This window comes from Streptomyces actinomycinicus (assembly GCF_016741775.1).
Lineage (GTDB): Bacteria > Actinomycetota > Actinomycetes > Streptomycetales > Streptomycetaceae > Streptomyces > Streptomyces actinomycinicus.
This window is the reverse complement of the sequence record NZ_JAERRK010000010.1, coordinates 1-57,671: the sequence shown is the minus strand read 5'-3', so window position 1 is coordinate 57,671 and position 57,671 is coordinate 1. Positions and strand designations below refer to the sequence as shown.

General features: G+C 73.3%; 43 protein-coding genes and 2 pseudogenes (1 of these 45 running past the window's edge). 21 read left to right on the top strand and 24 right to left on the bottom strand.

The features are described from left to right. The 3 genes and pseudogenes from JK359_RS20660 to JK359_RS20650 form a co-directional block, all read left to right on the top strand. Positions 1-1,268: the 3' portion of a glycoside hydrolase family 15 protein gene (locus tag JK359_RS20660; RefSeq protein ID WP_201837674.1), read on the top strand. 568 nt of this gene lie to the left of the window's left edge; only the last 1,268 of its 1,836 coding nucleotides appear in the window; its start codon lies beyond the left edge, outside the window; the stop codon is at positions 1,266-1,268. 67 nt (positions 1,269-1,335) lie between these two features. Continuing rightward, positions 1,336-1,635, top strand: a pseudogene (locus JK359_RS20655) (FG-GAP repeat protein); the annotation flags it as partial. 75 nt (positions 1,636-1,710) lie between these two features. Further along, the gene (locus JK359_RS20650; protein ID WP_201837672.1) at positions 1,711-1,947 is read left to right on the top strand and encodes a hypothetical protein; all 237 of its coding nucleotides are present in this window, start codon (positions 1,711-1,713) and stop codon (positions 1,945-1,947) included. A gap of 9 nt (positions 1,948-1,956) precedes the next feature. Here the strand turns inward: JK359_RS20650 and JK359_RS20645 are convergent, their stop codons facing one another. The 3 genes from JK359_RS20645 to JK359_RS20635 all read right to left on the bottom strand — a co-directional run bounded on the left by JK359_RS20645 (position 1,957) and on the right by JK359_RS20635 (position 8,639). Continuing rightward, positions 1,957-3,276 carry a hypothetical protein gene (locus JK359_RS20645; RefSeq protein WP_201837959.1) on the bottom strand — a complete coding sequence of 440 codons (1,320 nt, stop codon included), beginning with the start codon at positions 3,274-3,276 and terminating at the stop codon, positions 1,957-1,959. A 79-nt stretch (positions 3,277-3,355) separates the two neighbouring features. Then, a complete protein-coding gene (locus tag JK359_RS20640; RefSeq protein WP_236678185.1) occupies positions 3,356-6,094 on the bottom strand; it encodes a SpoIIE family protein phosphatase in 2,739 nt (912 codons plus the stop codon). A gap of 28 nt (positions 6,095-6,122) precedes the next feature. Next, complete coding sequence (locus tag JK359_RS20635) at positions 6,123-8,639, bottom strand: SpoIIE family protein phosphatase (RefSeq protein WP_201837668.1); 2,517 nt, start codon at positions 8,637-8,639, stop codon at positions 6,123-6,125. A 252-nt stretch (positions 8,640-8,891) separates the two neighbouring features. Between JK359_RS20635 and JK359_RS20630 the strand changes: the two genes are divergently transcribed. Then, positions 8,892-10,313 (top strand): hypothetical protein, encoded by a 1,422-nt coding sequence (locus JK359_RS20630; RefSeq protein ID WP_236678184.1) that lies wholly within the window; start codon positions 8,892-8,894, stop codon positions 10,311-10,313. Between the two features lie 290 nt (positions 10,314-10,603). Here the strand turns inward: JK359_RS20630 and JK359_RS20625 are convergent, their stop codons facing one another. From JK359_RS20625 to JK359_RS40440, 5 genes are all read right to left on the bottom strand, one after another. Then, positions 10,604-10,891: a DUF1232 domain-containing protein gene (locus JK359_RS20625; protein WP_201837666.1), complete on the bottom strand. Its 288-nt coding sequence runs from the start codon at positions 10,889-10,891 to the stop codon at positions 10,604-10,606. An 84-nt stretch (positions 10,892-10,975) separates the two neighbouring features. Beyond that, positions 10,976-12,343, bottom strand: coding sequence for a hypothetical protein (locus JK359_RS20620; RefSeq protein WP_236678183.1), 1,368 nt, complete (start codon positions 12,341-12,343; stop codon positions 10,976-10,978). Positions 12,344-12,774: 431 nt separating this feature from the next. Continuing rightward, the gene (locus JK359_RS20615; RefSeq protein ID WP_201837664.1) at positions 12,775-13,740 is read right to left on the bottom strand and encodes a DUF1152 domain-containing protein; all 966 of its coding nucleotides are present in this window, start codon (positions 13,738-13,740) and stop codon (positions 12,775-12,777) included. A gap of 191 nt (positions 13,741-13,931) precedes the next feature. Next, complete coding sequence (locus JK359_RS20610; protein ID WP_201837662.1) at positions 13,932-15,296, bottom strand: FAD-dependent oxidoreductase; 1,365 nt, start codon at positions 15,294-15,296, stop codon at positions 13,932-13,934. A 198-nt stretch (positions 15,297-15,494) separates the two neighbouring features. Next, positions 15,495-17,237, bottom strand: a complete 1,743-nt coding sequence (locus JK359_RS40440; RefSeq protein WP_372445447.1) for an NlpC/P60 family protein — start codon at positions 17,235-17,237, stop codon at positions 15,495-15,497. Between the two features lie 360 nt (positions 17,238-17,597). Between JK359_RS40440 and JK359_RS20600 the strand changes: the two genes are divergently transcribed. Further along, positions 17,598-19,652 (top strand): DUF1996 domain-containing protein, encoded by a 2,055-nt coding sequence (locus tag JK359_RS20600; protein ID WP_201837955.1) that lies wholly within the window; start codon positions 17,598-17,600, stop codon positions 19,650-19,652. A gap of 11 nt (positions 19,653-19,663) precedes the next feature. On the opposite strand, the gene JK359_RS20595 is transcribed toward JK359_RS20600, so the two are convergent. Together JK359_RS20595 and JK359_RS20590 are read right to left on the bottom strand one after the other, a co-directional pair. Continuing rightward, positions 19,664-20,365 carry a lipoprotein gene (locus JK359_RS20595; RefSeq protein WP_307788201.1) on the bottom strand — a complete coding sequence of 234 codons (702 nt, stop codon included), beginning with the start codon at positions 20,363-20,365 and terminating at the stop codon, positions 19,664-19,666. A gap of 73 nt (positions 20,366-20,438) precedes the next feature. Then, positions 20,439-21,077 carry a class I SAM-dependent methyltransferase gene (locus JK359_RS20590; RefSeq protein WP_307788200.1) on the bottom strand — a complete coding sequence of 213 codons (639 nt, stop codon included), beginning with the start codon at positions 21,075-21,077 and terminating at the stop codon, positions 20,439-20,441. 99 nt (positions 21,078-21,176) lie between these two features. Between JK359_RS20590 and JK359_RS20585 the strand changes: the two genes are divergently transcribed. Beyond that, positions 21,177-21,635 carry a flavodoxin family protein gene (locus JK359_RS20585; protein ID WP_201837658.1) on the top strand — a complete coding sequence of 153 codons (459 nt, stop codon included), beginning with the start codon at positions 21,177-21,179 and terminating at the stop codon, positions 21,633-21,635. Positions 21,636-21,774: 139 nt separating this feature from the next. Here the strand turns inward: JK359_RS20585 and JK359_RS20580 are convergent, their stop codons facing one another. Beyond that, complete coding sequence (locus JK359_RS20580; protein WP_201837656.1) at positions 21,775-22,449, bottom strand: GNAT family N-acetyltransferase; 675 nt, start codon at positions 22,447-22,449, stop codon at positions 21,775-21,777. Between the two features lie 661 nt (positions 22,450-23,110). On the opposite strand from JK359_RS20580, the gene JK359_RS20575 reads away from it, so the two are divergent. Continuing rightward, entirely contained in the window at positions 23,111-23,986 is an 876-nt protein-coding gene (locus JK359_RS20575; protein WP_201837654.1) for a Sco1979 family transcriptional regulator, read from the top strand. 408 nt (positions 23,987-24,394) lie between these two features. After that, positions 24,395-24,895, top strand: a complete 501-nt coding sequence (locus tag JK359_RS20570) for a hypothetical protein (RefSeq protein WP_201837652.1) — start codon at positions 24,395-24,397, stop codon at positions 24,893-24,895. 144 nt (positions 24,896-25,039) lie between these two features. On the opposite strand, the gene JK359_RS20565 is transcribed toward JK359_RS20570, so the two are convergent. Beyond that, the gene (locus JK359_RS20565; RefSeq protein ID WP_372445456.1) at positions 25,040-26,086 is read right to left on the bottom strand and encodes a glycerophosphodiester phosphodiesterase family protein; all 1,047 of its coding nucleotides are present in this window, start codon (positions 26,084-26,086) and stop codon (positions 25,040-25,042) included. A 257-nt stretch (positions 26,087-26,343) separates the two neighbouring features. Continuing rightward, positions 26,344-27,492, bottom strand: a complete 1,149-nt coding sequence (locus tag JK359_RS20560; RefSeq protein ID WP_201837650.1) for a PP2C family protein-serine/threonine phosphatase — start codon at positions 27,490-27,492, stop codon at positions 26,344-26,346. A gap of 176 nt (positions 27,493-27,668) precedes the next feature. On the opposite strand from JK359_RS20560, the gene JK359_RS20555 reads away from it, so the two are divergent. From JK359_RS20555 to JK359_RS20545, 3 genes are read left to right on the top strand one after another with little or no spacing between them, the layout of a single operon-like run. Continuing rightward, positions 27,669-28,355, top strand: coding sequence for a nucleotidyltransferase family protein (locus JK359_RS20555; protein WP_201837648.1), 687 nt, complete (start codon positions 27,669-27,671; stop codon positions 28,353-28,355). Further along, positions 28,352-28,630, top strand: a complete 279-nt coding sequence (locus JK359_RS20550) for a BON domain-containing protein (RefSeq protein ID WP_201837646.1) — start codon at positions 28,352-28,354, stop codon at positions 28,628-28,630. The genes JK359_RS20555 and JK359_RS20550 overlap by 4 nt, the downstream gene beginning before the upstream one ends. Further along, on the top strand, positions 28,627-29,358 hold the full coding sequence (locus JK359_RS20545; RefSeq protein ID WP_201837644.1) for a metallophosphoesterase family protein: 732 nt from the start codon (positions 28,627-28,629) through the stop codon (positions 29,356-29,358). The genes JK359_RS20550 and JK359_RS20545 overlap by 4 nt, the downstream gene beginning before the upstream one ends. 40 nt (positions 29,359-29,398) lie before the next feature. Here JK359_RS20545 and JK359_RS20540 read toward each other — a convergent pair whose 3' ends face one another. From JK359_RS20540 to JK359_RS20515, 6 genes are all read right to left on the bottom strand, one after another. Continuing rightward, on the bottom strand, positions 29,399-30,646 hold the full coding sequence (locus tag JK359_RS20540) for an MFS transporter (RefSeq protein WP_236678182.1): 1,248 nt from the start codon (positions 30,644-30,646) through the stop codon (positions 29,399-29,401). 479 nt (positions 30,647-31,125) lie between these two features. Next, positions 31,126-33,267: a SpoIIE family protein phosphatase gene (locus tag JK359_RS20535; RefSeq protein ID WP_201837640.1), complete on the bottom strand. Its 2,142-nt coding sequence runs from the start codon at positions 33,265-33,267 to the stop codon at positions 31,126-31,128. A gap of 60 nt (positions 33,268-33,327) precedes the next feature. Continuing rightward, on the bottom strand, positions 33,328-34,317 hold the full coding sequence (locus JK359_RS20530) for an aldo/keto reductase (protein WP_201837638.1): 990 nt from the start codon (positions 34,315-34,317) through the stop codon (positions 33,328-33,330). Positions 34,318-34,620: 303 nt separating this feature from the next. Next, positions 34,621-35,832 (bottom strand): cytochrome P450, encoded by a 1,212-nt coding sequence (locus JK359_RS20525; protein ID WP_201837636.1) that lies wholly within the window; start codon positions 35,830-35,832, stop codon positions 34,621-34,623. 232 nt (positions 35,833-36,064) lie between these two features. Further along, a complete protein-coding gene (locus JK359_RS20520; protein ID WP_201837634.1) occupies positions 36,065-36,472 on the bottom strand; it encodes a roadblock/LC7 domain-containing protein in 408 nt (135 codons plus the stop codon). Beyond that, entirely contained in the window at positions 36,469-38,085 is a 1,617-nt protein-coding gene (locus JK359_RS20515) for an ATP-binding protein (RefSeq protein ID WP_201837632.1), read from the bottom strand. The genes JK359_RS20520 and JK359_RS20515 overlap by 4 nt, the downstream gene beginning before the upstream one ends. 516 nt (positions 38,086-38,601) lie before the next feature. Here JK359_RS20515 and JK359_RS20510 point away from each other — a divergent pair. From JK359_RS20510 to JK359_RS20480, 7 genes are all read left to right on the top strand, one after another. Continuing rightward, positions 38,602-39,522 (top strand): LLM class flavin-dependent oxidoreductase, encoded by a 921-nt coding sequence (locus tag JK359_RS20510; protein ID WP_201837630.1) that lies wholly within the window; start codon positions 38,602-38,604, stop codon positions 39,520-39,522. Beyond that, positions 39,519-40,019: a collagen-like domain-containing protein gene (locus JK359_RS39245; RefSeq protein WP_236678181.1), complete on the top strand. Its 501-nt coding sequence runs from the start codon at positions 39,519-39,521 to the stop codon at positions 40,017-40,019. The genes JK359_RS20510 and JK359_RS39245 overlap by 4 nt, the downstream gene beginning before the upstream one ends. Beyond that, positions 40,009-40,953 (top strand): hypothetical protein, encoded by a 945-nt coding sequence (locus JK359_RS20500; protein WP_201837628.1) that lies wholly within the window; start codon positions 40,009-40,011, stop codon positions 40,951-40,953. The genes JK359_RS39245 and JK359_RS20500 overlap by 11 nt, the downstream gene beginning before the upstream one ends. Then, positions 40,950-41,837, top strand: coding sequence for an ATP-grasp domain-containing protein (locus JK359_RS20495; RefSeq protein ID WP_201837626.1), 888 nt, complete (start codon positions 40,950-40,952; stop codon positions 41,835-41,837). The genes JK359_RS20500 and JK359_RS20495 overlap by 4 nt, the downstream gene beginning before the upstream one ends. After that, positions 41,834-42,544 (top strand): hypothetical protein, encoded by a 711-nt coding sequence (locus JK359_RS20490; RefSeq protein ID WP_201837624.1) that lies wholly within the window; start codon positions 41,834-41,836, stop codon positions 42,542-42,544. Before JK359_RS20495 ends, JK359_RS20490 begins: the two co-directional genes overlap by 4 nt. A 4-nt stretch (positions 42,545-42,548) precedes the next feature. After that, positions 42,549-43,361 carry a phytanoyl-CoA dioxygenase family protein gene (locus tag JK359_RS20485; protein ID WP_201837622.1) on the top strand — a complete coding sequence of 271 codons (813 nt, stop codon included), beginning with the start codon at positions 42,549-42,551 and terminating at the stop codon, positions 43,359-43,361. Between the two features lie 162 nt (positions 43,362-43,523). Next, positions 43,524-46,898, top strand: coding sequence for a pyruvate carboxylase (locus JK359_RS20480; RefSeq protein ID WP_201837620.1), 3,375 nt, complete (start codon positions 43,524-43,526; stop codon positions 46,896-46,898). Between the two features lie 138 nt (positions 46,899-47,036). Here JK359_RS20480 and JK359_RS20475 read toward each other — a convergent pair whose 3' ends face one another. The 4 genes from JK359_RS20475 to JK359_RS20460 form a co-directional block, all read right to left on the bottom strand. Beyond that, a complete protein-coding gene (locus tag JK359_RS20475) occupies positions 47,037-47,501 on the bottom strand; it encodes a hypothetical protein (protein ID WP_201837618.1) in 465 nt (154 codons plus the stop codon). A gap of 94 nt (positions 47,502-47,595) precedes the next feature. Next, a complete protein-coding gene (locus JK359_RS20470) occupies positions 47,596-48,372 on the bottom strand; it encodes a polysaccharide lyase family 7 protein (protein ID WP_201837617.1) in 777 nt (258 codons plus the stop codon). 130 nt (positions 48,373-48,502) lie between these two features. Further along, entirely contained in the window at positions 48,503-49,711 is a 1,209-nt protein-coding gene (locus tag JK359_RS20465; protein ID WP_201837615.1) for a carbohydrate-binding protein, read from the bottom strand. 120 nt (positions 49,712-49,831) lie between these two features. Beyond that, the gene (locus JK359_RS20460; RefSeq protein WP_504739956.1) at positions 49,832-52,021 is read right to left on the bottom strand and encodes a glycoside hydrolase family 31 protein; all 2,190 of its coding nucleotides are present in this window, start codon (positions 52,019-52,021) and stop codon (positions 49,832-49,834) included. Positions 52,022-53,037: 1,016 nt separating this feature from the next. On the opposite strand from JK359_RS20460, the gene JK359_RS20455 reads away from it, so the two are divergent. Next, on the top strand, positions 53,038-54,162 hold the full coding sequence (locus JK359_RS20455; RefSeq protein ID WP_307788195.1) for a GNAT family N-acetyltransferase: 1,125 nt from the start codon (positions 53,038-53,040) through the stop codon (positions 54,160-54,162). A 111-nt stretch (positions 54,163-54,273) separates the two neighbouring features. On the opposite strand, the gene JK359_RS20450 is transcribed toward JK359_RS20455, so the two are convergent. Next, complete coding sequence (locus tag JK359_RS20450) at positions 54,274-55,284, bottom strand: Ppx/GppA family phosphatase (protein WP_201837612.1); 1,011 nt, start codon at positions 55,282-55,284, stop codon at positions 54,274-54,276. Positions 55,285-55,636: 352 nt separating this feature from the next. On the opposite strand from JK359_RS20450, the gene JK359_RS20445 reads away from it, so the two are divergent. Together JK359_RS20445 and JK359_RS20440 are read left to right on the top strand one after the other, a co-directional pair. After that, positions 55,637-56,803, top strand: coding sequence for an FAD-dependent oxidoreductase (locus JK359_RS20445; RefSeq protein WP_236678180.1), 1,167 nt, complete (start codon positions 55,637-55,639; stop codon positions 56,801-56,803). Between the two features lie 225 nt (positions 56,804-57,028). After that, positions 57,029-57,671 (top strand): annotated as a pseudogene (locus tag JK359_RS20440) (RICIN domain-containing protein); the annotation flags it as partial.

The following is a 57,671-nucleotide window of genomic DNA, read 5'->3' as shown; positions in this document are numbered from 1 at the left end:
CGGCGGTGTTCGCCCTCGACCAGCTCGGCGAACAGGTCGTACCCCGCGGCTGCGCCCACGCCGAGGCGGAACAGGAGTTCAACGCCACCGTCAGCTACTGGCGGAAGTGGCTCCACCAGTCCCGCTACCGGGGCCGCTGGCGCGAGATGGTGCACCGCTCAGCCCTCACCCTGAAACTGCTCACCTACGCTCCCACCGGCGCCATCGTCGCCGCGCCCACCACCAGCCTGCCCGAACAGCTGGGCGGCGAGCGCAACTGGGACTACCGCTACGTGTGGGTCCGTGACGCCGCGTTCGCGGTCTACGCGCTGCTCAGGCTCGGCTTCAGCGGCGAGGCCGCGGCCTTCATGAGGTTCCTGACCGCCCGCCTCGGCTCCGGGGACGGCTCCGCCTCCGGCCCGCTGCAGATCATGTACGGCATCGACGGCCGGGCCGACCTGCCGGAACGCGAGCTGCCGCACCTGGAGGGCCACCAGGGCTCGGCCCCGGTCCGGGTCGGCAACGCCGCCGCCGACCAGCTCCAGCTCGACATCTACGGCGCCCTGATCGACTCCGTCTACCTCTACGACAAGTGGGCCGAACCCATCTCCAGCGGTCAGTGGGACGACCTGTGCCGGCTGGTCGACTGGGTGTGCGACAACTGGGACCAGCCCGACGAGGGCGTCTGGGAGACCCGCGGCGGCCGCAAGAACTTCCTGTACTCGCGGCTGATGTGCTGGGTGGCGATCGAGCGTGCCATCCGCCTCGCCAACCACCGCGGGCTGCCCGCCGACCACCGGCGCTGGCGCCAGGCCCGGGACACCATCTACCGGCGGATCATGGACCGCGGCTGGTCGGAGCGCCGGGGCGCCTTCATGCAGTACGAGGACGCCGACGTCCTCGACGCCTCGGTACTGATGATGCCGCTCGCCAAGTTCATCGCCCCCACCGACCCCAAGTGGCTCTCCACCCTCGACGCCCTCACCGAGGACCTGGTCTCCGACTCCCTCGTCTACCGGTACGACCCGCAGGCCAGCCCCGACGGCCTGCGCGGCGACGAGGGCACCTTCTCCATCTGCTCGTTCTGGTACGTGGAGGCCCTCGTCCGGGCCGGCCGTGTCGACGAAGCACGGCTGGCGTTCGAGAAGATGCTCACCTACGCCAACCATCTCGGCCTGTACGCCGAGGAGATCGGCCGCACCGGCGAGCAACAGGGAAACTTCCCGCAGGCGTTCACCCATCTTTCCCTGATCAGCGCCGCGTTCAACCTGGACCGCGCCCTCGGCTGAACCCCCCGGCAGGGCTGACACATCGTCAATCACCCACCGGGGTATGGGACATGTCCAGCAACAACCTCCCGGCGCCGCGGAGCAGGGCGACGCCTGGGGCTCCGACCTGTCCGTGGCCGACGTCGGCGGTGACGGCTACGCGGACGTGGCCGTCGGCGCGCCCGGCGAGGACGTGGGCACCGTCGCCGACGCGGGCGCGGCGAGCCGGTGGCCGCGGCGCCCGCCGGGAACGCGGGCGACGGCATGGTCTGGCTGCTCCCGGCCGGCGGCAACGGGCTGCTCGCCGACGGATCCCGGTCCTACGGCGCGGGCGCCCTCGGCGGCCCCCGCCCACGCGGCCCGGTTCGGCGCGGTGATCGACGAGTAGGGGCAGGTCGCACGGGTACCCGGGGGCTTCCGGAAGCGGAATCCACATAGGGTCGACAGAAGGAGGAGACCCCGGATGACCAGCACAAGCGAGACCGGCGACGTCACCGGCACCCGCGACAAGGACTACAATCTGATCTGGTACGTCGAGGCGTGCCTGAGCAACGCACTGCGCCTGGAGCAGTACATCCAGGACGCCGAGCGGGACAAGGACAGCGAGGTCGTGGACCTGTTCCGCAAGGCCCAGTCCGACAGCCGCAAGGGCGCCGAGCTGGGCAAGCAGCTGCTCCGCGCACGGCTGAACGGCGGCTGACCGCTCCGGTCAGGCGAACCGCGAGCCCGGAACGGGCCCGGCGGACCGCACCCGCGCCCGGTCGCCGCGCAGCCACGTGTCCCTGACGGCCGTGGCGAACGCGGTGAACCCGGCGTCGTCGTCCGCCGGGCCCTCCCCGTCCCCGGGGTCCGGCGCCGGGTCGGCACCCACGATCCCGGCGGCGATCTCCGCCGCCGGCCGGTCGTCGGCCGGCCCCCGCCGCACACCGCCGTCCGGGCCCTGGGCCAACTGCTCACCCCAGGGCGCCACGACGGACTGGTGCAACAGCCCCACGCTGTCCGGCGTGATCGCGGGCGGGTCCGTCCAGCAGCTCGCGTGCGCGTGCAGCACCTGACCGGGGGTGCGTCCAAAGAGACTGCCGACGAGTTCGGGCCCGCCGTCGTGCACCGCGAGCCCGTCGAGGTCGTAGGCGACGACCACCGTGTCCTGCCGGTCCGCCTCGAACGGCTCGGCCGGCAGGCCGAGCACCTCGGCCGCGGCGAGGCCCAGGATCTGCGAGTCCCGGTCGGGCAGCAGCGACACGGAACGGGGCCGCACCTCGGCCGCCGCCAGCAGCGCCCGCAGCCGCAGCAGGCCCCGCAGGCACTGCCCGGGGCTGTCCTGCACCCAGGCCCAGCGCCCGTTCATGCCCGCCGTGAACCCGTACGGGGACAGCGTGCCGAGCACGGTACCGCCGATCACGTACTGCCAGCCGCGCAGATCCGTCAGATCGAGCGAGCCCGCCCGCTCCGCGTCGGCCGCCCGCTCCAGCACGCGGTTCTGCCGCTCCCGGGCCCCCTGCCACATCGAGTCCTCGGGGTCGGGCAGCAGCGCGTGCTGTCGCCGGGCCAGCTCCAGATCACCCGCCAGTACGGCGTTGAACACCAGCAGGTATCGGTCCGGCCAGTCCTGGAAGGTCCCCTCGCGACGGGCGAGTTCGGTGACCGCCTCACCGTGCCGGCCCTCGCGCTCGTACGCCGACACCAGCTCCCGCAGCACGGTGAGCGAGCCCTCGGCCCGGCGCAACGCCCCGCGCAGCGCGGGGATCGCCAGGTACGGCACGTCGCGTTCGACGCACGCGTACCCGAAGTCGTAGAGCGCCTGGGCCCGTCCGGGTTCGGCGGTGAGTGCCGCCGCGGCCCTGGCGAGGTCGTCGAAGCCCACCGAGTCCGCGGCCCGCCGCACCACGAGGGCGACCTCTCCGAGCGGCTGCTCCTCGCCCGCCGCCCGCAACTGCCGAAGCGCCCCGGGGACGTCCCCGGAATCCAGCGACTCCCAGGCCTTGCGGAGTACGGGGGACTTGGGGCGGGGACTCCTGCGCGAGAACATGAGGGTGATCATCACCCAACGCCTGTCGTGTCCTCAACATGTTTGTGCGTCGAGGCCGGAACAGGGCCGGCACCGGCGCTCAGGGCAGCGGCTGCTCCGCCCAGATGACCTTGCCGTGCGGGGTGTAACGGGTGCCCCACCGCTCCGCGAGCTGCGCGACCAGGAACAGTCCCCGGCCGCCCTCGTCGGTGCTCGCCGCGTACCGCAGGTGCGGCGAGGTCGTGCTGCCGTCGGAGACCTCGCAGATCAGCGTGCGGTCACGGAGCAGCCGTACCCCGATCGGAGCGCGCCCGTAGCGGATGGCGTTGGTGACCAGCTCGCTCAGGATCAGCTCCGTCGTGAACACCAGCTCCTCCAGACCCCAGTCCGCGAGCTTCCGGGTCACCGAGCCCCGCACCTCCGACACGGCCGCCGGCTCGGACGGCACCTGCCACTGTGCGACCCGGTCGCCGCCCAGCTCCCTGGTCCGGGCGACGATCAGCGCCACGTCGTCGCTCGGCCGGGCCGGGAGCCGGTCCAGCACGGTACGGCAGGTGTCCTCGGGCGAGGCACCCGGTGTCCGGCGCAGGGCGTCGCTCAGCATGCCGAGCCCCTCGTCGATGTCCCGCTCCCGGTCCTCCACCAGGCCGTCGGTGTACAGCACCAGCCGGCTGCCCTCCGCCAGCTCCAGCTCCGCCGTGTCGAACGGCAGCCCGCCCAGACCCAGCGGCGGTCCCGCCGGCACGTCCAGGAACTCCACGGCGCCGTCGGGCCCCACCAGGGCGGGCGGCGGATGACCCGCCCGGGCGACGGTGCACAGCCGGGACACCGGGTCGTAGATCGCATACAGACAGGTCGCACCCGTGACCATGGCCGAGCCCGCCGCCGCGGTCTCGTCCTGGTCGATCCGCCCGACCACCTCGTCCAGCAGGCCGAGGAGTTCGTCGGGCGGCAGATCCAGGGACGCGAAATTGTGCACGGCGGTCCGCAGCCGGCCCATCGTCGCCGCCGCGTGCAGCCCGTGCCCCACGACGTCACCGACGACGAGCGCCACCCGGGCACCGGACAGCGGCAGCACGTCGAACCAGTCACCGCCCACCCCCGACTGGGCCGGCAGATAGCGGTAGGCGATGTCCAGGGCGTCCTGCTCCGGCAGATTCCGCGGCAGCAGGCTGCGCTGCAGCGTGACCGCCATGCTGTGCTCGCGCGTGTACCGGCGCGCGTTGTCGATGGACACCGCGGCCCGCGCCACCAGCTCCTCCGCCAGGGCCAGTTCCTCACTGTCGAACGGCTGCGGCCGCTCGGACCGCCAGAAACTCGCCACCCCCAGCACCAGGCTGCCCGCCCGCAACGGCACGGTGATCAGCGAGTGGATGCCGTACGCCAGCACCTGGTCGGTGCGCTCCAGGTCCTGCGCGCGCCAGCCGGGCTCGTCGCGCAGCCGCGACGCCGTCACCGACTGCCCGGTCGTCAGGGCCCGGGCCTGCGGCGAGGTCGCCACGAACCGGATCCGCTCGCCGACCGGGTACAGCGGGGCGTCCTGGCGCACGCCGGCACAGGCCGCGCGCCGCAGCGAGGTCCCCGGCCGCGGCTCCTCGCCGCTCAGCACCGCGTCGAACAGGTCCACCGTCGCGAAGTCCGCGAACCGCGGCACCGCCAGCCGCGCCAGCTCCTCGGCGGTCCGGGTCACGTCCAGACTGGTGCCGATGCCCACCCCCGCGTCGTACAGCATGTTCAGCCGTTCCCGGGCCACCTCCGCACGGCCGGACAGGGCGCGCAGCTCGGTGGAGTCGCGCAGCGTGGTGACACTGCCGGGCGGCCCGCCGCGCAGGTCGGTGGGCCGCTGGTTGATGGCCAGCAGACGGTCCTTGACCAGGTGCACCTCGTCCGTGGCGATGCGCCCGGAGACCAGCAGCCCCGCCGTGTCGTCGTCCAGGCCCAGTTCCTGCACGTGCCGGCGCTCGGCGTCCGCGGGCAGGTTCAGCAGCCGGTGCGCCTCGTCGTTGGCGAGCAGCAGCCGGCCGTCGCCGCTGACGATCAGCACGCCCTCCCGGACCGCGTGCAGCACCGCGTCATGGTGCTCGTACATCCGGGTCATCTCGTACGGTCCGAGCCCGTGCGTCTGGCGCAGCAGGCGCCTGCTGACCAGCGCGGTGCCCGCGGTCGCCAGCGCGAGCGCGGTGGCCGAGGCCGCGAGCAGCAGCGGCAGCTGCTCCTGGGCGGCGCCGCCCACGTGCGCGGTGGTGATACCCGCCGAGACCAGGCCGACCACCTTGCCGCCGGCGTCCTTCACCGGCACCACGACCTGCACCAGCGGGCCGAGGGTGCCGGTGATGTGCTCGATGACCGTGTCGCCGGCCAGGGCCGGGGCGATGTTGCCCACGAACTTCTTGCCGATACGGTCCGTCTTGGGATGCGTGTAGCGGATGCCGTCCGTGTCCATCACCACGAGGAAGTCCACGCCGGTCGCCTCGCGGGCGGCCTCCGCGCGCGGTTGCAGCACGGCCGTGGGGTCGGGCGAGCGCAGCGCGGCGGCCGTACCCGGCGCGTTCGCGAACGTCTCTGCCACGGCGAGGGAGCGTCTGGTCGCCTCGGTGTCCGTGTCCCGCCGCACCTGGAGCACCTGCGCCACCACGGCCGAGACGATCAGCAGCAGCACGATCACCACCTGGAGCAGGAACACCTGTCCGGCCACGCTGCGCCCGGTCACCGCCGACCGGAGGAATCCGGGCCGACTGCCGCCCGTGCCGCGTCGCTGCCGCGGCCGGGCGCGCGGTGCGCGTGGCTGCCCGGAAGAACGGGGCGGCCGGGTCGCGGGCCGGCCGGGCAGTCGCACCATGAGCCCATGTCTACACTGCCCGGCGCCGTCAGGCGAGACCGTCACCCGAGGCGACGGCCGCTGACCGGCGGCGTGCGGCGAGGAGGAGAGCCACGTCGTCGGGGCGGTCGGTGGCGTGCCGGGCGGTGGCCGTCAGCCGGTCCGCGACCCCGGCCAGGGACCGCCCACCGCGCCGGGCGGTACCCCCGGCCCTGGACAGCGCCAGCCGCAGCGCCGTGATGCCCTCGTCGATGTCCGCGCCCGGCCGCTCGACCAGCCCGTCCGTGTACAGGGCGAGGATCGCGTCCGGCTCCAGCAGCACCTCGGTGACCGGGTACCGGGCCTGCGCGTCCACCCCGAGGACGACACCGCCCGGGACGTCCAGCAGCCGGGTGCTTCCGTCGGGGGAGCGCAGCAGCGGCGGCGGATGCCCCGCCCGGGCGATCCTGGCCCGGCCGGTGACCGGGTCGAGGCGCAGATAGCAGCAGCTGGCGAACTGACCCGGGTCCAGATCGATCAGCAGGTGGTTCGTACCACTGAGCACCTCGTCGGGCGGCCGGTCCCCCAGCGCGAACGCCCGCACGGCGCTGCGCAGCTGGCCCATGGTGGCCGCAGCCTGCACCCCGTGCCCCTGCACGTCACCGATGACCAGCGCCAGCCCCTCCCCGGCCTCCAGCACGTCGTACCAGTCACCGCCCACGTCCATGCCCTGCGTGCCCGGCAGATAACGGCCCGCCGTCTCCACCCGCGGATGCGCCGAGAGCCGGCGGGGCAGCAGAGCCTGCTGCAGCCCGCGGGCGAGGGCCGCCTCACTGTCGTAACGCTGCGCCCGCTCCATCGCGTGCGCGATCAGCCCGGCGAGCGCGGTGAGCACCGTACGTTCCTCCGTGCTGAAGGGACGGGCGCGGTCGAAGCCGAGGATGCACGAACCGACCGGCCGGCCCGAGGCGATCAGCGGCAGGAAGGCACGGGCGCCCTCGTGGGCGTCCAGAGCGATCCCGGGGTACGCCCCTGCCAGCTGCTCCATGGACTCGAAGAACAGCGGCCGGCCCGTGGTCAGGGTCTCCACGCCGGGCAGGTGGGCATCGAGACCGACGCCCTCGAACGGGGCGAGGAACCCGTGCGGGAACCCGGTCTCCCAGGCCAGGTAGAGATGCCGTTCCTGGAGCAGGTAGATGGCCAGGCGCCGGCCGCCGAACGCGGGCAGCAGCTCCTGCATGACCACAGCGGAGACCTGCCGGGCGGTCACCGCGTCCGTCAGCGCGATGGCCAGTGCGATCGGCCGGTACAACGGCGTCATCGCGGGGGCCGCCACCGCGTCCTCCGGGACGTGCACCTCGGGAACCGGCTCCGGCGTGCTCTCCACCCGGCTGGCCGGGACCAGCGTGCACGTCAGCAGGTCCTCGCCGGGGTGCACCGACACGGCCAGCCAGTCGCCCTCGGCGGAGAGGCCCCCGTCGGCGGACGGCCGCTGGACATGGAAGTGCACCGGGTCCCGGGTGACCAGTGCGCCGCGCAGATGGTCGTCGTACGGCGGCCCGGTCAGCCACGGGATCGCCTCCCACAGCGCGTGCCCGAGCAGTTCCTCCCGCTCCCGGCCCGCGAGCCGGGCGGCGGCCGGGTTGACGTACACGATCAGACCCAGCCGGTCCACGCAGAACACGCCCTGCGGCAGCAGGTCGGCGGCGCCGTCCCCGGAGGCCGAGGGGCCGGGGTCGAAGACCACCCCGCCGACGGCGGGCGCGGCACCGTGGACCCCGGCGGGCCAGAGGTCCAGCAAACGCGGGGTGCCCACCTGGGACCGCACGTCCAGCGGAGTGCTCGGCGGCTCTCCGGCGGCCGTTTCGTGCAGCGCGGCCAGGATCCGGTGCGCGTCGCCCGGCGCCACGGCGTCCGCCAGCTCCTTCTCCGTGCCCTGGAACTCGCCGGGGCAGAGGCCCAGCAGGGCGTTCAGCCGGTCGTCCGCGCGCACCGCGGAGGTCGCCGGGTCCCAGTGGAAACGTCCTGCGGTGGCCTGCGCGGGCAGCTTCGCGGGCGGCCGCACGCACAGCGGTTCGCCGTCCCAGAGGATGGCGTCCTCGTCCCCGTCGGCCAGGGCGAGCAGCTCGGCGCCCAGTCCCTCGGCCAGCCTGGAGAGCAGGTCCCGGTCCATGAACCCGTCCACGGCGTCCTGCACCGCCGGGCGCAGCACCGTGATCACCCCCAGCCGTTCGGCCCCGCCCGGCACGGGTACGTGCACCGAGCCGAACTGGAACGGCAGACCGGCCGCCAGCTGCGGATACCGGCGCATCGTCTCGGTGGCGTTCGACAGGACCACCTGCACCCCGAGCCGGTAGGCGTCGGCGACCGGGAAGGGGCGGCCGACGTGCAGCCGCCACCAGGGCCTGAACAGCTGGCCGGGCAGTCCCACCAGCACCGCGAGGCGCAGCATGCCCGGGGTGCTGGACCGCAGGTACACGCCGGAGACCCGCCCGCCGGCCGTATCGAGCGCGCCGGTCGACGCGTCGGCCAGCAGCGCGGCCAGCCGGGCCCGCCTCCGGACCACCTGCTCGCCGGTCCCAGCCATCGGCCCTACCTCGTCCCGTGCGCCTCCGCATGGATGACACAGCAAGAATGCGCCACCAGCGGCGCGGAACGCACCTGGGCGGAGGCAGGAAAGTGCGGGCTCGGCAGGGCCGCCCCCGGGCCGCCCCCGGCCGTCACACCAGCGCCCCACCCGAGTGGCGTGGCACCGGACCCGCTCCTAGTAATGGACTGCGTAATACCGCGGCCGCACACGGGAGCGCACGCGCGGCCGCATCCCTCCCCTGGAGCCGAGATGACCACCCGCTCTTCGTTCCCCCGTCCCGACGACTCGCTGATACCCCCGGCACCCGCCGCCACCGTCGTCCCCACTCCGGCCCCTCAGCTCATGACGCTGCCCGGGCGGCCCCCCGAGGAGCTTCCCGGCGTTCCGCAGACGGCCGGCCCGGCCGATCCCGCGTACGGCGACCCCTTGAGCGGCCTGGTACGGGCGGCCGTCACCGACCGCCCGCTGGAGGACGTCGTCCGGCTGATCACGCTGTTGGAAAGCTCACCCGAGCACGCCCGGACCACCGTCCACGCCCTGCGCGCGATCGGGGTCGACCGGTCCGTGGAGGACGTCACCCGCCTGGTGACGCTGCTGACCAAGCCGCCCCGGGGAAGCGGCAGCGCCGACGAAGCGATCCGGGCGGCGGCCGAGAGCCGTCCCTTGGAGGACGTCTCCCGGCTGGTGCAGCTGCTGCACCGCACACCGGTCGAACCGCACTGCGGGGAGGAGGCCGTGCGGGCGGTGGCGGTACACCGGCCGGTCGAGGAACTCGCCGAGCTGATCGGCCGCCTGGCCGCGGACCGCAGGGGCGCCGACGGCCCACTCCCCGACGCGGCCGCACCTGTGCCGGCCGCACCTGCGCCCGCACGCGCGCCCGCCGCGCCCGTGCCGCCCGCACCTGCGCCCGCGTCGGCTGCCCTCGCACCCGCATCCGGGCCTGCCGCGCTTGGGCCTGCCGCACCCGCGCCCGGGCCTGCCGCATCCGCGCCCCGGCCTGCCGGGCCTGGGCCTGCCGCCCCTGCGTCGGCCGGGCCAGCGCTGGCCCCACCCGGGTCGGCCGCGCCCGTGTGGCAGGGCCTGCGGCCGCCGCGGGGCACGCAGCGGTCGACTGAGGAAGGGTCCGCCGGAGAACGGTCCGCCGGCGATCGGTCCGCTCAAGGTCGGTCCACTCATGAACAGTCTGCCGGAGAGCGGTCCGCCGGGGTGCGGTCGCGGAGGAGGCGGTTGGTCAGGGAGCATGCCGGACGCGCCGGTGACGTACGGGGCCCGGCGGTCGCCGGGTGGGCCGCGCGGGGCGCCGCGCTGCTGGTCCTCCTGTGCGGGGTGGCGCACGCCCCGCGGTACTGGACCGAGCTGGCCCAGGGGGCACTCGGGGCCACCCTGCTCGCCTCGGCGCTGTGCGGGCTGCTGGCCCTCGCGCTGACGGCACGGTCGGCGCCGGTCCGGCTCGTCGCGGCGACGGCCGCCGCCGGGGTCACGGCCGTGCTGGCCGTGGGCCAGGCACTCGGCGGTCGCTTCGGTCTGCCCGCCCCGGCGCACCTGGAGACGGCGACCCTGGCCCCGCCCTGGCTCGCCGGCACCATAGCCGGGGCCGCCGCGCTCGCGGCACTGACGACCCTGGGCACCTTCTTGACGACGGGCAACCCCCGCGCCGAGCCGGCCCGTTGAGCGACCGCGGGATCTCGCCGAGGCTGTCCGCGAGGCACCCGGCGAGCCCCCGCGCCTCGCATCAGCAGGGCCGGCCCGCGCCAAGGCCCCGCGCGGGCCGGCCTGCACCCCGCGTCCCTCGGCGCCGGCCCGCGTCCCTCGGCGCCGGTCTGCGCCCCTCGGCGCCGATCTGCGCCCGTCGCTGCCAGCCCGAGATCCTCGCCCCCCGGCGTCGGCCCGCGCCCGTCGCCGTCGGCCCGCGACCCGCGGCGCGCGTCGTCAGCCCGCGGCACGCGTCGGCGGCGTTCCGGTCACGGTCCCGGTGGGCCCGGCGGCAGGGGCCGGGCGGCGCGGAGGCTGCGCAGGGCCAGGAGCAGGACGCCGATGTCGTCCAGGTAGACGGGGTCGGGCAGGAGGTCGGTGGGGAGAAGCAGATACGCGACCGCGCCCCAGAACACCCATCGCGGCCCCGCCGGCAGCCCGGCCCGCCGCAGCGTCCGCCGGGCCCGTACCAGCCGGACGAGCAGGCCGACGGCGACGGCGAGCAGCGCCGCCGCGACGACCGCCGCGATCACCAGCAGGGTGGTGGTCGTGTCCATCCCGTCTCCTTCCGCTGCGTTTCCGGTGGCGCTGCGGCTGTCTCCTTCGGCTTCCCCCCGCGGGCCCGCTCCGCACCAGGAGGGCTACGACGATCGGCCGTCGGCGCGGCCTCGGACGCCGGCGGTGCCTCGACTGCCGGCCGCATCCGGGCTGTCGGCCTTCCCCGGCCCGCCGGCCTCATCCGGGCTGTCGGCCGACCGCGGCCCGCCGGCTGTCCCCGGCCCGCCGGCCGTCCCCGGCCCGTCGGGCGTGCCCGGGCCGTCGGTCTCCCCCCGTGGGCCCTCCGCCGGTGTACCGGGCGGCGCGGGGTCCGGCGAGGCGTCCGCGGCCGGCTCGGCCTCCCGGCGGCCCTTGGCCGTGAGCTTCAGCCGCTCGAACGTCCGCGTCAACTGCTGCAGTGCGGTCGGCGTCCGGGCGGCGGGCCGCTGCTGCGGCAGGACGGAGACGGGGACGTCACGGTAGGCGGCCAGGGCTTCCAGCGCCTGCTCGGCGGCGTGTTTGTACAGGTCCCGGGACTTCGTCATCGCCTCCAGCGCCTCGGCGTACATGGTGACCAGACCCCGTTCCCGCTCCAGCTCCTCCTGGACGGTCAACAGGGTCCAGTTCTCGCGCAGGTCGGTCAGCGCCTCCTCGGCGTCCCGTGGCAGGGGCCTGGGCAGGGTCGTGAAGTGCCGCACGGCCGCGATCAGCTCGGCCGGCTCGGAACCGTCCAGGAAGACGTTGCGCACGCTGTGCTCCCGGCGGTCGTAGCCCTCCGGCGCGGGGTCCGGCGGCAGCAGCACCGCGCCGCCGCGCGGCACCTCGACACCGAGGTCCTTCAGCGCCCAGTTGACACCGCGCAGCTGCTGAGGGGCGGCCCGGTGCTCCACCACCCGGTGCCGCAGCCCGGGCGGCAGCAGGCGCGCGAGCGGCAGCCGGCCCTGCTCGTCCGGCGTCATCGCCTCATGCACGACGAGGTTGACGCACCAGGCCTCGCGGGCCGCCTCCCGTAGCCGGCGGCGCATCTCCTTGTCGTCCGCGGGCAGCGCGTTGACCTGGCGGAAGTGCAGGCCGGCGACGGTGGCGTGCCGGTCCCAGGAGCCGTCATCGCCCTCGCCGGAGCCGTCTTCGGGCCAGAACAGGGTCGCGGGGGAGGGCCATGCGTCGTCCCAGGGGCGTTCCGCTTCCGCGACGAGCCGCCATTCGTGGCCGTGCGGCCTGCTCTCCCGCGGTACGAGGGTGAGCCTGGCGCGTACGGTCACCGTGCCGGCGGCCCGCCAGCGCGCCTCGAAGACCCGCCGGGCGGGATCCTCGGGCACGGGCGGCTCGGCGAAGTCGTCGATGTCCCCGGTCTCCTTGTGTCTCCGCAAGGTGCGGCGGACGACGTCCTCGGGGGCGGGACCGGTGTGGCGGCCCCGGGCCGCCCAGAGGGTCTGCGGGACGGTGGCGTGGTCGGTGGCGGAGTTCGACATAAGCCAATCTGCTGATGGGGGCGGGTGCGCCTCCCAGTATCACCGGTAGGCGGGGCGGCACGGCGGTGGGGCCCGCCGCCGGGCGTGGCTCTCGGGTGTGCGCCCCGCGCACGGGGTGTACGCCGTGAGCCCGGGGCCCGCGCTGCACGCGTCAGGTGATCGCGGCTCACCCGTGCCTGTCCACCGCGCACGGCGCCCACAATGGTCCTGCGAACGGGATCCGCCCGTCCATCCGCTCAGGGGCGGGTCCCGTTCACCCGACCGGAGGACCACCCTTCACCGGAAGACCACCCTTCACCGGCCCTTCACCGGAGGACCACCGTTCACCGGAGGACCACCCCTCACCGAGGGACCACTTGCACCGGTGCACCACCTGCACCGGCGGCAGTCCCACCGGTGTCTCCGACTTCCCTCGGCAGATCGCGCGGCGCTCAGTGGGGGAAGGCCCGGGGCGGTCGCTGTCGCGGCAGCTCGTCGCGGAATGCGGCGATGGCCGAGCTGATCTGGCGCATCAGGACCGTGCCCTCCAGCCGCCCGAGGTAGAGGTTGGCGCGTGCCAGCGCGGGCAGGTCGACGCAGAAGTAGAGCGCCATCAGCGGGTTTACGAACAGCTCGCTGCCCCGGGTGCGCTCGGTGAACCGTACGTCTCCGAACTCCCCGCGCACCGCCGCGGCGACGGACCCCTGCACGATGCTGGGATGGCTCGCGTGGCTGCGCTGGGCGTGTGCCACCGCGTCCAGGTAGGCGGTGCCCTCGGGGCTCTCGCGGGGCAGTGAGAACGCCCCCAGGTAGCCGCCCTCGCGGTCCAGGGCGGCCAGGTTTTCCAGGGCCAGGGAGTGGTTCACGCCGTGGTAGGCGTCCACCCCGAATCCCAGGCAGGCCACCAGCCGGTACGGGACCTCCTCGATGCCGGCGACGGCGGCCAGGCTCGCCATGTCCTCCTCCGGAGTGCCGAGCCCGTGCTCGTCGCCGCGCATCAGGATGTCCGTGCCGCCGTCCACCAGTACCACCGCGTCCACCCCGCCCAGGTGCGAGAGGAGCGACCGGTAGGCGGCGCGCAGCGGCTCGACTCCGGTGCGGGGGAAGGCGTACACGGTGTCGGGCAGGTCATGTGACTGCAGCCACTGGGCGAGCGAGCGTTCGGGGAAGTAGTCGCCACGCAGCGGGGTGCCGGGGCGGACGGCGGCGACGTCCTCCGCGACCCAGCTGTCCAGGTCCAGGCCGTAGAGGTCGGCGAAGGAGAGACTGGCCAGGTGGACGTCCTTGCCGGCGGCTCGCAGCGCGAGCGCCAGGGGGAGCCCGGCGTAGACGTCGAAGCCGCCGCCGGCACCGGCGACGAGTACGCGACGGGCCTCGCGCAGGCGGGTGAAGAAGACGGGCTCGACCAGTGAGAACACCGCAGGACCTTAACAGGGGCCGCTGCGGAACCCGTTGGGGTTTTCCCCGGACCCCATTGGTGCTGCTACCGGAGCCCGTCGGTGCTGCTACCGGAGCCCATTGGTGCTGCCACCGGAGCCCGTTGGGGTTCCCCGGGCCCGGCCCCCCTCCGGGCCCGGCCCCCCTCCGGGCCCGGTCGGGCGTGCGGGACTTACGCCCCGCTCGCCCGCAGCATGTCCTCACGCTCGACGATCTTCACGCGCTCGCGGCCCTGCGGCTCGCCCAGGGCGCGCTCGGCGGCGTCCAGCTCGTACCAGCCCCGCCAAGTGGTGAAGCGGACGTTCCGCTCGGCGAGATAGGCGTCCACGGCCTCGGGCTCGGGCGCGGACGGGGTGTGCAGCCGGCCGTGGGCGTAGTCGTCCAGGAGGTTGGCGACGGTCTCGTTGGCGTCACCCTTGGTGTGGCCGATGAGACCGACGGGGCCGCGCCGGATCCACCCGGTGACGTAGGCGGACTGCAGCGGGGTGCCGCCCTCCTCGATCACCCGGCCGCCCTCGTCCGGGACGGTGCCGGACTCGAGGTCCCAGGGCAGCTTGGGCAGCTTCTCGGAGAGGTAGCCGACGGCGCGGTAGACGGCCGTGACGTCCCAGTCCTTGAACTCGCCGGTGCCCTTGACGTTGCCGGTGCCGTCCAGCGCGGTGCGCTCGGTGCGCAGGCCGACGACCTTGCCGTCCTCGCCGAGGATCTCCGCCGGGGACTCGAAGAAGTGCAGGAACAGCTTGTGGGGGCGGTCGCCGACGTCCCGGATCGCCCAGTTCTCCAGCGTCTTGGCGACCATGTCGGCCTGCTTGTTGCCGCGCCGGGTCTCGATCGAGCCGTCGTCGTAGTCGATGTCCTCGGGGTCGACGATGACCTCGATGTTCGGGGAGTGGTCCAGCTCGCGCAGCTCCATCGGGGAGAACTTCGCCTGTGCCGGGCCGCGGCGGCCGAAGACGTGGATCTCCAGGGCCTTGTTGGCCTTCAGACCGTCGTAGACGTTCGGCGGGATCTCGGTCGGCAGCAGTTCGTCGGCGGTCTTGGCGAGGATGCGGGCCACGTCCAGGGCGACGTTGCCGACGCCGAGCACGGCGACCTTCTCGGCCTCGAGCGGCCAGGTGCGCGGCACGTCCGGGTGGCCGTCGTACCAGGACACGAAGTCGGCGGCGCCGTAGGAGCCGTCGAGGTCGATGCCGGGTATGGACAGGGCACGGTCGGCCATGGCGCCGGTGGAGAAGATCACCGCGTCGTAGAAGGCGCGCAGGTCGTCCAGGCCGAGGTCGGTCGGGTAGTCGACGTTGCCGAACAGGCGGATCTGCGGCTTGTCCAGCACCTGGTGCAGCGCCGTGATGATGCCCTTGATGCGCGGGTGGTCCGGCGCGACGCCGTACCGGATCAGGCCGAACGGGGCGGGCATCCGCTCGAAGAGGTCGATGGACACGCCGGGGTCGGCGGCCACCTCGGACTTGAGCAGGGCGTCGGCGGCGTAGATCCCGGCGGGGCCGGCTCCGACGATGGCTACCCGCAGGGGGCGCGGCATGATCAGGTTCCCTTCGAGCGTGAATGGGCGACTTGATCAGGAAGCCTAAACTAAGGCAGACCTAACTTGGTACCGGGGTCTGCCCTATGACCCCATAAGGTGATCTTATGCCTTGCCGAGGGGTTGCTTATGCCGGGGCTCCGGCCCGGCAGGCCCGGCCGCACGCTCGAGCGGATCGCGCACCCGGGCCGGCCCCGGTCAGGCCGGCCGTACGATCCGGTGGATCGCCGCCTCCCCGGCCCCGTAGATCGACTCCTCGCGGATCGTCGAGCCCGGCCCGGGAGCGTGCACCATCATCCCGTCGCCGACGTGCAGGCCCACGTGCCGGTCGTCGTCGAAGAACAGGACCAGATCACCGGGTTCGAGGCCGGCCGACACGACCGGGGCGCCGGCCAGGGCCTGTTCGTGCGCGGCCCGGGGCAGAGTGACCCCGGCGGCCTTCCATGCGGCCTGGGTGAGGCTGGAGCAGTCGTAGGAGTCCGGCCCCGTCGCACCCCAAACGCAGGGCTTCCCGACCTGCGCCCGGGCGAACGCGATCGCCTTGGCGGCCCGCAGCGCTCGGGAGCCGGTCTCGGTGAGGGGGGTGCCGGGGGCCGCCACGACGGGAAGTGCACCGGTGTCGCTCATGGCGGCCTGCGCGGACTGGCCGGCCTGCGCGGCCCGTTCGGTCATGCCGCCGATCCATGCAGTCGGTGCCGGATCGGTCTGGGCGGGGGTGGTCCACGCGGCTTGGTCGGTCTGGGCGGGGGTGGTCCACGCGGCTTGGTCGGTCTGGGCGGGGGTGGTCCACGCGGCTTGGTCGGTCTGGGCGGGGGTGGTCCACGCGGCTTGGTCGGTCTGGATGGGGGTGGTCCACGCGGCTTGGTCGGTCTGGGCGGGGGTGGTCCACGCGGCTTGGTCGGTCTGGATGGGGGTGGTCCACGCGGCCTGGGCGGCCTGGTCGGTCTGGGCGGGGGCGGGTTGAACGGCCGCCGCGGGTACGGCGATGTTCGCGGCGTACCGGGTCAGCTGCTCCGCGGCCGCCTTGAGCTTGCGCCGGTTCTCCGTCTTGTGGACGCCGGGGGAGGGGCGGCCGGGCGCGGCACCGGGCAGCGCCCTCGGTTCCTGAACGGGACTTCCCGGTGCGGACGGTGCGGACGGTGCGGACGGTGCTGACGGTGTCGGCGGTCCGGGTGGTGCGGACAGCGCGGTGACCGGGAGGAGGGCCGTCGCGGCAGGCCCGCCGACCGGGTCCACCGTCGCCGGCTCGAGGGCGCGCCCACCGGCAAGTCCGCCTGACATCCACCCGGCAGCCGGCTCGCCGACCGGCAGTCCGCCGGCCAGGTTGCCCACCGGCAGCCCACCGGTCAGGTTGCCTGGGGTCTGCCCGCCGGTCAGCTCACCTGCCGTCCGCCCGCCGGCCAGTTCGCCCGCCGGCAGCTCACCGGTCGGTTCGCCGACCCGCTGCGTACGGCTCGGTTCGGCGGGCGTCTGTGTGCCGGTCAGCTCGGCCACCGCTCGGCCCGGCGGCCGGTCCCCCGTCGGGCTTCCGCTCGTCAGCTCGGCCACCGCACGGCTGCCCATCCCGCGCTCCAAGGCCTGCGGTGCCCGTGCCGACGACCCCGGTTCCAGGGCCTGGCGTTCGCCGGAGACGAGGGAGTCGGCCCCGCTTCGGCCCCAGGAACCTGTCGACGCCGCGGTGCGGTCGGGCAGGCGGTCGGCAGGGAGTGCCGCGGGGACGGTCGGGCCGAGTTTCGCGCGTGCCGCGTCGAACCACTGCCGGGCCACCTCGTCCAGCGCCGGATCCGGTCGCCGGCCCCGCTGCTTGGCCAACGGGACACCGCGGGACCGCCGCTGGGCGGCCATGGCCCGGGTCACGTTGAAGGTCCCGGTGTCGCTCTCGGCCTGGTCGTAGAGGGAGTCGATCCGCTGCCGAACCTCGTCGCGGCTCTCCGGCACCATGGAAGACGTGCTCCTTCCTTGCCCCGCAGGGCAGTTGGACGGCTCGCCGAGACCTGAGCCGGGCGGCCTCGCGTCAACCTAGCCAACGTGTGTACCTCGTGTGAAGGTTGAGGTGTGAAATGTCCGATACATATTCGTGATGTTCGCAGTGACGTTCGGGTGGGAAGGGGTTGGGGCCATGGTTTCCTGTGAGATCCCGGTGAATTCGAGATTCTGTTGAACACGGTGGACCCGCCCTCCGTATGAAGCCGGGGAACTCCATGCCCGACCGGCGATCACACACAGGGGACGACCTTGGTACGCAACAGGCGCAGACGCCCGACCGGCGCACGACGCGCGACCCTCGCAGCAACGGCCCTGATGCTGGGCGGCGCCGGGCTGGTCGCCGTGAACGTCTACGCCTCGGCCAGTGAGGGCTGGGGCGGCGGGTCCGACTCCACGGGACAGGTCCTGTCCGCGGGCATGGCGACGATCGACTGCCCCGACGTCGGCAGCCGGCTGACGGACGTGCCGGACACGGCCCGCCAGGACGTCGACCGTGAACTCGCCGCGCTCGACCGGCAGACGGCGGCGGCGTACCAGCAGCTCCAGCAGTGGTCACGCAACGGTGGCCAGGACACCGGCGCCGCCGACGACAGCATCATGAACCCGCTGAACGAGAAGCGGTCCGCGTCCATAGGACGGATCGGCGAGGCCATCGACCGGGCGGGGGAGCGCCCGCAGGGCCTCGACGGCCTGGCCACCTGCACCCTGCGCCCCGGTGAGAGCGCCGCACCCACGGACGCCCCGAACGGCGGCGCCCAGCAGGGCGGTGCCGGTCAGGGGCAGGCCGGCGCGGGCCAGGGCGGCAACGGGCCCGTCGCCTCCGACTACCAGGACATCACCGCCGTACCGCCGGAGGAGGCGGCCCCGGCCGCGCGGGACGGCGCCTCGCGCGGCACGTTCACCTCCGACTGCGGGGTCAACGCCGACGGCCTGTTCAACTCCGACAACGTCATCGTCGCCCCCGGAGTCACCAACGGCGCCCACCACTTCCACGACTACATCGGCAACCAGAGCAACAACGCCTTCGCCAGCGACGAGGACCTGGCGGACGCCGACACGAGCTGCGTGGACCAGGGTGACAAGTCGACGTACTACTGGCCGGTGCTGCGCCTGCAGAACGGCACCCAGGAGCGCGACGCCGGGGCGCCCGGCGGCGGTACGGAGGGCAACGCGGGCCAGATCGTCACGCCGAAGCAGGTGACGCTGACGTTCGTGGGCAACCCGCGCGAGAAGGTCACCGCCATGCCCCGGCTGCTCCGCATCATCACCGGCGACGCCAAGGCCTTCGTCAACGGCCCCGGCAACGCCAACGCCTCCTGGAGCTGCACCGGTTTCGAGAACCGGCAGCTGAAGGACAAGTACCCGCTGTGTCCGCAGGGCAGTGACGTGGTCCGCACGTTCCGGTTCCAGAGCTGCTGGGACGGCCGCAACATCGACAGCGCCAACCACCGCACCCACGTGGCCTTCGCGGCCGGGGACGGCTCCTGCCAGGCGGGCTTCCGGCCCATTCCCCAGCTGGTCCAGCGCATCGTCTACGACGTCGACGCGCCGAGCCTCGGGGACGGTGGCCGTTCCGTCCCGCTGTTCGCGGTGGACTCCTTCCCCGAGCAGCTGCACAAGCCCGTCACCGACCACGGCGACTTCATCAACGTCTTCGACGAGGACCTGATGGACGAGATGGTCGACTGCATCAACTCCGGCCGCACCTGCGGGGCTTCCGGTGGCGACGACGACGGTTCGACGGCGGCGCCGACACCCACGGCGGGTGACGGCAGCGGTGAGACCCCCGGCTCCGGTGACACCCCCGGCTCCGGCGAGACTCCCGGCTCCGATGAGACCGGCTCGGATGAGACCCCCGGCTCCGGCGAGACTTCCGGCTCCGGCGAGGGCACCACGGCGGAGCCCGGCGGGGACGCAACCACCGCCCCGGCTCCGTCTGCCTCCGGCCGGGGCGAGGCGCCCAGGACGGACCCGACGACCGAACCGGCCCGCTCCACCGAGGACGGCCGGACCCGCACCGACGACCAGACGCGTACCGACGACCAGGACCGGACCCGTACCACCAAGCACGACACTGCCGACAAGCCCGGCAAGGCGGACCCGGCCGCATCATCCACGTCCCGGCCGGAACCGGCGCACTCCGCCCCGGCCCGCTCGACGTCGTCCGAACCCGCCGCCGCAGCCGCAGCCGCCGCCGGCAGCACCGGCGGAGACGTCCCGCCCCCCGGGCCCTCGATCCAGCCCCAGGCCCAGGGAACCCGGGGCGGGCTGGCGGAGACGGGCGCACAACTGTGGCCCGCCGCCATCGGCATGCTGCTCGCCCTGTCGGGGGTGGTCATGCTGGTGCGCGCCCGGCGTCTGCGCTACTGACCGCCGGGTCCTCAGACGAGCTTGAGGGTCTTCTTGGCGAGGTCGTAGGCGGGCCGCATCTGTTCGTGCTCCTCGGTGTCCATGCCACCGAGGTGCAGGACGACCGGCCCGTCCGGCGTGCTGACCGCGAAGGCGCTCTCCTTCTTGGTCTCCTCGAGCAGCTTGCTCGTGTAGAGGTACTCGACCTCCACTGCGGAGACGCCGCCGCCGGTCTTGAAGGAGCGGTACTTCGCCTTGCTGACGCCGTCCTCGGCGGCGACGAACGCGCGCAGTACGCCGCCCGCGTCCGCGTCGCCGGCCTTCCCGGTCCACACGCGCAGGAAGCCGATGTTGCCGGCCGGCTTGGCGTCGATCTCGCAGGCCGCGGTGACCGGCCCCTGCCGGAGGAAGGCCTCGGCGAACGCCCCGCTCAGGTCGTCGTCGCTCTTCTTCGAGGCCTTGTCCAGCTCCTTGCCGGCGTCGATCGACTTGGCCTTCCAGCGCTTGGCGACGTCGAAGCTGACCGGCAGCTCGCAGGCCGAACCGGCAGGACCGATCGTGCCGCCGGCCGCAGCCGTGTCCTTCGCCTCCGCGCCCGTGTCCCCGGCGCCCGCCGAAGACTTCGGGGGCCTGCTTCCGTCACTCTTGGCCGACTGAGCACACCCGCCGAGCACCGCGGCAAGTGCCACCGCGACGACCATACGGCCGCTCACGGCCCCCACCCTGACCTGCACTGTTGTCTCCCCTCCGGTTCAGAGCCGTCACTGTAACCGAGGGCGCCGACAACGCCGAACGCGTTTGTGCGGCTCATCCGTCACGGCGGGCGTGCAGGAACAGATGGGGTTCCGGCACGGCGTCGGGGTGCTCCGGCGTGAAGAGGGTCTGCTCCTCGGCCAGCACGGTCAGGCCGGCCTTCGCCACCATCTCGCCGAACGCCTCCGCGCCGAAGCTGGTCACCCGTACCGGCTGCCCCATGAAGACCGCCTCGACGTCCTCCACGTCCAGGGGCACGGTGGCCAGCACGACGAGGCCGCCGGGCCGTACCGCCCGGGCGAGCTTCGCCACCACGGCCGCCTGCTCGGCGCGGGACATCTGCAGCAGCGAGAAGTACCCGCACACCGCGTCGAAAGAGCCCTCCGCGAGCGGTGCCTCCCGGATGTCCGCGAGCCGGAACTCGGCCTCCGGCACCTGCCGGGCGGCCAGGCCGACCATGACCGGTGAGACGTCGAGGCCGAGCACCCGGTGTCCGGCCTCGACGAGGGCCTGGGCCGTCGGCCGGCCGGTCCCGCTGCCCACGTCCAGCACGCTGCTCCCCGGCGCCAGCTCCGCCAGCAGCCGGCGCAGCGACGCCCGGTGAGCCGCGGAGCCGGCGAAGGCGCGCTCGTAGTCCGTTCCCAGCGCGTCGAACACCACGGCTGCCGGTGCCCGGCGGTCCTCCTCGGCCACGACGACCCCTCCCGTCCTCCCGGGGCGTACCGCGCCCCGCCTCCGGCGATGCCCGCCGCCGTTTGCCAGGGGCGGCACACGCACGGCAGGGTGCCGCATGTGCCTACCCTGCTGATCGTCCATCACACCCCGTCCCCCCACTGTCAGGCCCTGTTCGAGGCCGTCGTCTCCGGCGCCACCACCCCGGAGATCGAGGGCGTGCGTGTCGTACGCCGGGCGGCCCTGTCCGCCACCGCCTCCGACGTGCTCGAGGCCGACGGCTACCTGCTCGGCACGCCCGCCAACCTGGGCTACATGTCCGGCGCCCTCAAGCACTTCTTCGACCAGATCTACTACCCGTGCCTGGACGAGACCCGGGGCCGGCCGTTCAGCTACTACGTGCACGGCGGCAACGACGTCACCGGCGCGGTCCGCGCCGTCGGGACCGTCACCACCGGCCTCGGCTGGCGCCTGGCCGCCGATCCGGTGACGGTCACCGGCGAGCCGGGCAAGGCCGACCTCCAGGCGTGCTGGGAACTGGGAGCCACGACCGCGGCGGGCCTGATGCCCGGCGCCTGACACAAGGACCCCGGGCCGCTGCCGCCCGACACCGCCCGACACTGCCCGGCACCGCCCGGCACTGCCCGGCACCGCCCGACACTGCCCGGACCGGGCCGGCACTGCCCGGACCGGGCCGGCCGGGGTGGTGCCAGACGTCTCAGTCGGTCGCCGTGAGGGCGGGGCAGCGGGAGGGCGCTGCGGTGTCGTTCCGGTGCCAGAGGGCGTCGATCACGCGGCCGTCGGACAGGGTGTGCCGGGGCGGGCCCTCGTCCGGGACGAAGCCGGCGCGGGCCAGGGCCCCCCGGCTCGCGGTGTTGCCGGGCTCGGCTCCCGCCCGGATCGTGGCCAGCCCGAGATGGGTGTGGGCCAGCTCGACGCCCGCACGGAACAGTTCCCCGCCCAGGCCCCGGCCGCGACAGCCCGGCGCGAGCCAGCCGCCCATCTCGCCCTGCACATGCTGCAGTTCCAGGGCGCCGGCGTAAGTCAGGTCGGATCTGCGCACGCACACCAGGAGCAGCGGGTCGTCCGGACCGGGTGCGTACGGCTCGGCCAGCTCACGCGGTATCCGGCGGCCGTCGTCACCGGCCGGCCGCCAGGCCAGCAGGGCTCGGCGGACACCGGGATCGGGCACCACCTCGTCCGCCAGGGTGCCGAGCCAGCGCTGCGCCTCCGCGTCCGCGCTCGCGGCGACCGCCGCCGCCACGTCCAGGCGGGTCCGCGGCGTGAACAGCAGCAGCCGTTCGGTGGCCAGCACATGCCGGCCCGGCGTACACCGCCCCGGCACGGGGAGCCGGGATGCGGCCCGTCGCCGGCGGATCAGCGACCAGACCATGAACTCTCCCCGTCGGATCGGCACGTGCGGCGGACGCGCACCCCGGACGGGTTCACGCCTCGCCGACCGGTGCGGATGCCCCGCACCGCGGTGAATCTAGCGGGTCGGGGACGGGGGCCGTCGGGGGAGGCCCGTCACCGCGTCCGTGTCACCCGGCCTGCTCCTGGGAGCCCGGTCCGGGGCGGGTACGGGTCCAGGAGGGGTCGGCGGCCGGAGCGGGGGTGGGGGCGGGGGTGGGTGAGGTGTGGTGCATGGGGGGGTCCTTCGGACGAGTGGGGGTGGTCCGGGCGGAGCGCAGACGGCGGCGTTGCCGGGGCGTGCGGCCCCGGAAGCGAGCCGGTCGGGGCCGTCGGGCCCAGGGAGTCGACCAGGGTGCTCGCCGCCGGGGCGAGGTGTCGTCCGGCCGCCGGGGCGGCAGACGGCCACCGCCTCCCGGGAGGCGGTGGTGCGGACCGTCTCCCTCAAGCCGGCGCCACCGCCTGCTCCTTGGCCGGCCGGAGCGGTGAGTCCACTCTGGCAGCTGCCGACAACGCTCCGCAACCAGCAAGTTGAAATTTGCAATCGGCCAAGTGCATGCTGCATCCGCCAGATCGTGATCGAATGGGTGCGGGGACGCGATCGTGTGTGAGGGTGGTCCGGAGACCGGACGAGGGGGGTGGGCGTGACCACGGAGACCGACTGGGGCGGTGCCCCGTCCGTGCTGCGCATGATCCTCGGCAGACAGCTGGAGGAACTGCGCACCCGTGCCGGACTCAGCTATGCCGAGGCGGGTGCGGCGCTCGGGGTCAGCCACTCCACGATCCGCCGCATGGAGGCGGCCAAGGTCGCCCGGCTGCGACTCGCGGACGCCGAGAAACTGCTCCAGGTCTACGGCGTCACCGGCCGGCAGGAGATCGACACTTTCCTGCAGTCCGTGCGCGAGGCCAACAAGCGCGGCTGGTGGCACGCCTACCGTGACGTCGTGCCCGACTGGCTCGCCGCCTACCTCAGCCTGGAACAGGCGGCCGTGCAGATCCGCGGGTACGAGAACCAGTTCGTGCACGGCCTGCTGCAGACCGAGGACTACGCACGTGCCCTGCTGACCACCGCCGATCCGCACGCGTCCGCCGAGGCCACCGAGCGCCGGGTCGCCCTGCGCATGCGCCGCCAGGAGCTGCTGGCCCGGCCGGGACCGCCACGGCTGTGGGTGGTGATGGACGAGACCGTGCTGCGCTGGCCGGTCGGCGGGCCCGAGGTGATGCGGGCCCAGATCGACCACCTCATCGAGGTCAGTCGGCTGCCCCACGTCACCGTGCAGCTCATGCCGTTCGCCAACGGGCCGCATCCCGCCTTGCGGGCCGGAACCTTCCACCTCTTCCGGTTCCGCGCACCCGAACTGCCCGACATCGCCTACCTCGGCGGGCTCGTCGGGGCCCTCTACCTCGACAAGCCCGAGGACGTCGTCGTCTACCTCGAGGCCCTGGACCGGCTGAGCGCCCAGGCCGCGTCCGCGAGGAGGACCGAGAGCCTGCTCGGCGCGCTGCGCAAGGAGTGGTGACCCGCACCCCTGACGCAAGCACCCGGCCCCTCGACCGCATGGGAGACAGGCGTCGCCCGACGACGGCCGGCCGCCCGGACCGGCACCGAGAACGCCCGCCCGCATCCACGACTGCACGAGGACACCGCGACGTACGGCGCGGTGGCCCGTGAGCCGTGACAGACCCGGGGCCGGGGTCCGACCCACCTTCCGGACCCCGGCCCCGACCCACCTTCCGGACACCGGCCGGTCCGCCCCCGACGCCCTTGTGACCGGAATTCGCCCCAACCTTTTCCGCATCTCACGTGCGGGGATCTGCCGGAGAGAGAATGCGGGGAGAAGCGGAACCAGTGCCCGGGAAATGGGGTCTTAAGGTCCGTCGAAGGCCGGGATCAGCCCGGCCGCGAAAAAACCGGGGGAATGAGAGACATGTCCGTCCGTAGCCGCAAGACCCTCTTCACCGCCGCGGCCCTCACCGCCGGCCTCTCCCTGGCCGCCGTCACGCCCGCCCTCGCGGGGGCCTCCGCCGACCACACCACCCGCGCCGCCGCCGTGTCGTCGGCCCAGGGCGACCCGCGCAACGTCACCCAGCACGTGGCCGACTTCTACGGCGCCTACATCGACTCCGTCTGGGCCACCGACGACCCCGGCGCCGCTGCCGCCAAGAAGGCCCTGCGCGGCTTCTACCTCTCCGGCGCCGCCCAGAAGAAGGTCGCCGCGTTCGAGAAGAAGCAGCACGCCGACGGCATCCTGTTCGCGCAGAACGTGCCGGTGAAGTGGAAGGTGGCGTACACCGGTTCAGGCATGGGCCACGCCACCAGCAGGGTCACCCTCACCTGGGGTGACGGGCCGCACGCCCAGGTCAGCCGGATCGACGTGCAGTCCGACCTGAAGACCCTGAAGATCACCGACCTGAAGCCGGCCGGCTGACGCCGGCCCCCCCACGGGCGTGCGGTCCCGCCCCGCCCCATTCGGGGCGGGACGCACGCCGTCGGTCCGCTCAGCCACGGCGGGGCGGGACGCACGCCGCCGGTCCGCTCGGCGGCGGGTCGGGACGCGGGCCGTCGGCCCCGCTCAGCCGCGGCCGTGCGGGTGGTACGGCCGCGGCAGCCGCATACCGCGGTCGGCCATGATCTGCCGTACGTGGTTCGGGTAGTCGGTGATGACGCCGTCGACGCCCATGTCCATCAGCGCCCGCACGGTCGCCGGGTCGTCGCAGGTCCAGGGGACGACCTTCAGGCCCCGGGCGTGCGCCTCCTCGGCCATCGCCGCGTCGGAGTAGAACCGGAACCCGGGGTCACCGACCTTGCCGTTCTGCGGGAAACCGTAGTTGGGGGAGAGGGTGGCGACACCGGGCAGCGTCGCGGCCGCCCGGACGAAGTCGCCGTCGTAGTCGTCCGCGTCGATCCCGCCCAGCCACGGGGACGCGCCGGGCTTGCCCACCTGGAGGAAGTCGTAGTTCGTCAGCGCCACCAGCGGCCACTTCGGCGCCAGCCGGTGCATCAGCTTCAGCGCACCCCAGTCGAACGACTGGATGGTGACCTGCCGCTCGATGCCCGACCGGTGGATCTCCTGGTACACCCGGCGGACGAACACCCCGCGCGGCGCGGTCTGTTCGGGCGCGCCCGCCTCCACCTTGGTCTCGATGTTCAGCTTCACCCCCCAGGCGTGGTAGCTCTTCACCAGGTTCAGGACGTCCTTCAGCTCCACCATCCGGAAGCCCTTGACGACCTCCTGCTCGGGGAACCCGGGCAGTTGCCGGTAGCCGCAGTCCAGGGTCCTGAGCTGAGCCAGGGTCAGGTCCTTGACGTACTTGCCGACGTACGGGTACATCGGGTCGCCGGGGGTCACCGGGCCGGTGTCCATGCACTTCACGCCGCTGATCTGACGGTCGTGCTGGACGACGACCTTCAGGTCCTTGGTGACGTGGGTGTCCAGCTCCAGCGTGGACACCCCGAGCCGCAGCGCCTTGCCGAAGCCCTCCAGGGACTCCTCGGTCGTCATGCCGATGCCGCCGCGGTGCGCCTGGAGGTCGAAGCGTGCCCGCGCGGGACCGCCGGGCGCGGCCTGCGCGGCCACGGGGGAGACCAGCACCGGAAGCAGGGCCAGGCCGGCGAGCAGGGAACGTACGGGCGGGGACGGGTGCCGTACGCGTCGGGACGGGTGCCGTACGGGCGGGGGCAGGTGTCGTACGAGCGCGCCGAGGGCGGCGCCGAGTGCGGAGGTCGAGTGACGCACGGGGGCTCCCTGTTGTCGAGGCGCCGCGCATTCTCGCAACGCCCCGGCGGGACGGGCCACCCTCCGGACTGAACATTGACGCAAACGCAGTTGAACGCCGGAGGCCCGGCCCTCGCTCCGCGGGCGTGCCCGTACGGTCCTCAGCCGTGCCCGGACAGGTCACCGCGGCCGTGGTGCCGGCGGCGCTCGCCGAGGGTGCGGTGCAGTGCGATGAGGGCGGCGTCGTCCCCGAGCCGGCCGCCGACGTGGGCCAGCAGATCGCGCCGCAGGTGGTGCATCAGCGCCTCGGGACTGTCCTCGGTCCAGCGCGCGACCCGTTCGGCCAGCGGGTAGAACCGGCCCCGCTCGTCCCTGGCCTCCACGACCCCGTCCGTGTACAGCAGCAGCGTGTCACCCGGCTCGAAGGAGAACACGTCCAGCGTGTGCTCGACGGTGTCGTGCAGCACGCCGAGCGGCGGGGACGGGTGCAGGCTCGGGACCGTGACGACGTGGCCGGGGCTCAGCAGCAGCGGCGGCGGGTGGCCGCAGCTGGTCATCCGGGTGACCGGGTCACTGTCCGGGATCTCCACGAGCAGCGCCGTGGCGAACCGTTCGCCCGCCTCCTCCGGGGAGTCCATCTCGGCCGTGTAGCGCCCGATGCTCTGGTCCAGCGAGGTGGCCAGCTCGCCCAGCGGGATGTGCCGGGGAGCGCTCTCCCGGAAGGCGCCGAGCAGCAGTGCCGCCTCGCCGATGGCGGGCAGGCCCTTCCCGCGGACGTCGCCGATCAGGACGCGTACCGCGCCGTCGCTCAGGGTCGTCGCGTACAGGTCCCCGCCGATCTGTGCCTCGTCCTCCGCGGCCAGGTACAGCGAGGCGATCCGCAGCGTGCCGATCTGTTCGGGCAGCGGCCACATCAGGACGTGCTGGGCGGCCTCGGCGACCGTGCGGACCTGGGCCAGCTGGGCCTGTCTGCGTTCGCGCAGAGCGCTGTACAGGACGGTGAGCACGACCAGCACCGAGAGGGTGATGATCTGCACGATGTGGTTCGTGGTGCCGATCCCGCCGTGGTGGATGCCGATGAAGACCTGAGCGGCCACCGCGAGCGCCCCGACGGCCGCCGTGGTCTTGGGTCCGGCGAAGGAAGGGGTGAGGGCGGGCGCGATCACCAGGGCCGGCCCGAGGTGTATGTCGGTGGGCGTCCGCAGGTCCACGACCGTGATCACCACGATGAGTGCGACGGGCAGGAACAGCAGAGCGTGGGTGGACTGCCACGGTTGCCGCGGACCCGCGAGCCCGAGCCGGTGTGCCATGCCTACCAGCGTGCTCCCGGGCCGGTCGGGCGGCCACTCGCCGTCGGGCGGTATGCCGCGGGGAGCGGTGTACGTCGTACGGGCCTTTCCCCGGACGCGGTGTCGCGGGCGGCGCGCCGGGTACCCGTACGACCCCCGGAGCCGACCGGGCGGAGGGTGCCGTGAATGGAGAGGTCATGACGCAGAACGGGGAGGAGTCCACGTCCACCCGGCGACCGGAGATCACCGGACTCCGCCTCGCCGAGGACGCACCGGAGCCTGCGGACCCGCCCGCTCCCGGGCCGGCGGACCTCCCGCAGGACCGCAGCCAGGCCATCCTGGAGGCGACCAAGCAGATCGGTGCCCTCCTCAAGCGGGCGGGCCACCCCTTCGCGCTCGCGGGAAGCGTGGCCGTCTACGCCCACGGCGGCAGCCGCTACCTCCAGCACGACGCCGACTTCGCCATCCTGCCCGACGACGCCGAGGCGGTGGCCGGAGCCCTGCGCGAGGCCGGCCTCGCCGTGCGTACCCCGCCCGAGGACTGGCTGCTGAAGACCACCTGCCACGGGCAGAACGTCGACATCATCTTCGCCCTCGCGCACCAGCCCGTCACCGAGGACATGCTCGACCGGGCGCACGTGCTGCCGGTCGACTCGGTCCTCATGCCGGTGCTCTGCCCGACCGACCTGATCCGCAGCCTGATCAGTGCCTTCTCCGAGCACTACTGCGACTTCGGATCGGTCCTGCCGGTGGCCCGCGCCGTCCGCGAGAAGGTCGACTGGGACGTGGTCCGCAGCACCTGCGGCGACCAGCCCATGGCCGCCGCCTTCCTCTTCCTCCTCGAACGGCTGAACGTGATCGACGCCCAGGAGGGGCAGCCATGACCGACACCAGTCCGCCGCCCCCGCAGGCGGCAGGGAACCTGGACTACCGCGTCGCCCACCTCGCCGAACACCTGGCCTCCGGAGACCTCGGAGAACTCGGAGTACGGCTCGAGATGCGCGGCGACGCCGTCCTGCTCACCGGCACCGTGCCGTCCACCCAGTGCCGCAACGAGATCCTGCGGCTGGCCCGCGAGGAGCTGGCCGGGCACCCGGTCCACTCCGACCTGCTCGTCGCCGGCACCTCGTCGCCCGACCACGGGGAGGACCTGACATGATCCGCGTCGCGGCCGTCGGGGACATCCACATGGGCCCGGAGAGCCAGGGAAGGCTCCGCCCCTCCTTCGAGACACTGCCCGGATGCGCCGACGTCCTGCTGCTCGCCGGCGACCTCACCCGGCACGGCACACCCGAGGAGGCGGCCGTCGTCGCCCGGGAGATCAAGGATCTCGGGGTGCCCGTCGTCGCCGTGCTCGGCAACCACGACCACCACGACGAGCGGCCCGAGGAGGTCACGGCGATCCTCCGGGACGCCGGCGCGCACGTCCTCGAAGGGGAGTCCGCGGTCGTCGGCGCCGACGGCGCCCGGATCGGGGTCGCCGGGACCAAGGGCTTCGGCGGCGGCTTCGTCGGACGCTGCGCCGGGGAGTTCGGGGAACCGCTCATGAAGGAGTTCGTCCGCTACAGCCGCCGGCGCGCCGACGGGCTGCACCACGCCCTGAAGGACCTGGAGCGGGCGGGCTGCGACGTACGGATCGCCCTGACCCACTTCTCACCGGTGCCGGACACCCTGGCCGGAGAACCGCTGGAGATCTACCCGTTCCTCGGCAGCTATCTGCTGGCGGAGGCGATCGACACCGGCGGCGCCGACCTCGCCGTGCACGGCCACGCACACGCCGGCACCGAGCACGGCATGACCAGCGGGGGCGTCCGCGTGCGCAACGTCGCCCAGCCGGTGATCGGGCAGGCGTTCCACGTGTACCACCTGCCCGGCCGTCACGACTGACCGCCCGCGTGCGGACCCGCCAGGGCCCGTGGGCGGCCCCTCAGGCCGCCGTGCCCAGTGCCTCGCGGCCGGTCACGTCGCCGTCCTTCGCGGTCAGCGTCAGCGGCACCGGCGCGCCGCGGCGGCGGGTCAGCAGGCCCGCGCCGATCGACCCGGCGATGAGCAGTCCGCCGGCGACCAGGGCGCCGCGCGCCCCGGCCCACTCCATGAGCAGGCCCAGCAGCGGCGGCCCGCCGAGGCTCCACACCGTGCCGATGCTGCTCCACACACCGAGCACCCGGCCGCGCAGGTGCGGAGGCGGATCGGTCTGCAGCACGGCCGTACCGGCGGTGTCCGAGACGGACTCCACGACGGCCATCGGCAGCACCAGCACCAGCAGCACCGCCAGCGACGGCGACAGACCCGCCACCACCTGGAGCAGCGCTCCCGCCGCGGCCAGCAGCCCCACGGTCCGCACGGACGGCTTGCGCAGCCGGGCGCCGAGGACCGCACCGAGGATGCCGCCCACGGCCAGCACCGTGGAGACCGTGCCGAACGCCCCGGCACCACCGGCCAGCGGCCCGGTGACGAGGACGGCCAGGGTCAGGCCGTAGTTGCGGCCGAAGACCGAGCTGATTCCGGTGATGCCGGCCAGGGCCACCAGGCGGGGCCGGCGCGCGAAGAAGGCCAGGCCCTCCCGCACGCTCAGCTCCGTGCGCGCAGGGACGGCCCGCGGCCCGGCCGGCGCCGCCTCGGCGGCCCCGGGGGCCGGCCGCAGGAACGGGACGACCGAGGCCACGAACAGGAACGACAGCCCGTTGGCGGCGTACGCGGCAAAGGTGCCGAGGAAGCCGACGGTCACTCCGGCCAGGGCGGTGCCGGCCAGCCGTCCCGCGCTGTGCACCAGCGCGCCCACGCCGATCGCGGACGGCACGTCGTCCACGGGCACGAGATCGTTGCCGAGCAGCGCGCACGCCGGTCCGTCGACGGTGGCGATGACGCCGGTCACGGCGGCCAGCACCAGCAGTGCCGTCATGTCGATCCGGTCCAGCGCCACGAGCAGCGCCGTCGTGAAGGCGACCGCGCCGAGCAGGGCCTGGCTCACGGCGACCGTCAGCTTCCGGGGCCAGCGGTCCACGGCCGCGCCGCCGAGCAGGCTCACGAAGAGCGCGGGCGCGGCCTGGACGGACATCGACAGGCCGGTCGCCGCCGCGGAACCGGTGATGTGCAGCACCAGCAGGTTCTGCACCGTGAGCTGCATCCAGGTGCCGGCGTTGGAGAGGAGGTTCGCGGCCGACCACCAGCGCATGCTGCGGTACCGCAAGGACCGCCACGGCGAACGGGAGGCCGGGGCGGTACCGGGCACGGAAGTGGGCAGGGCAGAGGAAGAGGACACTGCGGGGTACTCGACAACCAGGCGGAGCGGGAGTGACCGGCGGATCCCGTCGGTCCGGCTGCGCTGCACGGCCGGGCCGCCTGGTCAGGGCGTCGACCATCGTGGCAGACGGGACGGGGAAGGCGTCGCCGCCACTTCGCCGGCCGGGTGCCGAGGGCCACGAAACACCCCCGCGGGTAAGCGAGTTGGAGCCCGCGTGGGGTTGCTCACAGCCCCGTCCGCCTGGGCCGGGCCGCCCGCTGTGTCACCCACGGGCAGCACGGTCCGACGACGGGTGCGGCGGGCGTGTGCGGCGACCCGCCGGGCCCGGTCGAACGCGCCCTCCGGAGGAGCCGATCCTGATCACGGCCGGCCGGCCTCGTCGTCCTTCTCACCTTCCAGCCGGACCGGCGTCACGCGCCGCCCCGGGGGACTGAGGGCAGTGTCAGGGTCTGGAGGAGCAGGAGCGCGATGTCGTCGGTGCGCTGGGCCGCCGAGCCGGCCTGTTCCAGCAGGGTGTCGGTGAGCAGGTCCAGGTCTTCGGTGTCGGCTCCGGCGAGGCGGTGGGCGAGGTCGGCCATCGACTCCTCCAGGTCCGCGCCGGGACGCTCGATGAGGCCGTCGGTGTAGAAGACGAACAGCGCCCCCGGCGTGAGCGGGATCTCGGTCACGGGGAACTCGGCCTCGGGATCGATGCCGAGGAGCGGGCCCGGCGGAACGTCGACGGGGCGTGCGTCGCCCGGCGCGAGGCGCAGGAGGGGCGGCGGATGGCCCGCGCTGGCGAGGGTGGCGCGCCGCAGCGCGAGGTCGAAGTGGCCGCAGAAGCAGCTCGTGAACAGGTCCGGGCCGAGGTCGGCCAGCAGCCTGTTGGTGTCGGTGAGGATCCGGTCCGGGGTCGAGCCGGTGGTCGCGTGGGCGTGCACGCCGGTGCGGACCTGGCCCATCAGCGCCGCGGCGGCGACGTTGTGCCCCTGCACGTCGCCGATGACGGCTACGGCGGCGCTGTCACCGAGGCGGATCAGGTCGTAGAAGTCCCCGCCGATGTCCATGCCCCGGGTCGCGGGCAGGTAGCGGGCGGCCACCCGCAGTCCGGCCACGGCCGGCAGGCTGCGCGGCAGCAGCGTCTGCTGCAGGCCGTGGGCCAGCTCGTGCTTGGTGTCGTACAGCCGGGCCCGGTCCAGGGCCTGGGCGATGAGACCGGCCAGCGAGGTCAGCACCGCGCGCTCCTCGGCCGGGAACTCGTGCGGGCTGTCGTAGGACAGCACGCAGCAGCCGACGGGCCGGCCGGAGATGATCAGCGGCAGGAAGGCCCAGGCCTGCTTGCCGCTGGCCGGAGCGGCATCGGGGTGCACGCGCCGCATCTCCTCCGGGTCGGCGAAGAACGCGGGGACGCCGCTGCTGAGCACCCGGCCGGCGGGGGTGAACCCGGTGTCCAGGGGCAGGCCGTCGAGACGCTCGATGCTGTCGGCCGGATAGCCGCGGTGGCCGGTGATCCGCAGCCGGCCGGCCTCGGCGGCGGAGAGGACCAGCCCCTGCGCGTCGAAGGCGGGCATCACCTGGTCGGCGATCAGGTCGACGACGTCCTGTTCCCCGACGACCTCGGTCAGCCCGGCGGCGAGATGCAGCAGCTGGTAGAGCCGGCCCGCGCCTGCCGGGGCGGCGGCCGGCGCGGCCCGGCGGGGCGCCGGCGTGGGCATCCCCGGGGCGCCGCGGGGAACGATACGGACGCTGATACCGCTGGCATCGGGAAAGAGATGGAAATCCAGCCACTGGTCCGGCGGGCGGTGCACCGTGTACGACACGGGCTCACGGCTGATCACCGCGGCCCGGTAGCGCTCCTCGTAGGCGGGATCGTCCAGCCAGCGCAGGGACTGCCACGGACGCGTGCCCAGCAGCCGGCCGGCGTCGAGGCCCAGCAGGTCACAGGCCCCGGCGCTGACGTAGGTGATGCGGCCCTCCAGGTCCAGGCCGCAACTGCCGCCGGGCAGCCGTTCGGCGAAGTCGGCGGCGGCCAGCGCCGGGGCCACGGGCGGGCGGACGGTTCCGGCGGCCACGACCCGTGGCTCCTCGCCGGCCGGCGGGGCCTGGCCGTGCTCGGCTGCGTCCTCGAGGAGCCGGGCGAGCTGCCGGCACTGCGTCATGACATGGCCCTGCTCCCGCCGCGTCATGTGGGGCGGACGGGCGGCCGGCCACATCAGCAGCAGAGCGCCCCACCGGCGGACACCGGTGACGGGCGCGGCGACCATCGCACAGGGGTACGGCAGCGCCATCGCCGTACGCGGATAGGTACGGACCAGCTCCTCCTGACTGCCCAGCCACACCAGGCGCTCCTCGCGGACCGCGTCCGCGACCGGCGCGGGCGCGGCCACCGGGACCCGCGTCCACGGTGTGGTGAGCGAGGCCGGCACCCCGCTCACCGCCGCCAGCCGCAGCAGTTGCTCGTCCGCTGTGAGCAGGAACAGCGCGCCGATGGACGCGCCGGTGCGGCGCACCGTCTCCGCGAAGACGCCGTCCAGCTCCTCGGTGGAGCCGGCCGGGTCAGCCGCACCGGTCACGTCCCACCTCCAGCATCAGGAGCGGCCGGCGGGCCCGGCCGGTGCCCGCCCGGCGACCGCCTAGCGGTTGACCGCCCGCATCCCCGCCTCGTCGTACCGCTCGCCCGCCACCTCGGGCAGTTCGGCGTCGATGCGGGCCAGGTCTTCCTTGGTCAGCTCGATGCCGGCCGCGGCCGCGTTCTGCTCCAGGTAGGTGCGGCGCTTCGTGCCGGGGATCGGCACCAGGTCCTCTCCCTGGGCGAGTACCCAGGCGATGGCCAGCTGGGCCGGGGTGACGTCCTTCTCGGCCGCGATCTCCTTGACCTTCTCCGCGAGACGCAGGTTGGCCTGGAGGTTGGCGTCCGTGAACCGCGGGTTGCTGCGGCGGAAGTCGTTCTCGTCCAGCTCGTCCGGCGAGCTGAACCGGCCCGCGAGGAAGCCCCGGCCGAGCGGCGAGTACGGCACGAAGCCGATGCCCAGCTCACGGCAGGCGGGGAGCACCTCGGCCTCCACGTCCCGCGTCCACAGCGAGTACTCGCTCTGCACCGCGGTGACCGGGTGCACCGCATGGGCCCGCCGGATGGTCTCGGCGCTGGCCTCGCTCAGCCCGATGTGGCGCACCTTGCCCTCGGCGACCAGCTCGCCCAGCGCACCCACCGTCTCCTCGATGGGGACGTTCGGGTCGACCCGGTGCTGGTAGTACAGGTCGATGTGGTCGGTGCCGAGCCGCTGCAGCGAGCCGTGGACCGAGCTGCGCACGTGCTCGGCCGAGCCGTCCTGCCGGCCGAGGGTGCTCATGTCGCCGGGGACGGCGTCGTCCATCCGGTAGTTGAACTTCGTAGCGATCACGTACTCGTCGCGGTGGCCGCGTATCGCCTCGCCGACCAGCGACTCGTTGGTGAGCGGGCCGTAGACCTGAGCCGTGTCGAGGAAGTCGATGCCCAGGTCTAGGGCGCGCCGGATGGTCGCGATGCCCTCGTCCTGGTCGGCGGAGCCGTAGAACGCGGACATCCCCATGCACCCGAGCCCGATGGCCGATACCTGGAGGTCTCGTAGCATGCGCTTCTGCATGGGAGGTCCTTTCCTCACACTCGATCGTCGTTCCGCACGGCACGAGGGCCTCTTTCCATCTAGCGACGGATCCGGGCACCCGGCATCCCGTGCGGGACCCCGGGCGACGACGCTCCGTGCGCGGCGGTGTCTGCGACGCTACGACCTGGAGCGCACTCGAACGCAAGTGGGCCGTTCGGCGGCACCGGCGGCTCGAGGGGGCTGTTCCGTGCCGTTCTGCTTTGTTTGCGTGGTCACCGTGTTTGCGTGATCACCGTCTCGTCGCACGGCCCGGTCGCGGGAGCGCCGCATCCGGGGCGGGGGTCAGGGGGCGGGGAGGGGTGTGAAGCGCACGGGCAGCGCGGTCAGCCCCCGCAGCCAGGGTGAGGGCCGGTGGGTGAGGGACTCTGCGGGCACCGCGAGACCGATGTCCGGCAGCCGGTCCAGTACGGCCTCGATCGCGGTCCGCGCGATCACCTCGGCGATCTCCGGCGCCGGGAACGGACAGCGGTGCTCGCCGTGGCCGAAGGAGAAGTGCGCGTGGTTGCCGCCGGTGCGCGCGGAGGCGCCGGAGCGCACCCGGGGATCGCGGTTGGCGCCCTGCAGGCCGAGCAGCAGCAGGTCACCGGCCCGGATGCGCCGACCGCCGAGATGCGTGTCACGAGCCGCCCAGCGGCCCGCCACGGTCTGCGCCGGCGTGTCCTCCCACAGCACCTCGTTCATCGCCTCGGCGACGCTGCCGCGCCCGCCGTACAGCGAACCGGCGAACCGGCCGTCCGTCAGCATCAGCCGCAGCGAACTGCCGATCCAGTCGGCGGTCGGCCGGTGACCGGCCGCCGTCATCATCATCAGGTCCCGCGCGATCTCCTCGTCGCCGAGCCCGCTGTCGTCGGCGAGCAGCCGCGAGACCACGTCGTCCGCGGGCTCCTTCCTGCGCTCGGAGAGCAACTGTTCGACGGCAACGGTGAGATGGGCCTGTCCGGCCAGGGCGCGGCCGCGTCCCTCGATCATGTCGTTGAGGGACGTGACCAGTCCCGGGCCGTCCTCGTCCGGGAAGCCGTACAGCCGGGCGAGGACCCGCGCCGGCAGCAGCGTCGCGTACTGGGCCACCAGGTCGGCCTCACCCGTGCCGCACAGCGCGTCGATCAGCTCGTCCGCGAACCGCTCGGCGTGTCGCCGCAGCGCGAACGGGTCGACGGCGTCCAGTGCACTGCCGAACACCGCCGCGCGCAGCCGGTGTCGCCCGTCGGCCGCGGAAGGGACCGACGGCTCCGCAGGGCCGATCACCGGGAGCAGCGGCCTGCCCGGGCGGACCTTCTCCCGCTGGTTCCACAGCCCCGGGTCCCGGCTGAACAGCGCGGCGTCCCCGGTGACTCGGTGCAGTTCCCGGTAACCGACGACCAGCCAGGCCGGGATGCCGCTGTCCAGCAGCACCGGCACCACGGTGCCGTGGTCGCGCCTCAGCTCCCGGTACAGCGTGGCCGGTTCGGTCCGGAACCGGGGGTCGTCGAGCGGGACGGCGTCGGGGGTCGTCACACGAACTCCTGTCGCGGGGAGGTGCGTGCGGTGCCTGCGGTGCCTGCGGTGCCTGCGGCGCCTGCCGGTCCGGTTCGTGTCCGTGCGGTGCGTGCGGGTCCGGTTCGTGCGGCGCGAGCCCCTGTGGTCCGCGTCCGTGCGGTGCCGTCCATGCGGTTCGCGCCAGTGCGGTTCGCGCCTGTGCGGTTCGTTTCCGTACTGCCTAGGTCCGTACCGTCCGTGCCCGGTCGGCTCATGGTGTACGGGGCGGAGCGGTCAGGTGGTCGCCGAGCTGTTCCACCAGTTCGGTCATGTTGTGCCCGACGACCCCGGCGTCCGCGTCCTCCGTGGCGATCGCGGCCAGATGGGCGCCGGCCCCCGCCTCCACGACGAACAGCACACCGCCGTGGAACTCCGCCATCGCCCAGCGCACACCACCGCTGCCGTCGCCGAACTCCAGGGAGGCCCCGCGCGACAGCGACTGGACGCCGGCGGCGATCGCGGCCAGCTGGTCGGCCCGGTCGGCGCTCAGCTCCGGCGTACGGCACAGCTTCAGCCCGTCCCTGGACAGCACGAGGGCGTGCCGGATCCCCGGGGTCCTCTCCAGCAGCCCCTGCAGGAGCCAGGCGAGCTTGTCATCGGCGGTGGCAGGGCCCGTCATGAGGTGGTGTCGCCTTCCGGGTGCGGGTGCGGGTGCGGGTGCGGGTGCGGGTGCGGGTGCGGGTGAGGATGCGGGGCGCCGGGTGCGGGGTCGTCCGGGGCCGGTGGGCGGCCGGGGGTGGTGGCGGGGCCGGCCGGTGGAGGCGTGGGCTCGCTGGTGGGAGGAGCCGACGGGCGTACGGCACGGGGGAAGCCGGTGAAGCGGGCGGCGCGGGTCTCGTCCTCCGTCGTGCCGGGTACGGGGCGGACACCGGGGGCGCTCTTCGCGGGCCCGGGGCGTCCCGCCTCGGGGGGCGTGCGGTTCCGGCGTCTCCTGGGCAGTCCGGCCGGACCCTCCTCCGGCGGGGCGGCGGACTCGTGGACCGGTGCGGCGTGCACCGCGGCCGGTGCCCGCGTGGGCGCGTGGTGTGTCCGCGGGGGCGTGTCGCGTGTCCCTGTGGGCGTGTCGCCCTCCGGGCGCGAATCCCGGGCGGCCGGTGCGGGGCCGGTGAGGATGTCCTGCGGGATGAGCATCAGCGCGCCCGTGCCACCCCGCGCGGAGGGCCGGAACGACACCTTGAGGCCGTGCTTGCGGGCCAGCCGCCCGACCACGGCGAGCCCGAACCGGTTGCCGGTCAGGCCACCCGGCCGGGCCACGTCACCGGCTACCGCCCGTTCCGCGCGCCGCAGCTGAGCCTCGCCCATCATCAGCCCACTGTCCTCGACGGACACCAGGACCCCGGCCGGCACGTCCTGGGCGTACACATGCACCTCCGCGGTCGGCGGCGAGAAGTTCACCGCGTTGTCGAGGAGTTCGGCGAGCGCGTGCATCACGCCCTCGGCGGCGTGCCCGACGACGGCGGTGTCGCCGACCGAGCGCACCCGCACCCGGTCGTGACCGGTGATCCGGCCCATCGCGCCCCGCAGGACCGACTCCATCCCGATCGGCCGCGCCCACCGGCGGCCCGGACGCGCCCCCGTGAGTACGGCGAGGGAGTCCGCGAGCCGGCCAGCCTGCGCGGTGCGGTGGCCGAGACGAAGCAGGTCGGCGAGGACGTCCTCGTCGGTGTGCCGGTCTTCCGTCGCCCGCACGTCGGCGAGCGCGGCCGTGGTGAGGGCCTGCAAGCGGATGGCGGCGTCGGAGGCCGCGGCGATCGCCCCGTCCCTGTCCCGCCGGGCCCGCTCCAGCTCGCCGGACAGCCGGGCGTTCTCCTGCTCCAGCCGGTCCAGCTCCTGAGCGCCCTCCGCCGCCAGCCGTGAACGCTCGGCCGCGGACGATTCGGCGAAATCCCGGCGCTGGGCGCTGAGTTCGTCGACGAGCCGCTGCTGCTCCCGCTGAGCCTCCTCGGTCGTACTGGCCTGCTGCTGGAGCAGGCGTGCGACCTCCTGTGCGGCATCCTCCAGCCTGCTCCGCATGCTGCGAGCGGTCCCCAGCGCATGCGCGGCCGTGGCCACCGCCACGCCGAGCAGGATCGCGGTCGCGCCCGCGCCCCAAGCGAGTGGCGTACGCACCGGGCCCGGCGCGGCAGAGACGGCCGCACAGACCGCGAGCGCCGACAGCGTGCCGGTCGCGGCGAGGGCGGAGACGAAGGTGCGCGGGGAAGGTCGGTCACCGGCACGCGTGGGGGCGGTCATCGGTCTGGTCAGGTCCTACGGGTAGGGGAACTGGCAGCCGTACGGTGGTGCGACGTGACACTGAAGGTGAACTGACGGTCACTATACGAGAGTTCGTGATCGGAACACGCTGGTTCCGCGTCTGTTCTCGTAACTGGCCGATCGTGGCCGGGTGTTGGGCGTGACGAGGGCGGCCCCGGGCGTTCCGGTGCGCCGTACCCGGCCGGCCCCCACTCACGCTCCCGCCCGGGCCCCCACTGACGCTCCCGCCCGCGGTCCGTCCCCTCGCCCGCCTTCTGCCCAAGTTCCTGCCCTCGCAGCCAGGCTCCGGCGACTGCTCCGGAAATGGCCGGGCCCCAAGTCTCCGCACCTTTCCCTGAACGCTGGTCCGGCTCGGCGGAATCACTCGCCCCGAGAATCCGCAGAAACCTTTCCGGAAAATAACCAGACTTCCGGGCATGGCGATCTCGTCACGCCCGCTGCTACGCTCACGCCGTTGCCTGCGGTGACCTGTTGACTGCTCGGGGGCGAGGGTCCATGAAGGTCGGCGTCACTCTGCCGTTGGCGGAATTCCCCGGAAAACAGCCCTCCTACGAAGAGATAAGAGCGCTTGCCCGGCAGGCGGAAGCGGCCGGTTTCGACTCGCTGTGGTGCTTCGACCACCTGCTCTTCCGTGACGACGGCGAGCCGGCCGAGGGCATCTGGGAATGCTGGACCGTGCTCAGCGCGCTCGCCGAGGCCACCAAGCGTATTCAGCTCGGCACGCTCGTCCTGTGCACGGCGTTCCGGAATCCCGCCGTCCTAGCGAAAATGGCGGTCACGCTCGACTCGATCAGCAATGGGCGGCTCATTCTCGGAGTGGGCGCAGGCTGGCACCGGCCGGAATTCGAGGCGTTCGGCATCGATTTCGATCACCGCGTGACGCGGTTCACGGAAGCCGTGCACATCATCGTGTCACTGCTGCGCACCGGAAAGGCGGAATTCGACGGCCGTTACTCCTGGGTCCACGGCGGCGAACTGCGTCCGCGCGGCGTACGTCCCACCGGCCCGCCCCTGCTGATCGGCGGCTTCGGCCCCCGCATGCTCCGGGTGACCGCGCGCCACGCCGACCTGTGGAACGGCTGCTGGTTCGGTGACCCGGCCGGCTTCGAACCGGTGCTGCACACCGTGCGGGAGGCCTGCCGGGCAGCCGGACGGGACCCGTCCACCCTGCGCATCACCGCCGGCGTGAACGTCGTACCGGGCGGCCGCGCGGCGTCCCCGGACCCACGGCGCCCCGTGCTCACCGGCACCCCCGCCGACCTCGCCGCGGGCTTCGCCGGCTACCGCGACCTCGGCGTCGACCACCTCGTCTGCAATCTGAACCCCCACGACGCGACGGCGCAGCGCGCCCTGGCCGAAGCCCTGCGGTGCCACCGGAGCGAGCCGGACCCGACCCAGGAGGGACCCCTTCGATGACCTGGACGATCGACGAGGCGAGGGTGATGCCCTTCCTCAAAGCAGCCCACCGCCGGGACCTGCTCGGCCGGCTGCGCCGGCCCGGGCCCGTGGCGGCCCGCGGCGCCGGACCGGAAGACGCCGTCCCCGCGCCCGAACCGGGCGGCACACCCGGCCGTGAGGCCAAGAGCTTCAAGGACTTCAAGGACGGCAAGGAGTTCAAGGACTACAAGGACCGCAAGGACTTCAAGGATTACAAGGACCTCAAGGACCTGAAGGACAGCAAGGACGGCAAGGACCGCAAGGACACCAAGGACGGGAAGGACTTCAAGGACTCCAAGGACGTCTCGGACGGCGCCTGGACGCCCGCCGGGTGCGCCGCGCCGCTCGCCGCCCGCCCCGTGGACCGACCGCAGACCATGGCCGCCGGGTCCGACCCTGGCACCGACGGCATACTGAGCGTCCTGCGCGCCTCACGGGCGAGCCGGTTCCTCAAGGAGCGCGGCCTTGTCATCTGAGACCTCCTTCCAGCCGCCGTCCGAGCCGTCGTCCCTGCCGTCGTCCGTGCCGTCGTCCGTGCCGTCGTCCGAGCGGCCGTCCGTGCCGTCGTCCGAGCCGCCGTCCGAGCCGGCGCACTTGCCGCAGTCCGAGCCGCCGTCCGGGGCCCCGGCCGACCTGGTCGTGGTGGCCGACCCCCAGGACCCCACCGCCGTCGAACTCGCCGCCTACGTCACCGAGCAGGGCCGTTCCACCGCCGTCCTCGACGTGTTCGACGCGGCCCAGCTGTTCACCGTCAGCGCCCGCGCCGGCACAGCGACCGTCGATCCGGTCGTCCCGCTGGTCCTCCTGCTGCCCGCACCGCCCGAACGCCGCACCGGCTTCGACGCCGAGTTCCACCTCGGCGAGTGCTTCGCCCAGCTGTGGGCGGCGGCCGCGCTCACCCCCGCACCCGTGGTCAACCGCCCGGCAGGCACCCTCGTGGCCGGCCGCACCACACGCTCCGCCGCGGTCACCGGGCGGCGCGCCGGGGAGCACGGCAACGGCGAACTGTTCTCCCGCGACTACCCGCGGCCGGGCAGCCCGGAGGGCGACGCCTTCTGGGTGGAGGACCTCGGCACCCTGCGCGCCCGCCGCTGGCCCGAACGGCCGCCCGGGGACGGCCCCTACCGGGCCCGCTGGTCGGACGCCGACCCCGCGACGGAGACCGTCGTCGTCCTCGGCGACCACGCCTGGCGCTGCACCACCGCCGACCTCGGCCACCTCGACCTGGAGAACCGCAGCACGTCCGCGGCGACCGCCCTCGGCCTGGATCTGGCCGCCCTGGTGTGGCGGGTGACCGACGGGACCGCCACGGCACGCCTGGTGCACGTCGAACCTTTCCCCGCCCTGGAGCAACTGCGCATGGTCTGGCTCGGCCTCGGCCCCCGGCTCATGGAGGTACTGTTCCCGTGATCTACGCCCTGGGACTCGCCACGGACGGCACCATCGCCCACTTCACCGCACGGGCGGCCGCGGACGTCACGCTCGTCGACCTGACCGAGCTGGCCGGCGACGGCGCCTGGCGCCTCGCCCTGCCCGACGACGGCGACAGCTGGCTGCTCGCCGGCGACCAGCGCCACGACCTGCGCCCGGGTGACAGCTACTACTGCCGGCTCGCGGACCTGTCCGCCCTGGAGGACGACGTAACCCGCCGCGTCCGGTGGCGGGGCCTCATGGCGGCGCTCACCGCCTGGCTCGACTCCGTCCCCGGCACCGTCGTCAACCGCCCCGGCACGGCCGGCGACAACGGCTCCAAACCGCTGCACGAAGTCACCCTGGCCCGCTGCGGATTCACCGTCCCCGAGAGCCTCACCAGCTCGGACCCCGGCCGGCTGCGCGCGTTCGCCGCCGCCGGACCCGCCATCGTCAAGGCCCTGTCCGGCGTGCGCGCCGACAGCAGACTCGTCACCCCGCAGGAGTTCGACGCCTTCGTACCGCACCAGGGTCCCGTTCACCTGCAGCGGTACGTGGCCGGCAGTGACGTCCGCGTGCACGTCTGCGGCGACGCCGTACACGCCGAGGAGGCCCTGTCCACGGCCGTCGACTACCGGACCGCGCCGCCGGCGGACGTCGAGTTCCGGCCCCACGAGCTGCCCGCAGGTCTCGCGGGGCTCCTCGTCGCCCGCAGCCGCGACCTCGGGCTCGGCCTCGCCGGCTGGGACTTCAAGCGCGACGCGGACGGCACCTACTGGTGCCTGGAGGCCAACCCGATGCCCGGCTACGACTGGTACGACCGCCGCGCCGACGGCGCCGTCACCGCCTCGCTCGTGGACCTGCTGACGGGAGGCACCGCATGATCACGGAGCTTCCCCTGCTCACCGCGGAGGACACCGACGACGTACGCGCGCGCGTCTACGCCCTGCGCGAGCACTGGATCGCCCGCGGCGGCGAACCGGCCGCGTTCCTCACCCTCGGCACCCCCAGTTACCTCGACGTCGCCGAGCGCCCGGAGACCGGTCACTACCAGCGCCACGGCGTGGCCGCCCGCCCCCTGCTCCTCGCCCACTTCCAGGACCTGTACGACCTGATCGGCGAGACCCTCACCGAGCACCTGGACGCACCCGTCCGCTACGCCGGCCACCTCGCGCTGCCCGGCTTCCACATCTGGCTGGAGGCCGCCATCTTCACCCGGCCCCAGGCACCCGTGCACTTCGACCTCCAGTACCAGGCCTTCGACTGGCCGCCGGGCACCGACACCGACCGCCTGCTCTCCTTCACCCTGCCGCTGCGGGTGCCGGCCGCGGGCGGCGGACTGAACCTGTGGGACGTGACGTACCGGGACTTCCGCCGCTCACTGGCCCGCGGCTGGGTGGAGAGCGCCGCCGACCTGCAACGCTTCCACACCCTGCGGTACGTCCCCTACACCCCCGGCCACATGTACGTGCATTCCGGGCACGTCCTGCACCAGGTCGCCCCGAGCAGCAGCGTGCGCCCCGGCGACGAACGCCTCACCCTCCAGGGCCACGGCGTCCGGTGCGCGGACCACTGGCTGCTCTACTGGTGACGCCATGACCGTGCTCACCGCCGCAGACCTGGACGACTTCACCGAACGCGGGTACTGCGTGCTGCGCGGCGCCTTCGACGAGCGCCGCGCGGCGCCGGTCCGGGACGCGGTCTGGCGGCGCATGCGAGCCAAGGCCGGCATCGACCGCGCCGACCCGCGCACCTGGCCGGCCGCCTACGACATCGAGGAGCGGCTCGGCCTGCCCGAGGTCCGGGCCTGCTTCCCCGACGTGCTCGCGCGGGCCGTCGAGGAACTGGTCGGCCCGGGCCGCTGGCGCGGCGACCGCGACTGGGGCTTCTGGCCGGTCAACTTCGCCCACGGCGCCGACCGGCCCGCGGGGGCCGTACCCGAGGAGGGCTGGCACGTCGACGGCAACTGGTTCCGGCACACCCTCGACGCACCCCACCAGGGCCTGCTCCTGATCGGCCTGTTCTCGGACATCGCACCCTCGGGCGGCGGCACCCTGGTCGCCGCGGGCAGCCACCGCCGCACCGCCCACGTCCTGGCCCGGCACCCGGAAGGACTCCGCCACCGCGAGCTGTTCGACCTCGTGCTGGCGGAACCCCTCGGCGGCATCACCGAACTCACCGGCAGCGCCGGGGACGTCGTCCTCGCCCACCCCTTCCTCTTCCACAGCCGCGGCTTCAAACACACCGGGCCGCCCCGCTTCATCAGTAACAGCGAGGCCGGCCTGACCACCCCCCTGCGCCTGCACCGCACCGACGGCTCGGCCCGCTCCGTGCTGGAGGAATCGATCCTCTCCGCACTCGCAGCGCCCCCGCCGGCCTTCCCCCACGGCGTGCGGTGCCGCTTCTGACCCGGCCAAACCGGCGCGCCCCTGTGGCGCCGCCCACCCCGTCAATGTGATGGTTTTCGCACGTCGACCGCTCCGGGCACCCCCTAAGGTGGCCGCGAGTACGGCAGGGCGTGGCTGACACCAGGGTGTTCGTCGCCGGCAGGCAGCTGAAGGGAATCCAGGATGTTCCGCAAGGTGCTGGTCGCCAACCGTGGAGAGATCGCGATCCGCGCGTTCCGGGCGGGCTATGAACTAGGCGCGCGCACCGTCGCCGTGTTCCCGCACGAGGACCGCAACTCGCTGCACCGGCTGAAGGCCGACGAGGCCTACGAGATCGGTGAACCGGGGCACCCGGTGCGGGCGTACCTCTCCGTCGAGGAGATCGTGCGCGCCGCCCGCCGGGCCGGCGCCGACGCCGTCTACCCGGGGTACGGCTTCCTCTCCGAGAACCCCGAACTGGCCCGGGCCTGCGAGGAGGCGGGCATCACCTTCGTCGGCCCCAGCGCGGCCACCCTGGAGCTGACCGGCAACAAGGCCCGCGCCGTCGCCGCGGCCCGCGCGGCGGGCGTGCCCGTCCTCGGCTCCTCCGCGCCCTCCACCGACGTGGAGGAACTGGTGCGGGCCGCCGGGGAGATCGGCTTCCCGGTCTTCGTCAAGGCGGTCGCGGGCGGCGGCGGACGCGGCATGCGCCGCGTGGAGGACCCGGCCCAGCTGCGCGAGTCCATCGAGGCCGCCTCCCGCGAAGCCGCCTCCGCGTTCGGCGACCCGACCGTCTTCCTGGAGAAGGCCGTCGTAGAGCCCCGCCACATCGAGGTGCAGATCCTCGCCGACGGCGAGGGCAACGTCATTCACCTCTTCGAGCGTGACTGCTCGGTGCAGCGCCGCCACCAGAAGGTCATCGAGCTGGCCCCGGCGCCCAACCTGGACCCGGAGCTGCGCGGCCGGATCTGCGACGATGCCGTCCGGTTCGCCCGCGAGATCGGCTACCGCAACGCCGGCACCGTCGAGTTCCTGCTCGACCGCGACGGCAACCACGTGTTCATCGAGATGAACCCGCGCATCCAGGTCGAGCACACGGTGACCGAGGAGGTCACCGACGTCGACCTGGTCCAGGCCCAGATGCGGATCGCCTCCGGCGAGACCCTCGCCGACCTCGGCCTGGCCCAGGACACCGTCACCCTGCGCGGCGCCGCCCTCCAGTGCCGCATCACCACCGAGGATCCCGCCAACGGCTTCCGCCCGGACACCGGCCGGATCAGCGCCTACCGCTCCCCGGGCGGCTCCGGCATCCGGCTCGACGGCGGCACCACCCACGCCGGCACCGAGATCAGCGCGCACTTCGACTCGATGCTGGTCAAGCTCACCTGCCGCGGCCGGGACTTCAAGGCCGCCATCGGCCGCGCCCGGCGCGCGGTGGCCGAGTTCCGCATCCGCGGCGTGGCCACCAACATCCCGTTCCTGCAGGCGGTCCTGGACGACCCCGACTTCCAGGCCGGACGGGTCACCACCTCCTTCATCGAGCAGCGTCCGCACCTGCTCACCGCCCGGCACTCCGCCGACCGCGGAACCAAGCTGCTCACCTACCTCGCCGACGTCACCGTCAACCGGCCGCACGGCGAACGGCCCGGCCTGCTCGACCCGCTGGCCAAGCTGCCGTCGGCGTCCGGGGGCGAACCGCCCGCCGGATCCCGCCAGCGCCTCGTGGAACTCGGCCCCGAGGGCTTCGCCCGGCACCTGCGTGAGTCGCCGACCATCGGCGTCACCGACACCACCTTCCGCGACGCCCACCAGTCCCTGCTCGCCACCCGGGTGCGCACCAAGGACCTCCTCGCCGTCGCCCCGGTCGTCGCGCGCACCCTGCCCGAGCTGCTGTCCCTGGAGTGCTGGGGCGGCGCCACCTACGACGTCGCGCTGCGCTTCCTCGCCGAGGACCCCTGGGAGCGGCTCGCCGCACTGCGCGAGGCGGTGCCGAACATCTGCCTCCAGATGCTGCTGCGCGGCCGCAACACCGTCGGCTACACGCCGTACCCGACCGAGGTGACCGACGCCTTCGTGCAGGAGGCGGCCGCCACCGGCATCGACATCTTCCGCATCTTCGACGCCCTCAACGACGTCGGTCAGATGCGCCCCGCGATCGACGCCGTGCGCGAGACCGGCACCGCGATCGCCGAGGTGGCCCTCTGCTACACCGCCGACCTCAACGACCCGTCGGAACGGCTCTACACCCTCGACTACTACCTGCGCCTCGCCGAGCAGATCGTCGCGGCCGGCGCCCATGTCCTCGCCGTCAAGGACATGGCCGGCCTGCTGCGGGCCCCGGCCGCCGCCAAGCTGGTCTCCGCTCTGCGCCGGGAGTTCGACCTGCCGGTGCACCTGCACACGCACGACACGGCCGGCGGCCAGCTGGCCACCTACCTCGCCGCGATCCAGGCGGGCGCCGACGCGGTCGACGGTGCGGTGGCGTCCATGGCCGGCACGACCTCTCAGCCGTCGCTGTCGGCGCTGGTCGCCGCCACCGACCACTCCGAGCGGCCCACCGGACTCGACCTCCAGGCCGTCGGCGACCTGGAACCCTACTGGGAGGGCGTGCGGAAGATCTACGCCCCGTTCGAGGCGGGTCTCGCCTCCCCGACCGGCCGCGTCTACCACCACGAGATCCCCGGTGGCCAGCTGTCCAACCTGCGTACCCAGGCCGTCGCGCTCGGCCTCGGTGACCGCTTCGAGGACATCGAGGCGATGTACGCCGCCGCCGACCGCATCCTCGGCCGCCTCGTCAAGGTCACCCCGTCCTCCAAGGTGGTCGGCGACCTCGCCCTGCACCTGGTCGGGGCCGGCGTCTCCCCGGCGGACTTCGAGTCGACCCCCGACAGGTTCGACATCCCCGACTCGGTGATCGGGTTCCTGCGCGGCGAGCTGGGCACCCCGCCCGGCGGCTGGCCGGAGCCGTTCCGCACCAAGGCGCTCCAGGGCCGCGGTGAGGCCAAGCCGGCCCCCGAACTGGCCACGGAAGACCGCGAGGGGCTGGCGAAGGACACACGGGCGACGCTCAACCGGCTGCTGTTCCCCGGCCCGACGCGCGAGTTCGACACACACCGGCAGAACTTCGGCGACACCAGCGTCCTGGACAGCAAGGCGTTCTTCTACGGGCTGCGCCCGGGCAAGGAGTACGCCGTCGACCTGGAGCCCGGCGTCCGGCTGCTGATCGAGCTGCAGGCGATCGGCGAGGCCGACGAGCGCGGCATGCGCACCGTGATGTCGACCCTCAACGGCCAGCTCCGGCCGATTCAGGTACGTGACCGGGCGGCCGCCTCCGACGTGCCCCTGACGGAGAAGGCCGACCGCTCCGACCCCGGCCATGTCGCGGCTCCGTTCGCCGGTGTGGTGACGCTCGCCGTGGCGGAGGGCGACGAGGTGGCGGCCGGTGCCACGATCGCCACCATCGAGGCGATGAAGATGGAGGCCACGATCACCGCCCCGAAGGCGGGCCGGGTGTCCCGGCTGGCGATCAACCGCATCCAGCAGGTGGAGGGCGGCGACCTCCTGGTGGAACTCGCCTGACCCTGCTCGCCCGGCAGTGCCGGACGCCCGGCGGCCGCAGGGGCCGCCGGGCGTCCGCGCGGACCATGACCGGGCGGCCCCGACAACGTACGACAACACGGACGGCGACCGGACGGCAGGCCCGGGCGGGTCGGTCGGTCAGTCCCAGAGCGGGTAGACCATGACGCGCTGGAAACCTTCGGGACGGCCGTCCTCGTAGGTCAGGCTCATCCGGTCGAAGCGCTGCGTGCCCGGGTGCTTCTTCCAGGGCTTCGGGCCGTCGAGCCGGACGGTCACCGGGTACGCGTGGAAGGTGCCCGCCGCGCAGTACGGCTTGCAGTCGTTGACCATGTTCATGCCCTCGGCGGTGGCGCCGTCCGGACCCCACTGCGACCAGTGGAGTCCGGTGAGGCGGCTGTTTCCGTCGCCGCAGGCCAGGATGAAATCGTCGGGGCGCACGGTGCGGTTCCACAGGCAGTCGACGAGGACGGGCTGGGAGGCGGTGGCCGGGGCCGGCGCCGTGCCGGTGGGCGACGGCGGACTGGCCGAGGCCGTCGTCATGGCCGCTGTCAGCAAGGCGGCCGCCGCGAGGGTGATCGCCGTTCCCGCCACTGGTCCGCGCATGGCCGCTCCCGCCCGTCGTGCTGTGTCCGACCGCGTTCCCACGACGCTACGACCGTCCCGTCGTTCGCACCAGTCGCGCAGGTCGGGCCGCGTGTCAGCCGTGGGAGACGGTCAGCCCGTAGAAGGCCACGCGGGCGCCCGCGGTGGTGCTGTCCGAGGAGGACTGGTTGTAGGAGCCGGCCTTGAAGTACTGCTTGTAGGGCTTGAAGGACGACGGGATGCCGTAGTGGGTGGTGGTTCCGCCGACCGTCAGGTCGATGGTGTTCCCGCCGGACACGGCGACGGTGTAGCTCCAGGTCCTGCCGACGTTCACGTGCCCGACAGGATGCAGGGTCTGCCCGCCGGCCGGGGAGTCCTCGGTGCCGAGGACGATGTCGCCGTTCGCGCGGTAGTACAGCTCCGCCAGCGGCTTGGTCGAGGAGCCGCCGGAGCCGAGGTGGATCTGGCCGACGCACACGTTCTTGGTCACGGAGACCACGCGCAGGGTCGCGCTCAGCCGGTGGGACCCGGCGAGCGGCCAGTCGGCGGCGCTGCCGTCGCGGTTCATCTCGCGCAGCTCGGAACGGGCGTACTTCGAGTTCGGCGTGGTGACGCCCTTCTCGGGCGCCCAGAACGTCATCGCGCCGTCGCGGGTGTCGGTGTAGAAGTACGCGTCCTGGTAGCCGTTCGGGCCCTGGAGGCGGGAGGAGGGGACGGTGTCGGGCTTGCCGGGGGAGCCGACGGGTTCCTGCAGCTGCCACACGGACAGGTCGAAGTTGCCGCCGGGCGCCACGTGCGGGTCGGCCGCGTGGGCGCCGCCGGTACCGAGCGCGGTGGCGGTGAGGGCGAGGCCCGCGGTGGTGGCCGCCGCGAGGAGCCGGGATCGGGTCATGTGGGGGTCCCTTCGTAGGACCAAGGATGTGTTCAGAATGATGAACTTCGAACGCATCCTTGGTCGCCGATGACCCGAGAAGCTAAAGGCCTGAACCTGACACGTCAAGAGCAGCGGCCGGCTGGTGACGTCAGCAGGCGCCCTCGTCCTGCCACGGCCCCCACTGTGAGGCGCCCGGCGCCTCGTTCTGGGTCCACCACTTGGCCTTCCAGTTGTGCTTGTTGTAGGAGACCTCGTTGCCGGCCGTGTAGACCGCCGTCGAACTCCAGGCCGTCTTGCAGGAAGCCGGGGTGGGCGTGGGTGTAGGCGTGGGCGTGGTGGTCGGCGGAGTCACCCCGGCGAACTTCACCGAGTACTTGGCGAAGTCCCAGGAGTTCTGGGCCACGCTGGAGCAGGTGCCGGACGTGCGGCCGCCGTTGTCGGCCGGGGTGCACTGCCGGTCGCGGTTCAGCGACCAGAACGTGAACCGGTCCATGTGGTGGCTCGTCGCGAAGTCCAGCACGGTCTGGAAGTCGGCCTGGGTGAAGTACTCGCCCGTGTCGCTGCGGCCGTTCATGCCCGAGAAGCCCTCGTGGGCGTAGGCGGTCGCCTCGTCCCAGCCGAAGGTGGCACGGAGGATCGAGTTGAACCCGGTGAGTGCGCCGGTCTGGCTCGCGGCCCCGTTGAAACCGCCGTCGAACGGCATGATGGAGAAGTTGTCCGGGGTGAACCCCTGCGACTTGGCCTCCAGCAGCATCTGCTTCCCGAACCAGCCGGTGCCGTCCGCCGTGCCGGCCGTGGTCACGGACACGTACAGTCCCGGGTTGTTCTGCTGGAGGATCTTCGCGGCGCCGATCTCGTTGTGGATCGCCGCCGTGTTCTCGTACTCCGGCTCCTCCAGGTCGAAGTCGACCGCATGCAGCCCGTACTTGGTGATGACCTGCTGGTAGGCCGCCGCCGTGGCCGCCGGGTCGGCACAGGTCTGGCCGAGCTTGGTGCCGCCGTAGCCGCCGATGGAGATCGAGACGTCACCGCCCTTGGCGCGGATGGTGTCGATCACCGACCGCACCGCGGTGTCCGAGGAGACGGGTGCCGTGCCGCCCCAGGTCGGCGTGCAGCCACCGCCGTCGGGGGCGAGGACGAAGGCCAGCTGGAAGGCCTTGAGGCCGGTGGCGTCCATGATGGCGGCCGGGTCCGGCGGGTCGTTGTCCAGCGGCATCAGATAGGGGGCGGCGGCGTACCAGCGGTTGCTGAGCGCGCCGGCGGCGCCCGAGGCGTTGCCCGCGACCAGTGCGGTGGTGCCGGCGGCGGCGAGCGTGACGGCTGCCGCCGCGCCCAGACATGCCCGAAGACGTCTCATGCGTGCCTCCAGAGGGTGGGGACCCCAGGGCGGGGAGCCCCACCCTCCGGGAGCTGTCGCGGCCACGTCAATAACTTGGACTAGACCAACCTGCTCTTTGGACTAGACCATACGACCCCTTTACCTCTCGTCGACCAGACGCACGGTGAATCCGCGGTCGAGCGGCAGGCTCGGCGTGGTGATGGTGGCGATGTGGCTCCGGGTGTCGTACGACCAGGAACTCGCCGGCAGTCGGCGCCCGTCGAGCAGGACCCGCGCCGGCGCCGTGCCGCCATGGACGGTGAACCGGTACGACCGGGCCGTCGGCTTGCCGGTGTAGTCACCCTTGCTCGCGCCGACGGTCACGGTCGTGCCCCGCGTGTCCCGGTGCAGCGAGACCCGCTGGGTGGCCGCGGAGCCCTTGGCGAAGTCCCGGGTGACACCGTCGTCCTCGTAGAGCGTGTAGCGGCTGGTGCCGTGCGCGGCCGGATACAGGTCCCAGTCCAGCTCGTTCCGGTCGCGGGACTGCCAACTCGTCGTGCCCTTCGGCCACATGGGGACGATCGCCCCCTCGCGCACGAACAGCGGCAGGGTGTCCAGCGGGGCGTGGTAACCGTTCAGTGTCGTCGGGCCCTCGTAGCTGCGGCCGGTCCAGTAGTCGGTCCAGGTGCCCTTCGGCAGGTAGATGCCGTCCCGGGTCTCGGAGTCCTCGTAGACCGGCGCGACGAGGAAGTCCGGGCCGGACAGGAACTCGTACGTGGCCTGCGCCCCGAGCGTGCCGGGGTCGTCGGGGTACTCCAGCCACAGCGGGCGTACCGCGCCCACGCCCGTCCTGGCCGCCTGGGCCGACAGTGTGTACATGTACGGCAGCAGCCGCTCCTTCAGCTGGAGGTACGTGCGGTTGACCGAGGTGTACGGCTCCCCGTCCAGCCAGGGCTGCTGGTCGGCGGGCTTGCCGGTGGTGATGTCGCTCGCCCAGCCGTCCATGGTCATGATGGCCGGCAGGAACGCCTTCCACTGCAGATCACGGGTGTACATCTTGGCGTCGTGGCGGTAGATGCTGCCGACGTCACCGGTGTTGTAGGCGATGCCGGACATGGTCGCCCCGGCGTACGTCGGGATCTGCCAGCGGATGTAGTCCCAGGAGAGCTTCTGGTCCCCGCTCCACAGCACCCCACAGCGCTGGGCGCCCGCCCAGGACACCGGCAGCCACACGAACCCCCGGGCGTCGCTGTTGTCCTCGATGCCCTTCTTCGCCGCGTCGCACGCGTCCAGTGCGAACTTGTAGCCGTTGCCGACCCAGGCCACGTCCAGCTTGGCCACCCGCTGGCCCGCCTTCACCTGGTCGGCGAGTTTGCCGATGCCGTCCTGGGTCCACAGGCCGAGCTGGGCGTGGTGGTCCTGCAGGCCCTTCGCGGTCTGCTCCAGGTTCTCGTACCCGCAGCCGTACCCGTCGTTCACCAGCATCCAGCCGAGCGGCATCTGGTGCTCGGTGTAGCCGTCGGCGATCTTCAGCGCGTCCAGGGTGTGCCGCTCGCCCCGGTTGGCGTTGTGCAGATAGCAGTCGGAGTCGCCCGGTTCGAGGCCGTATACCGGCGGCATGAAGGGCTTGCCCACCAACTGCGTGTACTTGCCGATCACTTGCTTGGCGTCACCGAGGAAGTAGAAGGCGTCGAGCCGTCGTTCCTGCTGCCCGGTGGTGACCGGTGAGCCGAAGGTGTAGACGCCCGGCGCGAAGGTGTTGCGGAAGACGCCGTAGCCGCCGCTGGAGAGATAGAACGGCTGGGAGTTGTTGTAGCCGCCCTCGTTCCAGTCGAAGCTGTTGGCGACGTACATCGTCCGGCCGCGGTGCGAGAAGCTGCCGTTCTGCTCGCCACCGCCGAAGAACTGCTCGTCCACGCCTCGCGTCAGGCTCTGCCGCATTCCGCCGGTGGACCAGCGCAGCGGCTTGTCCTCCTGCCAGATCCGGGTGCGGTTGTCGGGCTTGTACAGCCCGAAGCGCAGCGGCTCCTTGTACACGCGCAGCACGGCCTCCGGGGAGCGGATCCCGTAGTAGTCGCCCGCGTCGAAAGAGGAGGTGTGCCGCTGCAGGGCCGGCTGTCTGCGCACGATGGCCGTGCCGGCCGGGTCGCTCAGGACTCCGGACGGGTCCGCCTGCAGACGCAGTTGACCCCCCTTCAGGAAGTCGGCGCGGGCCGTCAGGGCTCCGGCGCGGACGGTGTAGCTGCCGTTCCCGCCGGAGAAGGAGGTGAGGTCGCCGGCATCGGTGGTGGCGGGGAGGTAGGCGGTGCCCGTGAAGGAGTTGTCGTGCACGTCGTACGGCACCACCACGACGTGGTACGTCCCCGACGCCCGCGGGATCACCGTGGACTCCGGGTCGGCGGTGCCCGCGCTGGACGCGACCTGCTTGCCGTGGCCGTCGTAGACGTACAGGTCGAAGTCGTCCGAGGGGCGCTCCCACCTGACCGACAGCGGAACACCACCCTCGGGGTTGTCGTCCCAGTACCCCTCCGGCACCGAGACGGTCAGGTCGAAGCGGTCACAGACCTTGTCGTCGGGGTCGGTGGCGGCGTCGGGGCACTTCTCGGGCCCGCCACCGGTGCCCTTGGCGTAGACCGGGCTCTGCCAGCTGACGCTGCTGTGAGCGCGGTCCAGCACGTCGCCGGTGGTGGCGGCCCTGGCCGGTACCGGGACGGCGAGCGTGGTCCCGGCCAGGACGGTCGCCAGCCCCAGCGGTACCCAGGCCGGCCACGGCACACGGTGTCGGAGTCTTCGCACGGCGGAACAGCTCCCCTCGCACCTTCGCGGACTGACTGTTCAAACGCTGCGTTGCTCGGAAGGGCTCGAAAATCCCTTCAAACGAGCAACTTCACGCACGAAGCCTCGGGGTTGATGCAGGTTCATGTCAAGGGCGTCAACTGATGCCGCCGTTGGCGCACCGCTGCGGCGCGGCGAGGTGTCCGCCGTGCTCCGGGAACGGCTCGGCCGGAAGCCCGGCCGAGCCCGAACGACAGTGCGGCGTCTGTCCCGAGTCGTCACCGATGTCCGAGGACCCGTGGCGAACCCTCGGTCGCCTGAGGCACCCTTGAACCGTGCGTGCTGTTTCGCGGATTTTGGGCCTTGTCCTACGGTTCGGGATGCCGGCCGGCGACAGGGCCGTCCACCGGCGAGACGGGCACGCGCGGTCCGCAGCCGGGGACTTGGGTACACCACCGACAGGACGCGCCCGGCGCGTCATGGGGGGAGCGGTCGCATGCGATCCACGAGCCACGATCCACATGCCTCACCGGGCTGTGCCGCCGCCGGCACAGCGGTGGACGAGCCGGCCGAGGGGCGGTCGAGCTGACGTGCGGATCACCGTGCACAGACCCGGCGAGCTGACGCCCGAACTGCGCGCAGCCTGGCACCGCGCGATGGACGAGTCCCCCGAGTACGCCAACCCCTTCCTCGCGCCGGAATTCGCGATCGGGGTCGGCCGGTTCCGGACCGGGACGCGGGTGGCGGTGCTGCGCGAGGGCGGCGAGCCGGTCGGCTTCCTCCCCTACGAGCGCGGACCGCTCGGCACCGGCCGCGCCGTCGGACTCGGCCTGTCCGACTGCCAGGCCCTGGTCCACCGGCCCGGCGTCACCTGGAACCCGCAGGAGCTGCTGCGCGCCTGCGGGCTCAGCATCTTCGAGTTCGATCACCTGGTGCGGGAGCAGACGCCGTTCACACCGTTCGTGACCGGCACGTTCGCCTCACCGGTGATCGATGTGAAACCCGGCGACGGAGGCTACGCGGACTGGCTGCGCGGCACCTACCCCGGGCTGGCGAAGACCACGCTGAAGAAGGAGCGCCGGCTGGGCCGGGACGTCGGCGAGGTGCGGTTCGTGTTCGACGAACGCGATCCGCGGGTGCTGCGCACCCTCATGCGGTGGAAGTCGGCGCAGTACCGCAGGACCGGCCGCATGGACCGGTTCTCGCGGCCGTGGATCGTCGGGCTGGTCGAGCATCTCTCCGCCGTCCACGAGGAGCACTTCACCGGAGTGCTGTCCGTCCTGTACGCCGGTGACCGGCCGGTCGCCGCCCACTTCGGCCCCCGGTCGGCAACGGTACTGGCGGCCTGGTTCACCGCGTACGACCCGGAACTCCCCACTTATTCACCCGGGCTGATGATGCACCTGAGGACCGCCGAGGCCGCCGCCCGGCACGGGGTGACCCTGGTGGACCTCGGGCGCGGCGACAAGGAGTACAAGAACTGGCTGAAGACCCGCGAGCTGCGGGTCGGCGAGGGCTTCGCGTCCCGCCCGCACCCGGTGGCACTGGCCCGGCACCTGTGGCGGCGGCCCGTGCGCGGCCTGCGGAACACGGTGCTGGCCCACCCCCGCCTGCGCGAACCGGCCGACCGACTGCTGAGGACGCTGGGCGGCCTGCGAACGCGCGGCCAGGAGACCGCCGCCGGGGTCCGCCCGCACGGGCCGGAATCGGGCTGAGCGCGGCCGGGGCGACAGTGGTCTCTTCCGGACTGCCGGGCGCCCGGCGGGCCGTCGGTTAGGCGGCCCCGGCCGCTGCTTCCCGACCGCCGGGGCCGGGCGGCCCGTCGGTCATGCGGACGGCGTGGCGATGCGCAGGGTCGTGGCCGGCGGGGCCGGTGCCGCGGTGGCGTCGGTGTCGGTGGCGTCCGTCCACCAGTCGGCGCCGTCCTCGATGTAGCGCAGCAGCACGCCCTCGCGGATCGCCCAGGGGCAGACCACGGCCCGGTGCAGGCCCATCAACTTCAGCGCCGTGTGCCCGACGACCGCCCCGGCCAGACTCTGGGCGGCGCGTGGTGCGGAGATCCCCGGCAGCTGGGCGCGTTCGGCGACGGGCAGCGCGGCGAGCGTGCGCGCCGCCTCCCGCAGATCCTCGCAGGCCAGTTCACGCGCCACGAAGGGCCCGTGCCGGCCCGGCGCGGCGCCGCACAACCGGGCCAGCTGCTGGAACGTACGGGAGGTGACGGCCGCGGTGCGCGGCCGCTCCCAGCGGATCCGCGAGGCCACGTCCCGCAGTTCATGGCGGACACGACGGCGCAGCTCCTTCAGCTCGCCCGGTCCGGGCGGGTCCTGGAGGGCCAGGTGCTCCCGGGTCAGCCGGTTCGCGCCGAGCGGCAGCGACGCGGCGAAGTCCGGCATCCGGCCCCTGCCGAAGGCCACTTCCAGTGAGCCGCCGCCGATGTCGAGGAGCGCGAGGGGGCCCGCCTTCCAGCCGAGCCAGCGACGGGCCGCCAGGAAGGTCAGCTCGGCCTCGGTCTCACCGGGCATGGTGCACATGCGGATGCCGGTTCCGGCCGCCACCTGCTGAAGAATCTCGTCCCGGTTCGGCGCGTTCCGGACCACCGTGGTCGCGAAGGCCAGCGGGCCCGCCGCATGCCACTGGCGAGCCGTGGCGCCGGCTGCTGCCACCGCCTTGACCAGCCGCTCCACCGCCTCCTCGGAGATGGTCCCGTCCGCGTCGACGTGTTCGGACAGGCGCAGTTTCCACTTGACCGTGTGCACCGGCAGCGGAACTCCGCCCTCCACATCGGCGATCACCAATCGGACCGTGTTCGACCCCGCATCCACCACGCTCACCCGCATGGCCGGGGAGTACCCACTTGACGGCCGGTAACCCCCTCGCACGGGGGGCGTGCCGGTGCACAGTCCACCCCGACCGTGCCCCGGAACGACAAAGAACCCGATGCGCAAGCCGGTTGTCGGCTGCGTCGTCGAACGTGTCGCCGGTGTCGACGCGGTTGGTGACCACGGGTTCCCCGGTAGACGGACCGCGGATGCTTCCCGACGGATGGGTGGGACTGCGTCAGGGGGATCCCCGGCCGCTCCGGCCCTGTCCGGATCTCGGCGCCCCGGCACCCCGTTCCCGCCCCCGCCGGTCTTAGATGGTCACCACCACGGGCGGAGCGAGGGGCGGCAGGTGACCGGAGCGGATGCGATGAGGGTACTGGTGATCGGCGGGGGCATCGCGGGGACCGCGACCGCCCTGGGCCTGCACAAGGCCGGTGCGGACGTGACGGTGTTCGAGGCGCACCCGGACACCGCCGAGGACATCGGCGCCTTTCTGACCCTGGCGAGCAACGGCATGCGCGCCCTGGCCGAGCTGGACGCCACGAACGCCGTCACGGCCGTCGGTTTTCCGCTGACTTCGCTGCGCCTGCTCGACAGCGAGGGAGCCGAGCAGATGAACGGGCCGCTCGGTGAGGCCGGCGTCCCCGCGCTGCGGTACCGCTGTCTGCGCCGCGGCGAGCTGAACGCGGCCCTGCAGGGGGAGGCGGCGCGACGGGGCGTCCGGCTGTGTCACGGCGCCCGGCTGGTGTCGGTCACCGACGGCTCGGACGGCGTCACCGCCCACTTCGCCGACGGCGGCACCGCCACCGCGGACCTGCTCGTCGGTGCAGACGGCCTCAACTCGACCGTACGCGGGCTCGTGACGCCGGGGACCGCGCCCGTCTACGCCGGCCAGCGCGTCTACTACGGCTACACCGGCACCGCGCCGGCGGCGGATCCGGCCGGTGCCATCACCATGGTGCGGGGCAGCGGAGCCGCCTTCGGGTACGCGGTGTCGCCGGCGGGGGAGACGTACTGGTTCGCCCGGGCCGGCGGCGACCCGCTGCCGGCCGGGGCCGCCACCGCGCCGGCCGCCGTACTGCGCGAGCAGTTGCTGCCGCTGCTGGCCGAGGACGCCACGCCCGCGGCGGACCTGGTGGCGGCCTCCGGCGACGCGATCATGGTCACGAACGCCACGGAGCTGCCGCTCGGCACCCCGTGGCACACCGGCCGCGTCCTGCTCGTCGGTGACGCGGCCCACGCGGCCTCCCCGGCGACCGGTCAGGGCGCCTCCATGGCCCTGGAGGACGCCGTCGTCCTCGCCAAGGCGCTGCGCGACCTGCCCGGCCCTCAGGCCGCGTTCACGGCGTACGAACGCCACCGCCGCCCGCGGGTGGAGCACAACATCACCGTCAGCGGCGGTCTCTCCCGCGGCACCCGTACCCCGTCCGCGCCGGCACCCGTCATGGCCCGTCCCGCCGAGCCGGACGGGCGACTGCTCCGCCAACTGGCCTGGGACGCCCCGCTCACCGCTGTCCCGCCCGAGCCGCACTGACCCTCCACCGGCGGCAGGAAGCCGCGGGGCACGTACCTCCCGTACGGCGGGCCGTGCAAGGCGGGGACACCGGGGGCCGGGCGGGGACGGCTCGGGACGGCCGGCCGGTGTGCCAGGAGTTCGCGCACGAAAGTGCAAGAGGCGGGGCGCGGTAGTCCATTGCCGGTGCGCCGCCGGGGCCGGATCGTTCCGGTGCAACCGGCCCTTCGGCAACAAGGAGCACCCGTGCGACTGTTGAGCAGAGCAGGCGGCGCCGTGTCCGCGGTTGTCGCCCTGGTCCTGGGCGGCGGTACCGCGTCCCCTGTACAGGTCGCGCCTCCCGGTGATGCCGGGTACACCGTGACCGTGGGGACCCCGGTGCCGTTCACCCACCCCACGGACACCCCGGCCACCCCGTACATCGACCGGGACGGCACCTTCCACTACCAGCAGTCCGCCGCGCTGTACGGCGCCGACGACCCGCGGGTCTGGGACTTCTACACCGGCAGGGACTTCGACACCGCCACCTTCGACAGGACGCTCAGCACGGCGGTGAACCCGGCCGACCCCGCCGACCGCAACGACGGCACCACACAGCGGTGCAACGACAGCCCCACCGGGCGGGAGGCGTCGTACGCGCCGAGCGGCTCCGGCTACGCGCAGAAGAACTACTGCGACCTGTCCGGGGTGTGGGTCGACCCCGACACCGGTGACTGGTACGGCCTGGTGCACAACGAGTTCACCCCGCGGCCCTTCGGCGACGGACTGCACTACGACGCCGTCGACTACGCCGTCTCCACCGACCGGGGCCGCACCTGGACCATCAAGGACCACGTCATCACGTCGCCGTACAGCACCGGGCGTGGGGACACGAAGGCCTTCCCCCACG

Bases quoted from the DNA above. Each gene is read 5' to 3' on its own strand.
- JK359_RS20545 (WP_201837644.1), top strand. From the start codon at position 28,627: ATGATCCGCGTCGCGGCCGTCGGGGACATCCACATGGGCCCGGAGAGC.
- JK359_RS20650 (WP_201837672.1), top strand. From the start codon at position 1,711: ATGACCAGCACAAGCGAGACCGGCGACGTCACCGGCACCCGCGACAAG.
- JK359_RS20465 (WP_201837615.1), bottom strand. From the start codon at position 49,711: ATGAGACGTCTTCGGGCATGTCTGGGCGCGGCGGCAGCCGTCACGCTC.
- JK359_RS20480 (WP_201837620.1), top strand. From the start codon at position 43,524: ATGTTCCGCAAGGTGCTGGTCGCCAACCGTGGAGAGATCGCGATCCGC.
- JK359_RS20470 (WP_201837617.1), bottom strand. From the start codon at position 48,372: ATGACCCGATCCCGGCTCCTCGCGGCGGCCACCACCGCGGGCCTCGCC.
- JK359_RS20485 (WP_201837622.1), top strand. From the start codon at position 42,549: ATGACCGTGCTCACCGCCGCAGACCTGGACGACTTCACCGAACGCGGG.
- JK359_RS20445 (WP_236678180.1), top strand. From the start codon at position 55,637: ATGAGGGTACTGGTGATCGGCGGGGGCATCGCGGGGACCGCGACCGCC.
- JK359_RS20520 (WP_201837634.1), bottom strand. From the start codon at position 36,472: ATGACGGGCCCTGCCACCGCCGATGACAAGCTCGCCTGGCTCCTGCAG.
- JK359_RS20570 (WP_201837652.1), top strand. From the start codon at position 24,395: ATGTCCGTCCGTAGCCGCAAGACCCTCTTCACCGCCGCGGCCCTCACC.
- JK359_RS20490 (WP_201837624.1), top strand. From the start codon at position 41,834: ATGATCACGGAGCTTCCCCTGCTCACCGCGGAGGACACCGACGACGTA.
- JK359_RS20515 (WP_201837632.1), bottom strand. From the start codon at position 38,085: ATGACCGCCCCCACGCGTGCCGGTGACCGACCTTCCCCGCGCACCTTC.
- JK359_RS20630 (WP_236678184.1), top strand. From the start codon at position 8,892: ATGACCACCCGCTCTTCGTTCCCCCGTCCCGACGACTCGCTGATACCC.
- JK359_RS20600 (WP_201837955.1), top strand. From the start codon at position 17,598: ATGCTGGGCGGCGCCGGGCTGGTCGCCGTGAACGTCTACGCCTCGGCC.
- JK359_RS20625 (WP_201837666.1), bottom strand. From the start codon at position 10,891: ATGGACACGACCACCACCCTGCTGGTGATCGCGGCGGTCGTCGCGGCG.
- JK359_RS20635 (WP_201837668.1), bottom strand. From the start codon at position 8,639: ATGGCTGGGACCGGCGAGCAGGTGGTCCGGAGGCGGGCCCGGCTGGCC.
- JK359_RS40440 (WP_372445447.1), bottom strand. From the start codon at position 17,237: ATGGTGCCGGAGAGCCGCGACGAGGTTCGGCAGCGGATCGACTCCCTC.
- JK359_RS20510 (WP_201837630.1), top strand. From the start codon at position 38,602: ATGAAGGTCGGCGTCACTCTGCCGTTGGCGGAATTCCCCGGAAAACAG.
- JK359_RS20555 (WP_201837648.1), top strand. From the start codon at position 27,669: ATGACGCAGAACGGGGAGGAGTCCACGTCCACCCGGCGACCGGAGATC.
- JK359_RS20580 (WP_201837656.1), bottom strand. From the start codon at position 22,449: ATGGTCTGGTCGCTGATCCGCCGGCGACGGGCCGCATCCCGGCTCCCC.
- JK359_RS20610 (WP_201837662.1), bottom strand. From the start codon at position 15,296: ATGCCGCGCCCCCTGCGGGTAGCCATCGTCGGAGCCGGCCCCGCCGGG.
- JK359_RS20550 (WP_201837646.1), top strand. From the start codon at position 28,352: ATGACCGACACCAGTCCGCCGCCCCCGCAGGCGGCAGGGAACCTGGAC.
- JK359_RS20540 (WP_236678182.1), bottom strand. From the start codon at position 30,646: ATGCGCTGGTGGTCGGCCGCGAACCTCCTCTCCAACGCCGGCACCTGG.
- JK359_RS20530 (WP_201837638.1), bottom strand. From the start codon at position 34,317: ATGCAGAAGCGCATGCTACGAGACCTCCAGGTATCGGCCATCGGGCTC.
- JK359_RS20640 (WP_236678185.1), bottom strand. From the start codon at position 6,094: ATGGTGCGACTGCCCGGCCGGCCCGCGACCCGGCCGCCCCGTTCTTCC.
- JK359_RS20475 (WP_201837618.1), bottom strand. From the start codon at position 47,501: ATGCGCGGACCAGTGGCGGGAACGGCGATCACCCTCGCGGCGGCCGCC.
- JK359_RS20645 (WP_201837959.1), bottom strand. From the start codon at position 3,276: ATGTTCTCGCGCAGGAGTCCCCGCCCCAAGTCCCCCGTACTCCGCAAG.
- JK359_RS20560 (WP_201837650.1), bottom strand. From the start codon at position 27,492: ATGGCACACCGGCTCGGGCTCGCGGGTCCGCGGCAACCGTGGCAGTCC.
- JK359_RS20450 (WP_201837612.1), bottom strand. From the start codon at position 55,284: ATGCGGGTGAGCGTGGTGGATGCGGGGTCGAACACGGTCCGATTGGTG.
- JK359_RS39245 (WP_236678181.1), top strand. From the start codon at position 39,519: ATGACCTGGACGATCGACGAGGCGAGGGTGATGCCCTTCCTCAAAGCA.
- JK359_RS20620 (WP_236678183.1), bottom strand. From the start codon at position 12,343: ATGTCGAACTCCGCCACCGACCACGCCACCGTCCCGCAGACCCTCTGG.